This is a genomic window from Psychrobacillus insolitus (assembly GCF_003254155.1).
GTDB classification, from domain to species: domain Bacteria; phylum Bacillota; class Bacilli; order Bacillales_A; family Planococcaceae; genus Psychrobacillus; species Psychrobacillus insolitus.
Genome location: NZ_QKZI01000002.1, coordinates 173,015 through 230,685, shown reverse-complemented (window position 1 = coordinate 230,685; position 57,671 = coordinate 173,015). Strand labels below are relative to the sequence as shown.

At 35.8% G+C, this 57,671-nt stretch carries 57 protein-coding genes, 2 pseudogenes and 1 riboswitch (2 of these 60 running past the window's edge); of the genes and pseudogenes, 26 read left to right on the top strand and 33 right to left on the bottom strand.

The window, feature by feature from the left end:
- A protein-coding gene (locus tag C7437_RS08370; protein ID WP_111439222.1) for a FecCD family ABC transporter permease crosses the window boundary here: on the top strand, positions 1–515 show its 3' portion. It extends 493 nt beyond the left edge of the window; the window shows 515 of its 1,008 coding nt (coding positions 494–1,008); its start codon lies off the left edge, out of view; its stop codon occupies positions 513–515.
- Between the two features lie 32 nt (positions 516–547).
- On the opposite strand, the gene C7437_RS08365 is transcribed toward C7437_RS08370, so the two are convergent.
- The 6 genes from C7437_RS08365 to C7437_RS08345 all read right to left on the bottom strand — a co-directional run bounded on the left by C7437_RS08365 (position 548) and on the right by C7437_RS08345 (position 7,056).
- A complete protein-coding gene (locus tag C7437_RS08365) occupies positions 548–1,267 on the bottom strand; it encodes a glycerophosphodiester phosphodiesterase (protein WP_111439221.1) in 720 nt (239 codons plus the stop codon).
- An 89-nt stretch (positions 1,268–1,356) separates the two neighbouring features.
- Positions 1,357–1,524, bottom strand: coding sequence for a hypothetical protein (locus tag C7437_RS16955; RefSeq protein ID WP_170122345.1), 168 nt, complete (start codon positions 1,522–1,524; stop codon positions 1,357–1,359).
- A 217-nt stretch (positions 1,525–1,741) separates the two neighbouring features.
- A complete protein-coding gene (locus tag C7437_RS08360) occupies positions 1,742–2,599 on the bottom strand; it encodes a GNAT family N-acetyltransferase (RefSeq protein WP_111439220.1) in 858 nt (285 codons plus the stop codon).
- 10 nt (positions 2,600–2,609) lie between these two features.
- Positions 2,610–4,433, bottom strand: coding sequence for an ABC transporter ATP-binding protein (locus C7437_RS08355; RefSeq protein ID WP_211309992.1), 1,824 nt, complete (start codon positions 4,431–4,433; stop codon positions 2,610–2,612).
- Complete coding sequence (locus tag C7437_RS08350) at positions 4,414–6,150, bottom strand: ABC transporter ATP-binding protein (RefSeq protein WP_111439219.1); 1,737 nt, start codon at positions 6,148–6,150, stop codon at positions 4,414–4,416. The genes C7437_RS08355 and C7437_RS08350 overlap by 20 nt, the downstream gene beginning before the upstream one ends.
- On the bottom strand, positions 6,151–7,056 hold the full coding sequence (locus C7437_RS08345; protein ID WP_111439218.1) for a DMT family transporter: 906 nt from the start codon (positions 7,054–7,056) through the stop codon (positions 6,151–6,153). It abuts the gene before it with no gap.
- Between the two features lie 150 nt (positions 7,057–7,206).
- Between C7437_RS08345 and C7437_RS08340 the strand changes: the two genes are divergently transcribed.
- Positions 7,207–9,219 (top strand): sensor domain-containing protein, encoded by a 2,013-nt coding sequence (locus C7437_RS08340; RefSeq protein WP_111439217.1) that lies wholly within the window; start codon positions 7,207–7,209, stop codon positions 9,217–9,219.
- 234 nt (positions 9,220–9,453) lie between these two features.
- On the opposite strand, the gene C7437_RS08335 is transcribed toward C7437_RS08340, so the two are convergent.
- The 6 genes from C7437_RS08335 to C7437_RS08310 form a co-directional block, all read right to left on the bottom strand.
- The gene (locus C7437_RS08335; protein WP_111439216.1) at positions 9,454–9,903 is read right to left on the bottom strand and encodes a threonine/serine exporter family protein; all 450 of its coding nucleotides are present in this window, start codon (positions 9,901–9,903) and stop codon (positions 9,454–9,456) included.
- 13 nt (positions 9,904–9,916) lie between these two features.
- A complete protein-coding gene (locus C7437_RS08330; protein ID WP_111439215.1) occupies positions 9,917–10,663 on the bottom strand; it encodes a threonine/serine exporter family protein in 747 nt (248 codons plus the stop codon).
- A gap of 233 nt (positions 10,664–10,896) precedes the next feature.
- Positions 10,897–13,017: a beta-propeller domain-containing protein gene (locus tag C7437_RS08325; RefSeq protein ID WP_111439214.1), complete on the bottom strand. Its 2,121-nt coding sequence runs from the start codon at positions 13,015–13,017 to the stop codon at positions 10,897–10,899.
- Positions 13,018–13,224: 207 nt separating this feature from the next.
- Positions 13,225–13,764: an HPP family protein gene (locus tag C7437_RS08320; RefSeq protein ID WP_111439213.1), complete on the bottom strand. Its 540-nt coding sequence runs from the start codon at positions 13,762–13,764 to the stop codon at positions 13,225–13,227.
- 436 nt (positions 13,765–14,200) lie between these two features.
- Positions 14,201–15,355, bottom strand: coding sequence for a saccharopine dehydrogenase family protein (locus tag C7437_RS08315; protein WP_111439212.1), 1,155 nt, complete (start codon positions 15,353–15,355; stop codon positions 14,201–14,203).
- A gap of 23 nt (positions 15,356–15,378) precedes the next feature.
- Entirely contained in the window at positions 15,379–16,857 is a 1,479-nt protein-coding gene (locus C7437_RS08310; protein WP_111439211.1) for an aldehyde dehydrogenase family protein, read from the bottom strand.
- Positions 16,858–17,028: 171 nt separating this feature from the next.
- On the opposite strand from C7437_RS08310, the gene C7437_RS08305 reads away from it, so the two are divergent.
- On the top strand, positions 17,029–17,829 hold the full coding sequence (locus C7437_RS08305; RefSeq protein WP_111439210.1) for a TIGR00266 family protein: 801 nt from the start codon (positions 17,029–17,031) through the stop codon (positions 17,827–17,829).
- Positions 17,830–18,124: 295 nt separating this feature from the next.
- Positions 18,125–18,361 (top strand): annotated as a pseudogene (locus tag C7437_RS08300) (IS1595-like element ISSpps1 family transposase); the annotation flags it as partial.
- Positions 18,362–18,512: 151 nt separating this feature from the next.
- On the opposite strand, the gene C7437_RS08295 reads toward C7437_RS08300, so the two are convergent.
- The 5 genes from C7437_RS08295 to C7437_RS17460 all read right to left on the bottom strand — a co-directional run bounded on the left by C7437_RS08295 (position 18,513) and on the right by C7437_RS17460 (position 22,826).
- Positions 18,513–19,025, bottom strand: a complete 513-nt coding sequence (locus C7437_RS08295) for a hypothetical protein (protein WP_146249619.1) — start codon at positions 19,023–19,025, stop codon at positions 18,513–18,515.
- 162 nt (positions 19,026–19,187) lie between these two features.
- Positions 19,188–19,361, bottom strand: a complete 174-nt coding sequence (locus C7437_RS16950; protein ID WP_170122344.1) for a hypothetical protein — start codon at positions 19,359–19,361, stop codon at positions 19,188–19,190.
- A 149-nt stretch (positions 19,362–19,510) separates the two neighbouring features.
- A complete protein-coding gene (locus tag C7437_RS08290) occupies positions 19,511–19,951 on the bottom strand; it encodes a terpene synthase (protein WP_111439208.1) in 441 nt (146 codons plus the stop codon).
- A gap of 1,150 nt (positions 19,952–21,101) precedes the next feature.
- Positions 21,102–21,482: a YmaF family protein gene (locus C7437_RS08285; RefSeq protein ID WP_111439207.1), complete on the bottom strand. Its 381-nt coding sequence runs from the start codon at positions 21,480–21,482 to the stop codon at positions 21,102–21,104.
- Positions 21,483–22,463: 981 nt separating this feature from the next.
- On the bottom strand, positions 22,464–22,826 hold the full coding sequence (locus tag C7437_RS17460; protein ID WP_425450562.1) for a CotG/ExsB N-terminal domain-containing protein: 363 nt from the start codon (positions 22,824–22,826) through the stop codon (positions 22,464–22,466).
- Between the two features lie 233 nt (positions 22,827–23,059).
- On the opposite strand from C7437_RS17460, the gene C7437_RS08280 reads away from it, so the two are divergent.
- The 4 genes from C7437_RS08280 to metC all read left to right on the top strand — a co-directional run bounded on the left by C7437_RS08280 (position 23,060) and on the right by metC (position 28,119).
- On the top strand, positions 23,060–24,151 hold the full coding sequence (locus tag C7437_RS08280; protein ID WP_111439206.1) for a CotH kinase family protein: 1,092 nt from the start codon (positions 23,060–23,062) through the stop codon (positions 24,149–24,151).
- A 1,191-nt stretch (positions 24,152–25,342) separates the two neighbouring features.
- Complete coding sequence (locus tag C7437_RS08270; RefSeq protein ID WP_111439204.1) at positions 25,343–25,543, top strand: C4-dicarboxylate ABC transporter; 201 nt, start codon at positions 25,343–25,345, stop codon at positions 25,541–25,543.
- Between the two features lie 103 nt (positions 25,544–25,646).
- Positions 25,647–25,753, top strand: a riboswitch (SAM riboswitch).
- A gap of 78 nt (positions 25,754–25,831) precedes the next feature.
- The gene (locus C7437_RS08265) at positions 25,832–26,953 is read left to right on the top strand and encodes a methionine biosynthesis PLP-dependent protein (RefSeq protein ID WP_111439203.1); all 1,122 of its coding nucleotides are present in this window, start codon (positions 25,832–25,834) and stop codon (positions 26,951–26,953) included.
- Positions 26,950–28,119 (top strand): cystathionine beta-lyase, encoded by a 1,170-nt coding sequence (gene metC, locus C7437_RS08260; RefSeq protein ID WP_111439202.1) that lies wholly within the window; start codon positions 26,950–26,952, stop codon positions 28,117–28,119. Before C7437_RS08265 ends, metC begins: the two co-directional genes overlap by 4 nt.
- A gap of 77 nt (positions 28,120–28,196) precedes the next feature.
- On the opposite strand, the gene C7437_RS08255 is transcribed toward metC, so the two are convergent.
- From C7437_RS08255 to C7437_RS08245, 3 genes are all read right to left on the bottom strand, one after another.
- Positions 28,197–28,793, bottom strand: coding sequence for a flavin reductase family protein (locus C7437_RS08255; RefSeq protein ID WP_111439201.1), 597 nt, complete (start codon positions 28,791–28,793; stop codon positions 28,197–28,199).
- Positions 28,794–28,857: 64 nt separating this feature from the next.
- Positions 28,858–29,289: a MarR family winged helix-turn-helix transcriptional regulator gene (locus tag C7437_RS08250; protein ID WP_111439200.1), complete on the bottom strand. Its 432-nt coding sequence runs from the start codon at positions 29,287–29,289 to the stop codon at positions 28,858–28,860.
- A gap of 146 nt (positions 29,290–29,435) precedes the next feature.
- A complete protein-coding gene (locus tag C7437_RS08245; RefSeq protein ID WP_111439199.1) occupies positions 29,436–30,581 on the bottom strand; it encodes a M20 peptidase aminoacylase family protein in 1,146 nt (381 codons plus the stop codon).
- Positions 30,582–30,753: 172 nt separating this feature from the next.
- Here C7437_RS08245 and C7437_RS08240 point away from each other — a divergent pair, with 172 nt between their 5' ends.
- From C7437_RS08240 to C7437_RS08220, 5 genes are all read left to right on the top strand, one after another.
- Positions 30,754–31,659 carry an AEC family transporter gene (locus C7437_RS08240; RefSeq protein ID WP_111439198.1) on the top strand — a complete coding sequence of 302 codons (906 nt, stop codon included), beginning with the start codon at positions 30,754–30,756 and terminating at the stop codon, positions 31,657–31,659.
- A gap of 46 nt (positions 31,660–31,705) precedes the next feature.
- Positions 31,706–32,590, top strand: coding sequence for a DMT family transporter (locus C7437_RS08235; RefSeq protein ID WP_111439197.1), 885 nt, complete (start codon positions 31,706–31,708; stop codon positions 32,588–32,590).
- 86 nt (positions 32,591–32,676) lie between these two features.
- Complete coding sequence (locus C7437_RS08230; RefSeq protein ID WP_111439196.1) at positions 32,677–32,895, top strand: spore coat associated protein CotJA; 219 nt, start codon at positions 32,677–32,679, stop codon at positions 32,893–32,895.
- The gene (locus C7437_RS08225) at positions 32,892–33,158 is read left to right on the top strand and encodes a spore coat protein CotJB (RefSeq protein WP_111439195.1); all 267 of its coding nucleotides are present in this window, start codon (positions 32,892–32,894) and stop codon (positions 33,156–33,158) included. Before C7437_RS08230 ends, C7437_RS08225 begins: the two co-directional genes overlap by 4 nt.
- A gap of 15 nt (positions 33,159–33,173) precedes the next feature.
- Positions 33,174–33,743 carry a manganese catalase family protein gene (locus C7437_RS08220; RefSeq protein WP_111439194.1) on the top strand — a complete coding sequence of 190 codons (570 nt, stop codon included), beginning with the start codon at positions 33,174–33,176 and terminating at the stop codon, positions 33,741–33,743.
- 650 nt (positions 33,744–34,393) lie between these two features.
- Here C7437_RS08220 and dacB read toward each other — a convergent pair.
- Positions 34,394–35,884, bottom strand: a complete 1,491-nt coding sequence (dacB, locus tag C7437_RS08215) for a D-alanyl-D-alanine carboxypeptidase/D-alanyl-D-alanine endopeptidase (RefSeq protein WP_111439193.1) — start codon at positions 35,882–35,884, stop codon at positions 34,394–34,396.
- A gap of 261 nt (positions 35,885–36,145) precedes the next feature.
- On the opposite strand from dacB, the gene C7437_RS08210 reads away from it, so the two are divergent.
- Together C7437_RS08210 and C7437_RS08205 are read left to right on the top strand one after the other, a co-directional pair.
- Positions 36,146–36,490 (top strand): PadR family transcriptional regulator, encoded by a 345-nt coding sequence (locus C7437_RS08210; RefSeq protein ID WP_111439192.1) that lies wholly within the window; start codon positions 36,146–36,148, stop codon positions 36,488–36,490.
- Complete coding sequence (locus C7437_RS08205; RefSeq protein ID WP_111439191.1) at positions 36,477–37,166, top strand: DUF1129 family protein; 690 nt, start codon at positions 36,477–36,479, stop codon at positions 37,164–37,166. Before C7437_RS08210 ends, C7437_RS08205 begins: the two co-directional genes overlap by 14 nt.
- A gap of 45 nt (positions 37,167–37,211) precedes the next feature.
- Here C7437_RS08205 and C7437_RS08200 read toward each other — a convergent pair whose 3' ends face one another.
- Positions 37,212–38,471, bottom strand: a complete 1,260-nt coding sequence (locus tag C7437_RS08200) for an erythromycin esterase family protein (protein WP_111439190.1) — start codon at positions 38,469–38,471, stop codon at positions 37,212–37,214.
- Positions 38,472–38,624: 153 nt separating this feature from the next.
- Here C7437_RS08200 and C7437_RS08195 point away from each other — a divergent pair, with 153 nt between their 5' ends.
- Complete coding sequence (locus C7437_RS08195; protein ID WP_245909248.1) at positions 38,625–39,338, top strand: TVP38/TMEM64 family protein; 714 nt, start codon at positions 38,625–38,627, stop codon at positions 39,336–39,338.
- A 194-nt stretch (positions 39,339–39,532) separates the two neighbouring features.
- On the opposite strand, the gene C7437_RS08190 is transcribed toward C7437_RS08195, so the two are convergent.
- On the bottom strand, positions 39,533–41,083 hold the full coding sequence (locus C7437_RS08190; protein WP_111439189.1) for an NAD(P)H-hydrate dehydratase: 1,551 nt from the start codon (positions 41,081–41,083) through the stop codon (positions 39,533–39,535).
- Positions 41,084–41,319: 236 nt separating this feature from the next.
- Here C7437_RS08190 and C7437_RS08185 point away from each other — a divergent pair, with 236 nt between their 5' ends.
- The 6 genes and pseudogenes from C7437_RS08185 (at position 41,320) to C7437_RS08155 (ending at position 47,946) form a co-directional block, all read left to right on the top strand.
- Complete coding sequence (locus C7437_RS08185) at positions 41,320–41,640, top strand: YflT domain-containing protein (protein WP_111439407.1); 321 nt, start codon at positions 41,320–41,322, stop codon at positions 41,638–41,640.
- A 229-nt stretch (positions 41,641–41,869) separates the two neighbouring features.
- Positions 41,870–42,409: pseudogene (locus C7437_RS08180) on the top strand (toprim domain-containing protein); the annotation flags it as partial.
- A 792-nt stretch (positions 42,410–43,201) separates the two neighbouring features.
- On the top strand, positions 43,202–44,836 hold the full coding sequence (locus C7437_RS08170) for a type IA DNA topoisomerase (RefSeq protein WP_111439187.1): 1,635 nt from the start codon (positions 43,202–43,204) through the stop codon (positions 44,834–44,836).
- Positions 44,837–45,263: 427 nt separating this feature from the next.
- Positions 45,264–46,400: a betaine/proline/choline family ABC transporter ATP-binding protein gene (locus tag C7437_RS08165; RefSeq protein ID WP_111439186.1), complete on the top strand. Its 1,137-nt coding sequence runs from the start codon at positions 45,264–45,266 to the stop codon at positions 46,398–46,400.
- Complete coding sequence (locus C7437_RS08160) at positions 46,393–47,046, top strand: ABC transporter permease (RefSeq protein ID WP_111439185.1); 654 nt, start codon at positions 46,393–46,395, stop codon at positions 47,044–47,046. The genes C7437_RS08165 and C7437_RS08160 overlap by 8 nt, the downstream gene beginning before the upstream one ends.
- A 9-nt stretch (positions 47,047–47,055) precedes the next feature.
- Positions 47,056–47,946, top strand: coding sequence for a glycine betaine ABC transporter substrate-binding protein (locus C7437_RS08155; RefSeq protein ID WP_111439184.1), 891 nt, complete (start codon positions 47,056–47,058; stop codon positions 47,944–47,946).
- A 52-nt stretch (positions 47,947–47,998) separates the two neighbouring features.
- On the opposite strand, the gene C7437_RS08150 is transcribed toward C7437_RS08155, so the two are convergent.
- The 5 genes from C7437_RS08150 to C7437_RS08130 all read right to left on the bottom strand — a co-directional run bounded on the left by C7437_RS08150 (position 47,999) and on the right by C7437_RS08130 (position 51,859).
- A complete protein-coding gene (locus tag C7437_RS08150) occupies positions 47,999–48,514 on the bottom strand; it encodes a flavin reductase family protein (RefSeq protein WP_245909247.1) in 516 nt (171 codons plus the stop codon).
- Positions 48,515–48,728: 214 nt separating this feature from the next.
- A complete protein-coding gene (locus C7437_RS08145) occupies positions 48,729–49,646 on the bottom strand; it encodes an exonuclease domain-containing protein (protein ID WP_111439183.1) in 918 nt (305 codons plus the stop codon).
- A gap of 243 nt (positions 49,647–49,889) precedes the next feature.
- On the bottom strand, positions 49,890–50,321 hold the full coding sequence (locus C7437_RS08140) for a YusW family protein (protein WP_111439182.1): 432 nt from the start codon (positions 50,319–50,321) through the stop codon (positions 49,890–49,892).
- A 143-nt stretch (positions 50,322–50,464) separates the two neighbouring features.
- Positions 50,465–51,466, bottom strand: a complete 1,002-nt coding sequence (locus tag C7437_RS08135) for a YecA family protein (protein WP_111439181.1) — start codon at positions 51,464–51,466, stop codon at positions 50,465–50,467.
- A gap of 87 nt (positions 51,467–51,553) precedes the next feature.
- Positions 51,554–51,859, bottom strand: a complete 306-nt coding sequence (locus C7437_RS08130; protein WP_111439180.1) for a monooxygenase — start codon at positions 51,857–51,859, stop codon at positions 51,554–51,556.
- 203 nt (positions 51,860–52,062) lie between these two features.
- Between C7437_RS08130 and C7437_RS08125 the strand changes: the two genes are divergently transcribed.
- The 4 genes from C7437_RS08125 (at position 52,063) to C7437_RS08110 (ending at position 54,140) form a co-directional block, all read left to right on the top strand.
- Positions 52,063–52,497: a hypothetical protein gene (locus tag C7437_RS08125; RefSeq protein ID WP_111439179.1), complete on the top strand. Its 435-nt coding sequence runs from the start codon at positions 52,063–52,065 to the stop codon at positions 52,495–52,497.
- A gap of 248 nt (positions 52,498–52,745) precedes the next feature.
- Positions 52,746–52,904, top strand: a complete 159-nt coding sequence (locus C7437_RS08120; protein WP_111439178.1) for a YfhD family protein — start codon at positions 52,746–52,748, stop codon at positions 52,902–52,904.
- An 11-nt stretch (positions 52,905–52,915) separates the two neighbouring features.
- Positions 52,916–53,095 (top strand): H-type small acid-soluble spore protein, encoded by a 180-nt coding sequence (locus C7437_RS08115; protein WP_111439177.1) that lies wholly within the window; start codon positions 52,916–52,918, stop codon positions 53,093–53,095.
- Between the two features lie 589 nt (positions 53,096–53,684).
- Positions 53,685–54,140, top strand: a complete 456-nt coding sequence (locus C7437_RS08110) for a staygreen family protein (protein ID WP_111439176.1) — start codon at positions 53,685–53,687, stop codon at positions 54,138–54,140.
- 182 nt (positions 54,141–54,322) lie between these two features.
- On the opposite strand, the gene C7437_RS08105 is transcribed toward C7437_RS08110, so the two are convergent.
- The 5 genes from C7437_RS08105 to C7437_RS08085 form a co-directional block, all read right to left on the bottom strand.
- Positions 54,323–54,742, bottom strand: coding sequence for a pyridoxamine 5'-phosphate oxidase family protein (locus tag C7437_RS08105; RefSeq protein WP_111439175.1), 420 nt, complete (start codon positions 54,740–54,742; stop codon positions 54,323–54,325).
- 82 nt (positions 54,743–54,824) lie between these two features.
- Positions 54,825–55,697, bottom strand: coding sequence for a patatin-like phospholipase family protein (locus C7437_RS08100; protein ID WP_111439405.1), 873 nt, complete (start codon positions 55,695–55,697; stop codon positions 54,825–54,827).
- Between the two features lie 184 nt (positions 55,698–55,881).
- Entirely contained in the window at positions 55,882–56,061 is a 180-nt protein-coding gene (locus tag C7437_RS08095; protein WP_111439174.1) for a hypothetical protein, read from the bottom strand.
- Between the two features lie 427 nt (positions 56,062–56,488).
- On the bottom strand, positions 56,489–56,929 hold the full coding sequence (locus tag C7437_RS08090) for a cell wall hydrolase (protein ID WP_111439173.1): 441 nt from the start codon (positions 56,927–56,929) through the stop codon (positions 56,489–56,491).
- Positions 56,930–57,066: 137 nt separating this feature from the next.
- A protein-coding gene (locus tag C7437_RS08085; protein WP_146249618.1) for a SpoVR family protein crosses the window boundary here: on the bottom strand, positions 57,067–57,671 show its end. Its footprint extends 793 nt past the window's final position; only the last 605 of its 1,398 coding nucleotides appear in the window; the start codon falls outside the window, past its right edge; the stop codon is at positions 57,067–57,069.

Below are 57,671 nucleotides of genomic sequence, written 5' to 3'. Positions count from 1 at the left end.
CTTTATCGGGATTGATGATTCTCCTGATTTCATCAGCGGAACGTGAAAAAGTAGATTTTATCTCTAAATGGTTAGCAGGAAACATTTGGGGAGCAGATTGGCCGTTTATACTGGCTCTTCTACCTTGGTTGGTTATTCTTATCCCGTTTACTCTGTATAAAGCGAACAAGTTAAATCTTTTAGGACTTAGTGAGCCTGTAGCAATTGGTGTTGGTGTTGCGATTGAAAAAGAACGCATTATCCTTTTATTAACCGCTGTTGCATTAGCTGCATCTGCAGTTTCCGTTACAGGTGGTATTGCATTTATTGGTTTAATGGCTCCTCATATTGCCAAGTCACTAGTCGGACCTAGACATCAATTATTTATACCGGTAGCATTATTAATCGGAGGATGGTTACTACTTTTTGCAGATTCAGTTGGTCGAAATGTCATTGAGCCTAATGGGATTCCTGCAGGAGTGATGGTCGCCCTAATTGGTGCACCATACTTTATGTATTTACTAATGAAGAAATAAAAAATGGACTGCGGTTTATTGCAGTCCATTTCTTATTTCTTCAAATAATTGTACATCTTTTTAGGGAAATCAGTAAAAATAGCATGCACTCCAATTTCTTTTAGCACATCTGCATATTGTTCGTCATTCACCGTGAACACGCGAACTTGTTTTCCACTTGCCACAGCTTCCTTCCCCATTGGACGAAGAACAGTAGGGAAAAATGCATGTAGTGCATCTGCTCCAACTATTTCCGCATACTCATGAGGTGCAATCATCACTTCCATGAACAAAATAGCTGTTTCGATATGAGGTGCGAGCTTCTTTACTTGTTGAACCATTTCATGATTAAAAGAAGAAATCACTACTCGATCCTCTAATCTGTATTCCCCTAACATTTGAATTACCTTTTGTTCCATTCCTTCATAAGGAAATACATCTGATTTCAATTCAATATTGATGTGATGATGTGTATCTTTAAAAATATATAAAACTTCTCGTAATGTAGGGATTTTTTCCCCTTTAAAATCTGCAGTAAACCATTCGCCAAAGTCATATTCTTTTAGTTCCTTTAGTGTCATATCCTTAACAAAACCTTGACCATTTGATGTGCGATTTATAGATTCATCATGAACAACTACTAGCTCTTCATCCTTCGTCATATGGACATCAAATTCGACTCCGTGTATTTGGAGAGATGCAGCTTCTTTAAATGCAGCCACTGTATTTTCTGGATGTGTCCCCGAAGAGCCTCTATGTGCATATATTTTCATACGTTAGACCTCCGTTCATTTTTATTAAAAATACCCTATTTTAAATGATAAAACACCACCTCCAAAACAAAGAGGCGGTGTACGATTAACTACTCCCGAGGAGCAAGTGGGATGTATTTATACTTAGGTGGGCGAGCTTTTTTCAGAATGATCCATTGTAAACTCGTTTGAACTTGTTTACTTATAGAAGTGATATATAATGTATTCAACCATTTATTCGAAACTTTCATCGTTACATTGCGTTCGTTTAAACCCAATAAAATCGCTCCTTTTCGATTGAATGTTTGTACACCATTCATCCTATAGTAAGTTTATGAAGGGGATAGGATAATTATGTTGAGAGTTTGTAAAAGATTTGTCCTCCCTTTTTCTATATGAATCCAGGTAATAAGTACAGTGTAGGTATTACCATTACTATCCTATACATTATAAGCAACAAAAAGCCATGAACACTTGGCTCATGGCTTTTCAATTTCATCTATGCTTGGTATAAAATTTCGTATGATTAATCAATTCAAATCCTACCTTTTCATATAAAGACAGGGCCCTATCATTATCCGTTTCCACATCTAAATAAACATGAGCTTTTCCTAAGTCAAACGCTTCTTTTTTAGTCCAGTTTAGAATAGTAGTTGCAACACCTTGTCCTCTTGCTGTCTCATGAACTGCAAGACCTGTGACCCAAAGCTTGTCAGACTCTTCTATAATAGAAACTGTACCAACAATTTTGCCTTCTAATTTTGCAATCATTAATCTTCGGTTAGGTGTAGCTGTAGTAAATGCTATCATTTCTTTTGCTTCATCCTCTGAGTCTCCGAAAGCATTTACTAACACCGTAACAACCTCTGACTCTTCTGTACTAAAAAGTAATATTTCTACATCATTTAAAACGAAATTTACATTTGCATCCGCTACCATTGTACGTTCAGAAAAGTCATGGAAATATCCATTTTTTCGCAATAAATGTTGACCAGCTTTTCCTTCCTCGAATACTAAAGCCAAATCGTATACAGCCCCACGAATTTCTAACTCATGATTTAGCTCCATTAATAATCGCTGCCCAATTCCCTGTCTGCGAACTGATGGTGAAACAAACGCACTCCACTCATAATCTCCCGTCGCCATTCGGTCACTAGCTGTTAAAACCCCGACTAATTTATCCTTTTCATCATCATAAACTAGTACACAAAATCCTTTTAAAAAAGAATCCATTAATCCATCTATACTTAATAGAGACGTATAATTTTCTTTAGCTTCTTCCAGTAATCCCTTTATTTCATCCAATGTTTCCGTATCTATTGGTATCGAAACAGTCATAAATGATAATTGCATAATATACTCCTCAAATTTTCGAATTAGTTAACATTTTGTAATAAGTCCCTTGTTTCTCTAACAAATCCTTCTGTGATCCAGCTTCGATTAATTTTCCTTGTTCCATGACAAATACAAGATCTGCTTTACGAACTGTATTCAATCGATGTGCAATGACAAAACTAGTTCTACCTTCCATCAAGTATTCCAATGCCTCTTGAATTTTAAGCTCCGTTACTGTATCAATGCTGGATGTTGCTTCATCCAATAATAAAATGGCAGGATCTGCTACAAGCGCTCTAGCAATGGATAATAACTGCTTTTGACCTTGGCTAATTTCTCCGCCATCTGCACTTAGGATGGTGTCGTATCCATCCGGTAATTTCATGATAAAGTCATGAGCATTTGCTTGTTTTGCAGCATCAATTAATTGTTCATCTGTTGCATTTAACTTACCATAACGTATGTTTTCTTTGACCGTCATTTCAAATAAAAACGGGTCTTGTAAAACAAATGCTGTTTGGCTCCGCAATGTAAACCTCGGCAAATTTTCCATTGGAATGCCATCTATCAAAATTGTTCCTTCATTTACTTCATAGAAACGCGCCAGTAGCTGCATAATGGTTGTTTTACCTGCTCCAGTTGCCCCAACTAATGCTACTATTTTACCTGCTTCCACATGGAAAGAAACATCCTGGATCGTAGGTGTTTCATCCTCTTTATTGTAACGGAATGTCACATGCTCAAACGTCACATTTCCTTTAAGTTGATAGTCTTTGTTTTCATTTGCTGCATCCACTTCTGCAGGTTCATCCATAATCGAAAATACGCGCTCTGCTCCCGCTATGGCAGATAAAACTGTATTAAATTGGTTCGCCAAATCATTTAAAGGACGGGTGAATTGTCGTGCATATTCCGTGAAAATAACTATTTCACCGATTGTCACAGAGCCTTTGTACGCCAATACCCCGCCTACTGCCGCTACCAATGCAAAGCTTGTGTTATTTAATAAGTTCATCACTTTTGGGATAAATCCAGAATACGTTAAAGCCCAAAATCCAGTTCTTTTCAGACGTTCGCTTTTTACTGTAAACTCTTCTAACATACGACTTTCTTGCGAAAATGCTTTGACGATTCGTTGTCCAGAAATCGTTTCTTCAATCATTCCATTCAAATCACCGACTGCTTGTTGCTGTTCCTTAAACAATTTCGATGTACGCTTTGTAATCCATCTCATCGCAAAATACATAAACGGTACAATCGTCAAAGTTACAGCTGTAAGCAGCGGACTTAACAACAGCATAACTACAGTAGTACCAACTAAAGTTAGAACACTTGAAAATACCTGTATAAAAGACGAATTCAATGTTTGGCTTACATTTTCAATATCATTCGTCATCCGACTCATAAGTTCGCCGTGTTGTCGTTTATCAAAAAATGATACTGGTAATTTTTGTAGGTGTTCAAAAAGGCCTGTACGTAATCTGTAAATAGTTTGTTGTGCAATTCCAATCATCCAATAGCTTTGCATATACAAAGAAATCGAAAGAAATACATATACAATAACTAATAGGCCAATCATTTTAGCTAGTCCTACAAATACACTTTGGGTAATATATTTATCAATAATAATACCAATCATATATGGGCCAAGTAAAGATAATGCAGAGCTAACTACTACTAGTAATAATACAATGATTAACAAAAAGCGTTGCTCGTCTACTAGTTTCCAAATGCGGCTTAAAACACCCTTCCAGTCAGATGCTTTTTCTACTTTCTTTTTAGTGCTTTTCTTTAGATCCTCTTTAGTCAGAATAGGCTCATATCCAAAAGGTTTACGAATGAAGTTCAACATAATCGTCTCCCTCCTGCTGTGATTTTGCAATTTCTTTATATAAAGAAGAGCTTTCTAACAACTGTGCGTGTGTTCCATACGCGGATACCTTTCCTTCTTCTAATAATAGAATCTGATCTGCACCTTTTGCTGTTCTAATTTTTTGTGTGATGACTAACATGGTCGATTTCTCATCTTCTAAAGCCTGCCATAAAGCATTCTCCGTTGATACATCCAGTGCACTTGTACTATCATCCAATAGCAAAATGGTTGGTTTTCTAACCAATGCACGCGCGATAGACAAACGTTGCTTTTGCCCACCGGATAGATTAACCCCTTTTTGCCCTACTCTCGTATTATACTGATCTGGAAATTGTTCAATCGAATGATGAATTTGAGCTTGTTTGGCCGCTTCTTTTAATAACTCCCCATCCACAGTGGAATCTCCAAAGCGTAAGTTTTCTTCAATACTCCCTGTGAATAATATGGACTGCTGAGGAACTAAACCAATCACTTTTCTCAGCTCCATTAGTTGCCATTCCTTCACATTTACTCCATCCACCAAAATTTCACCTTTAGTTGCATCAAAAAATCGAGGGATTAAGTTTAATAATGTCGATTTACCAGACCCCGTCGCTCCCATTATGGCAAGTTTTGATCCCGACTTAATAGTAAATGACACATCTTTTAAAACTGGTATGTCCGTTGTTGGATAATGAAATGACACATGTCGGAATTCAATTTCCCCTGAATTCGGTGCCGTTATATGAGAGTTACCATCAATTTCTTCAATACCATCTTCTTCAAGTAACACTTCTTCCATTCGATCTGCAGAAGCTTTTGCTCTTGAAAAGAAAATGATAATAAATGAAAACATAGAAAATGCTCCTGTCATACGCATCGCATAGTTAACAATCGCAACTAACTCTCCTATTTGTACATCGCCTGTCTGCATTTCTTTTGCACCAAACCAAAGCACCGCCATTAAACTAACGTTCATCACAAATAATAGGACTGGCAATATAAACTCCATTATTCGGAACGCCTTGACGTTATCCGTTTTCAACGTAGCTGCTACAGTAGAAAACCGGTTGGATTCATAATTCCCTCTGAGATAAGCTTTGATTAATCGAACGGCCTGTAAATTCTCTTGAATTTTCCGTGTCACTCGGTCTACACTTCGCTGTACCTTGCCAAATAAAGTCATTCCTTTTCTACTCATGATATAAAGGAATATGACTAAAAACGGAGCGCTGATTACTAAAAATAATGCCAAATATGGTTGAACAAAGAACGCCATTATAATACTTCCAACAACTATTAAAGGGGCTCTCAGCATAATACGAAGTCCCATAAAAATAACATTTTGCGTCATTGTTACATCATTCGTTAATCGAGTGATCAAACTTGCAGTTGGAAATTTTATAAAAGTAGCCATCGTGAACGATTGAACCTTTTTAAAAAGCGCTTGGCGAATATCAAATCCATAACTTTGCACTGCATGTGAAGCTATAAATGTATTAATAATCCCAGCTATAAAAGCAAGTAGAGATAGTCCTAACATGATACTACCCCAAAAGAGTATCGTTTGTTGGTCTCCAGCTACTATCCCGTCATCAATAATAATCTTGATTAATAATGGTTGAATAAGTTCCACTGATAGTTCAATTAACATGAAAAATAATGCTGTAACAACAAGCCATTTATACGGAGACAGAAAAGAAAAAACTGTTTTCACTTACACAACACCCCTTTTACCTTGGCCAGCAATCGAGAGCCATGTAACAAATAATAGCATCACAATCACGCCAACATATTGCCACAAACCTAGTACTTGCCCTAACCAAATTACCGAAATGATCAAAGCAGTTAATGGTTCAATACTCGATAAAATACTTGTTTCTACTGCCGTAATGTATTTCATACTAGATAAGAAAAGAATAAATGCAATTGTACCGATTAAAATAATAATAACAACCAAAAAATTCACAGGATACTCTACTAATTGTCCCCAGTCGTCCGAACGCCATATTTTTGAGACTAGCGCAAGAACAGTTCCACCTATTAACATTCCCCAACCAACTACGACCAAGACTCCCCATTCCTTCATAAGTCTTGCGGGATAAACTGTATAGATCGAAAAGGCAATTCCTACTCCTAGGCCCCAAAGCAACGCCTCATTACTAATCAACAATTTACTAATATCTGCATTCGTTAACAATAAAAACAAACCTAAAAGAGTCCCTATAATCCCTACGACTTGATACCTTGGAGGAAACATCTTACTCTTCCAAGAAAAGAATAATACAATATAAATTGGACCTAAAAATTGCATTAATGTTGCAATAGATGCATTACTCGCTTCAATTGCTGCAACAAATGTATATTGCACACCCAGCATTCCAAATATCCCAAATATACATAATTGCATTAACCAGAACTTTTCTTTCCAAATCGCCATAACTGACTTTCCACTAAGTTTTAAAAATACCAGTATAGATGCACCTGCACTAACTAACCGGATAGTTAGAAAAAACGAAACAGCCATACTATTATTGCCCAAAACCCATTCAATCATCGGTCCAGTCGCTCCCCAAAGAATAGAACCGATAACAATTAGGACAATCCCTTTCCAACGCTCCATTTAACACACCTCATTCTACTCTGCTACCATTTTTAAAAACAACTAATTACCTATATTTTAAATATTCCATTGAAACTTCTTCACTAATAATGACTAATTACCCTTCCTTCTATATAATGAATATCAAGATAATTAAAAGGAGTCGTGAATATGCATCATATTCAGGAATTATTAGAAGCAAGTAGACTTATTTCCAATCATACACCGTATCCAATGTTCATGACAGACATGCATGGTCATATCATTTGGTGGAGTGATGAGGCAGAAAAAAGTTTCGGTTACAAATCAGATGACGTAAAAGGTAAATACGTTCCTTTATTTGATCGTAATTTAGATGACCATTTTACCGATATTTGGGAAAGCTTATCGAGAAGTCTCGATCCTCTTCAATTTGACTCTGTTCCTTTATATCATCAGAATGGGGACAGTTTTACTGCTTCTATTGTTGCAAAGTCCTTTCCTTTTGAAAATGAACGATTTTCCTTATTTCAAATTAATTTTGCCGACATTCAAAATACAGAAAATACGAGTTTTATAGAGCTACAACTCTTAAAAAAAGGGTTATCAGAATCTTTTATGCTTGTCTACTTAGACAAAGATGGAATAGTCATTCATGCAAATGACAAATTTTTGAGTAGCAGTAAATGGACGCCTAAAAGAGTTCTTGGTAAGTCTTTTTGGCAGTTAATACCGAATACACCTGATCATGTTGCAAAAGCTGAGGTGATTGTTAAAAAGATTCGTAATGGGGAAAACTTCTATGGCCCTATTGAAAAAATCACTAAAACTGGTCAAATCTATTGGGTAAATCTTTTGGTGATACCTATTACCGACTCACAAAAAAACCTACTATATTATTTATTATTAGAAGAAGAAATTACAGAAAAAAAATTATTACAAACTAAACTGGAACAAATTGCATATGTTGATACTGAAACTGGATTAATAAGTAGACATCGTTTAGAGGAAATTGTTGCAGAATATATTCGAGATAGCAAACATTTCTCATTTGTGTATATTTCTATTGACCAATTTTATACATTAAAAGAAATTTTCAATGATCAAACAGAAACAATGTTATTAACCGAATTTACGAAACGATTAAAAGTATATTTTAGAGATTCCATAATTGCAAGAACTAGTAGAGATGAATTTGCACTTATTACGCCACTAAGTGATTGGTATATCCAAGAGTTTATTTATTTTTTAAAACAGAAGCCTATTTATTTAAACAATAAAATGATTCCTTTAACAGTAAGTGGTGGTATCACTAAATTTCCTGAAGACCAGCAAACCTATATAAATTTATTGAAAGCTTCCACCACAACAATCCAAAAGATTAAAAAAGAAGGTGGCGGTTCAATTGCCATCCTTTCTCAATCAGACCATTATAAATTGAGCCGAAGAATCCAAATAGAAAAAAGATTACTTTTAGCCCTTGATCACAATGATTTACACGTAATGTACTTACCACAAGTAGATGTTGCAACTGGAAAAGTGATTGCTGTAGAAGCTCTAGTTCGCTGGGAGGATGAAGTACTTGGTACTGTTTCTCCAGATGAACTGATTCCTATTGCTGAAGAAACAGGATTGATAAACGAAATAGGAACTTTCGTTTTAGAAAAAGCCTGTGAACAAGCAGCCATTTGGCAGAGAAAAGAGATTCCAGTAAAAGTTAGCTATAATTCTTCTATTCGCGAGTTTCGTGATAAAAACATGGTGAAAACGATTCGAAAGGTGTTAGAAAAATACAATTGTTCGCCTAGTTTATTGCAAATTGAGTTCACTGAAAAATTCGCAATAGAAGCAGAAGGTGAACAGTCGATTATTGGACAAATGCGCAAATTGCAACAGGATGGAGTTACGTTCACTTTAGATGATTTTGGAACTGGATATGCATCACTTCACTATTTACAACTGCTCCCTATTGATGAAATGAAAATAGACAGCTCATTTATTAGCTCGATTACAGGACTAGAGAAGCAAAAAAAATTAGTTCAAGGTCTAATACATTTAGGGCATTCTTTAGGTGTTCGTGTTGTTGCAGAAGGTGTAGAGCATGAGTCACAGTACTTGCTTTTAAAAGAGTTTGGATGCGATGCACTTCAAGGATATTATATTAGCCCTCCAATTTCTGCAGAAGAAGTAGAAAAACTGTTTTAAGAAGAAAAGCGTAAGCGCCTTTTTCTATATGGACTTTTACGGTCTGCTTTAGACAAAACTTATTGAAATATAATAAACGAGAATTCGAAAAGGAGCTACGTGACTGCGTCACGTAGCTCCTCAATTTTTTCGGTCATCCTATTACTTTTGTTTATCCTTCGCTCCCCTAAAACATCGAAGGAAAAAGGGCAAATGCTTTGGGGAATAAGAGAGGAGAACCTTTTCTGCCTCTATTCACGGTTTTGTTTTTAATCTACCTATTACCTTCGAAGAAAGTTGAGTAATAATTTCTGCGAAAACTAAGCCCATTGCAATCGAACCTGAAATCATTAATGCCAGTACAACATTTTCCATTGCAACCGCATAATTGCTCAGTACCATATTACGCATTGAATTATACGCAATCCCTCCCGGAACAAGTGGTATAATACCCGCAACACTAAAAATAATCATAGGCATTTTATAACTTTTAGAAAATAAATGTGCAATAAACGCAATGGTAAATGCACCTGAAAAAGAGGAAAGAATAGGATTTCCACTTACTTCATCAATAAAAATATAGATTAGCCAACCTGTCATACCAACTAAACCAGATGGTATCAAAGCTTTTTTAGGGGCATTAAACAAAATTCCAAAAGCCGAAACTGCTATAAAACCTAGAAGCCCTTGTACGATATAATACATCATTAGCTCCCCCTTAAAATGATAGTACTAACGCTACGCCAACACCTATCGCAAATGAAGTTAGTGCTGCTTCTGCTCCTTTTGACAATCCGGAAACAAAATGCCCCGCCATTAAATCACGTACAGCATTTGTTATGAGAAGTCCTGGTACTAAAGGCATGACTGAACCAATTATTATTTTATCGGTTTCAATCCCTAGCCCAAGGGAAACGGAACCTGTAGCAATCAACGCAATGAATAATGCAGCTAAAAACTCCGCAAAAAATTTGACTCTTGTTTTTACCTCCACCATACTTGCGACAGCATAACCTATTCCACCTGCAATAATTGCTGTTGGAACATCCATTATCTCTCCACCTAACATTAAAAGAAATGCTCCAGATGCAAAGGCAGCAGCAATTATTTGAATCCAAAATGGGAACACTTTGTGTTCTGTTTCTATTTTCACTAGTTCTATATAAGCTTCTTCTAAGTTAATTTCAGCATTTGCTAGTTTTCTTGATACAGCATTTACTGCTGCAATTCTTTCTAAATCTGTATTTCTATTATTAATACGAACTAATCGTGTAGGTTTTTTTTTAGTACCACTAAAAATGATTCCAGTTGGTGTCACAAAGCTTTGTGACTCTGTCAGTTGCTGTGAATTAGCCATTCGGTCCATAGTATCCTCTGCCCGATATGTTTCTGCACCACTTTCCATCATCAAACGGCCAGCAAGCAAACAGCATTCTACCGCAAGTTCGTAGTCTGGGGTCTCCAATTAGTGCACCTTCCTTCTATTGATAGGATAATCTTATCCGACAGTCTAATTAAAAACAATCCAAACCGAAAATTTTTCTGAAATAAATATATTATACTACAGAAAAAAAGGTGACTCCCAATCAAATAATTGTTTGATTGGGAGTCACCTTTGTTTGGTTGAACTTGCGATGTTTCCATTTTAACTTGCTATATCTGACCTTGAACTTGTGACGTTCCTCTATCGCAACTATTTCAATAAGTTAATTTACTAATTTGTTCAAACGTATTTAAGTTATAACTAATAATTTCTTGCATGGCGATTGTGAATAAAGTGTTTTCTACATAAGTCATGCGTTGAATGCTCTTTTCCCATTCTTCATATTGCTGGTTTTCCGTTTTTTGTTTCAATAGATTTCCTTTTAAGATGATTCCATTTTCAGGAGTAATTTCGTATATTAGCGCTCCATCTTGTTTAAAGTCTGTATACTGATTACTTTCTGATTGCTCATAAACAGAAATAGGGAATCCGTATAGATTTTTCCCGCTGTGTTCGAACAGTGCATGATGGTCGTATTGAATCGGCGAATAGGTTCCTTGACCTCCAATAATTTCCGTATCAAGCTCTTTTGGATTTTCAAAATCTGTGACGTCAAATAAGGAGACCTTCATACCTTCCGTCATAATGATTGGTTCCTTGGATCCTGATTGCGCAACGGATTTAGTTTCATAACCAAAACCGATTAAATGAGTTTCATCTAATGGATGCAAGTAATTACTGAATCCTGGGATTTTCAATTCTCCCAACACTTTTGGAGCTGTTGGAGTCGCAACATCAATGACGAATAGTGGATCTGTTTCTTTAAACGTCACCATATAGGCTTTGTCCCCCATAAATCTTGCAGAATAGATTCTTTCCTCTTTAGCAAGTCCTGTGAGTGAGCCAACTATATTCATCCCTTCATCTAAAATGAATAGATTATTTTCAGCAGGTTCATTGTCATTCCAGTTGTTTCCTTTTGTTGTGACTGCTCGGAAATAGCCATTATGCTCATCCATAGAAAACTGATTTAGAATGGACCCAGTTATTCTACTAGATGTAACGAATTGGATATTTGTCTTTTCTAGTGCAAACTTGAATACTTCTGTATTCATCGTACCTGAATTCCAAATCATGGTATTCGCTTGTAAATCTTCAGACTCGTAAATACCAGCAGTTAAATACAGATTTTCTTTCGACATATACAGTTGTTCACTACCACCTAGATAACCTTTTGTTATTACGGCATTTTCTGCTAGATTTTCTAGATCAATAGCTGTAATTACACTATATGAACCTTGCATTGTATTTGGTAGAATTGCGATGTCTTTATATGGTATCGCGGTAACTTCGGCTCCCTCAACCATCGAGTCAAATGTATGTGGGCGTAACTCTATTTTTGAATCTTCTTCCATTCCCCAGTAGTTAGGATAGAAAGTTGTTACATAATAGAGTGTATTATTCGTCAAACGAGCTCCATTCAAGTAACCTTCTGTTGCAATCTCTCTTTCCAACTTAGGTGATGTTGGATTAGATATGTCGTAAAAATAGACAGTTGTCATGGAATCCATCGGCATACCAATTTTCTCCATACTGCGTGCATTCATTCCTTTTTCTAATGTGTGATACATATTTTTTTGACCGATAACCATCAATGTTTCACCCGACAATAAAAGTTGTGTTGGATAAAAATCATTATCTAATTGTAATTTTGTTTCTTCTTTCAAGTTTGCTGGATCCTCCACATTTATGATCACTACTTTGTTATCACTCAGTGTAAATATATGTGTTCCGTTTGTTTTCACTGAATCTGCTTCATCTACACCTTCTACCTGGTTATTCGTTGTGGAGTAATCTCCGCCACCTTCAGCAGTAGCAGAATCTTTGCTTTCTGAAGTCGTCTCTGCCTCTTCCATCACACCTATGTTCATATCACCTATTACTTTTTGAACCGCTGTAAAGTAGTCTGTTAGTTCTTGTTTTGATTGAATGGATTGAATTTCTTTATAAACATGGAACATAAATCTTGCTTTTCCTATTCCCAGTTTCTTTTTCACAAATAAAGTGTACGCACCTTCTTCAAGCCCTGAAATTTCAATAGATTTACCATCTTCGGCTATTTTATGTTGTGCATTAACTTTATTCTCTTTCTGATTCAGTAAATACACTTCTCCTTTTTCCCATGCATCTTGGTTAATAGCTGTTGAAAGATCTGCTGTAAATAGTTGATTAGACAAAATAACATTTTGTGCACTTATTGTTTGTTTCGTAAAAAATGATAGCCCTACTGCCAATAATATACATGCAACAACAATTGATATAATCCACTTTTTCATCCCAATCACCCTTTCAATTACATAGTTAATCCATTAGACTCAAAATTCACCAATTGGTTACATATTATTAAGAAAGGCGCAAAAGTACCCCTTTTCTATACGTACTTTTACGGTTCACTTTGGACCAAACTTATGGTGATAGGATAAATGAGAACGAGGAGCTTTAGAAGTCTATTAGTCGCTTTTTATGTATTTTTCAAATATGTATTACCAATACATTGGATATTTCCTTCTAGGATGCAAATTATTTATGATCAATGCGTAAAGAATAATTATGATAGTTCCTAAAAGCACCGTGGTAAATAAAAAACTCCAACTATACCCTTCAATCATAATGATAAGTGCGTTACCACAAGCTGGGGGATGGAATGTTCTTGTCAAAAGCATACAAAAAATAGTTAGACAAACAGCTATACTAATCAGTAGTGGGGTTGATCCAAATAAGTTTTGCATGCTAATTCCGATAAAAGAAGCGATTAGGTGACTTCCTATAATATTTCTAGGTTGTCCAACAGGTGCATTCCATGCAATAAAAGCGAGCATACCACTCGGAGCAAACGATGCCAATATCCATATTGGAGTGGTTAATTCGGCTAGCTCAAGAAATGTAAAAATACAAATAAATCCTCCAAAAGCTCCAATCAGTGCATCTACAACTGAAAAGTGTTGAGTAATCGGAGTATCACCTTTCATTTTACTGAAATAACATTTTAACAGATTTCCTTCTTTTATAACATCATTCTCCATTGTATATCACTCCAGGTTTTCAACAGACATAAATTTCGATACTCTTTCTTCAGTTTGATGTGAAGAAAGAGTTATATATAGTAGCAATTTGGCATACTAAAAGTTTCTTTATAAATTTTTAAAACAAGTATTTAAAATAATAGTTTATTAATAATATAACATCTTTAACTAATTTTACAACCTTTCAGCCAGCTGGGGGACTGTATTAAAGCACATATGAATATAGTATTTTATGATTTTTTTGAATTAACATAAATACAAAAATTCACAATATTATTACGCTCCACTTGTTCAAAAATGGTTTACCAAAACTAAAACGACATACTTATGAAATTGATTCATTCTTTTTTTAAAAAATTACACCATCTATAATAAGAGCAGTTTTTCAATCTAAACAGATTGAAAAAACTGCTCTTTCTTTTTATGATTCTATTTATTAACCTTGTACCATCGCTTCTACTATAAACACACCTCTAGCTGCCATTTCTTTCATATACAATTCACCTGGAACGATTAATTCTGGAGGATATACCCCACGTTTGGTAATAACCTGGTTTCCAATCATTTGTGCCACTACTGAAACAGTATTAGCAGTCGCTCGGGCCATTGCCGTTTCTCCAGAAAGGACATCTTTTTTTGTAGCCATTTCATAACTAAATATAGTGCGTTCACCGTCTTTGATTCCACCAACTACCACTCGTAGTAGCACTGCATCTTCTTTGTCTCCAAGGAGTAATTGTGGAGTTAGCATTTCTCTTAATACATCACGTACTTTTATACTATTTCCGTCTACATTTACTGTGTTCTTTTTATCCGTCAAACCTAAATCCACAAGCAGTTTAAACTTTTCTGCATGCCCTGGATACCGAATCGTTTTGTATTCCAGTGTGTCGATATTTGGAAATGATTTAGATAGAGTTGATATTCCACCTGCTGTGTGAAATACTTCTAATTCTCCATATTGATCAAAATAAATGGTTTCAATTTCTGTTAGAGATTCAATTTCCTGAAGTTTTCCATTTCGAATAATATGCGAAGGATCTGTGTAATGATCGAATACTCCTTCCAATGAGAAAACGATATTATATTTGAATACTCCCTCTGGTTCTACAGGTATCCCCCCAACATATAAGAAAATATCTGAAACCTCATCGAGTTTACTAGCCCCGTAACCTGCCAGTATATTTATCATTCCTGGTGCTACTCCTAAATCTGGAATTAGCGTAACGCCTTGCTTCTTTGCTTTCTCGTCAAGCGCGAGGACAGCATCTGTCGCCCCACCAATATGCCCACCTAAATCAATGGAATGTACCCCTACTTCCACAGCAATCTTTGCAATTTTTTCGTTAAATGAATAAAACATTGCATTGATTACTACATCTACTTCCTTTATTATGGCCGTAATTTCATCGTCATCATTGGCATCTAAACGAAGGACTTCTAGTTTTGGATTTTGTAATTTAGCTTTAAATGAATTTGCTTGTCCTACATCTAAATCACATAAGATTACTTTCTCCACATTTGGACTTAACACTAAATCTCGCGCTACTTCTTTCCCCATTAGACCTGCACCTAATACTGCGACTTTCATGTTGTCATCCCCTTTTTTACATACTATTCTGTATCTATTTGTGCACGCTGCAATTTCCCACTAAAGTCGACATAGATACTTTTCCATTCCGTATACACATCCAATGCAGCAACACCTGAATCACGGTGGCCATTTCCTGTTCCTTTTGTTCCACCAAAAGGCAAGTGAATTTCAGCACCTGAAGTTCCTGCATTTACGTAAACTATTCCCGTGTCTAAATCGCGTTGCGCACGGAAAACTTTATTGACATCTTTCGAATATATAGAACTGGAGAGCCCATATTTGACACCATTATTCACTTCAATTGCTTCCTCTAATGAACTCACTTCGATTAGTGAAACAACTGGTCCAAAAATTTCTTCTTGAGCTATTCGCATATTTGGCAAAACATCTGTAAAGAGAGTTGGAGCATAGTAATTGCCTAGAGCCAGATCCTCATTTTGCAAGACCTTACCACCGACTAGCAGTTTGGCACCTTCTTGTTGACCCACTAGCGTATAGGAATGAATTTTTTCCAACGCAGCCTTATTAATAACAGGCCCAATTTTCACCATTTCGTCTAATCCATTTCCGATTGTTAACTTTTCCATCTGTTCGAGTAACATTTCTTCTAACTTACTCTTAATATCTTTATGCACAATGACTCTACTGCATGCCGTACAACGCTGGCCTGCTGTTCCAAATGCACTCCATATAATTCCTTCTACAGCAAGTGAAAGATCCGCATCATCCATAACAATCACTGCATTTTTCCCACCCATTTCAAGCGATACTTTCTTTAAATGTCTTCCACCAAGTTCAGCTACTTTTCTTCCTGTTTCCGTTGATCCAGTAAAGGAAATAACTTTTACATCCGGATGTTCTATCAGAGCAGTGCCAACTTCTGAACCAGTTCCAAACACTATATTTGCAACCCCAGCTGGCAATCCTACTTCTTCAAAAATTTTAGCCATTTCAAAAGCCATCATTGGTGTTTCCATTGCTGGCTTCCAAATAAATGCATTTCCAGCGACTATTGCAGGGAATGATTTCCAAGTAGCAATCGCAACCGGAAAATTCCATGGGGTGATCAGACCAACTACTCCGATTGGCGCACGAACACTCATCGCAAATTTATCCGCTAGCTCAGATGGTGTGGTGTCTCCAAACAATCGTCGGCCTTCCCCAGCCATATAATAGGCCATATCTATTCCTTCTTGCACTTCCCCACGGCCTTCTTCAATGACCTTTCCCATCTCTTTCGTAAGTACTTGCGCTAAATGCCCTTTCTTTTCTTTCATTAATCGACCAATTTCATATAAATATTCTGCTCGTTTAGGAGCTGGAACAAGTGTCCATTTTTTCTGCGCTTTAACCGCTGCTTCTACTGCAATATCGACATCTATTTTTGAAGACATCCTAACTTCAGCTAGCTTTTCACCTGTTGCTGGATTCAAAACAGATGTGTACTTTTCTTCCCCAATATCTTGCCATTTACCATTTATAAAATTAGTTAATTTCATATGATCGACCTCTTTCGTATATTAGTTAGTAATAATTTGTATACTAGTATAAATTCGATAATTTATGATGAAATCCTCTAAAAATCTGAAAATTTAACTATTTAAAGATGAAACCTTTCCTCTAGTACTTCGTATAGATGAGGAATAATAAATTTAGGAGGAATTTAAACGATGAACAATCATGAAATTGATTACAAACTTTACGGGGATGACATGCAATTTGTAGAGATCGAATTAGACCCACAAGAAACCGTAGTAGCTGAGGCTGGCAGCTTAATGATGATGGAAGACGGAATTACAATGGAAACCATTTTTGGTGATGGTTCGAGCTCAAGTAACGCTTCGGGTTTAATGGGCAAATTAATGGGTGCCGGTAAAAGAATGTTAACAGGAGAAAGCCTATTCATGACTACCTTTACAAACGTAGGTAGCGGAAAAAAACATGTGTCATTTGCTTCCCCTTACCCAGGAAAGATAATTCCAATGGACCTGAGTCAATATAAAGGGAAAATCATCTGTCAAAAAGATGCCTTTTTAGCAGCAGCAAAAGGTGTTTCTGTAGGAATTGAATTCCAACGTAAGCTTGGAGCTGGATTCTTCGGTGGTGAAGGTTTTATCATGCAAAAGCTTGAAGGTGATGGTCTTGCTTTCGTTCATGCGGGTGGAACTATTTATAGAAAATCTTTGCAAAATGGCGAAGTATTGAAAGTAGATACTGGTTGTTTAGTCGCGATGACTTCTGATGTTGACTACAATATAGAAATGGTACCAGGCGTGAAAACAGCGCTATTTGGTGGGGAAGGATTATTCTTCGCAACGCTTCGTGGGCCAGGTACTGTTTGGGTTCAATCTTTACCATTTAGCCGTTTAGCAAGTCGTGTATTCGCAGCTGCTCCACAAACTCCTGGTGGCGGTTCTAAAGGAGAAGGAAGCATTACTGGAGGGTTATTCAACCTTTTAGGTGGAAAATAAAATTATGCTTTAAGAAAAGTGCAAGTAGCAGCTTTTATAAATAGAAGTTGCAGGTTCGCTTTGGACAAAACTTATGGTTATAGGATAAATGAGGACAAGAGTAATGAGCTACGTGACTGCGTCACATAGCTCATTACTCTTGTCGGTCATCCTATTACAAATGTTTGTCCGTCGCTTCTCTCTTCTTAACCAAAACTTTCACAAAATGATTAGGATTATTTTTGGAGAGCGGCGGACAGTTGGACGCTACACGATGACTAAAAAGAGGAATGGCAGTAAGAAAGAATATGTAGAGAAAGGCATCTACCACCTCAATAATATTAATAATTACCATTCCCGTTTAAAGAAATGGATAAGTCGGTTTAATGGTGTTTCTACGAAGTATTTACAACTTAATTTAGTGTGGTTTCAATTCCTCGACAATAGGAAAATGGAAAGCGATTTAAGCAAAAAAAAAATGCTTATCTTGTCAAGTGTTCATGGAACATTGGAAACCGTAGACAAGTTAAAACTGAGAGACTATGCATTCTAAATAAAAAATGTACATAAAAATGAGCTGGAAATGTATCTCCAAGCTCATTGGATTTTGATGTCCGTTTTTTACTAAAGTAGGTTAGTTGAAGAAGGATTTTTTTGGCAGATATCTAAATAAGTAATACTTTTAGACCCCAAATTATTTGTAATTACTTTGCTTTTTCTAATTTCGACATTGGAATGAAAGAGTAGAGTTGTTTTCGATTATTGGACAAAATTTGCACGTAGCCGTTTATTATATAATAATAACTTTCCACTACAGTATCTTTCCCTACAGAAATGGTATTTACAGTTTTAACTCCAAACGGGTTGTCATAAATTAGTGTATCTTCTTTTACCTTATAAAGAGCACGAGGAACTGCTATTGCTGTACTTTCAACAAGTTTAATATCTGTTGAGTCATTAAACTCATACATATCGCCATCGCCCATTTTTACAGGATTATGATAGAATTGCAAACAACAACTCCCCCACAAGCCAAGAATCTCTCCATAAGGGACATTTATTTTTTGTTTTGCAGGAGGAGTACTTAGGGCATCTGCATTATCATAAGTTACATCAATAGGGTTACGACTGATATTCACTGATACAGGATTTCCGAAAAATTCACGTCTGATTTCTATTGGCATTGCTTTAAAAACGAATAAATCTGTCTTTTTCACACGATAACCGCTACTCATCCAATAGTTTGTTTCACCACCATATTTCTCAACATCGTATACTTTGAAAATATTGTACTAACATCAATCTTCAACTAAGCACTCCGTTAGTTGAAGAAGTAAATACCTCTTTTGGTTACAGAGTAGGCTCGTACTTTTACGTTATTACTTTATGATGTAAGAAAAAGAAACGTTATTCCAGAGCCAATCTCGGAAATATTCTTCTACTGTTTTTTTTATTGCTTTATCGTCCATATTCTCGTCAATCCCTAATTCTTGTAAAGTGACCGTTTCTTTAACATATTTTGTACTAACTGAAATCGTAACTGTTTTACCCATTTATTAATCTTCCTATTTCCCTCACATTTTAGTTTAATACGACTCAAAATATTTTGGATTACACATTGCTCCTATATTAACTAAATGCGGCGTTAGCTCAATAAGAAAAAAGAGTTGCCTAAGCAACCCATGTATCAACTAAATTGACATTATTCTTGAGATAAATTCAACCATTTTTTTTCATCAATTGATTGGATTTTATACTTTGAACCAACTAGATCTAACATTCTTTGATAAGTTTTAAAATCCCAAGAATCATCTATATGTTCATATAAGTCTTTATGTACATATTCTTGAATAATGAAGTTTGTAACAGAACTAATGTCGACTAAATTTCCAAAAAACTCTCTTAACATAATCGAATCATCTTTTTCTAAAGGTTCATCTGTTAGCAGGTAAATTTTAAATACATTAACAATTTCGTTTAGATCTTCTTCGTCTAAAAAACAAAGTGGGTCTAACTTTTTGTCTTCTTCTGTATATGGTCCTCTAGTATCTTCGATAATAACATAAGCTAATATCCTATAATCTCTAATGAAACGAAAAATCTCTAAATCTTGTAATCTTAGTTTTCTATCAATTGAAATCATTTTTTTCACCTATCCAAATATGAATTTATGACCTGCAGTGATATCTGTACATATTCTTCAGTCTAAACAAATTACCCTTCTGAAACTATAAAAAATAAACATTTCCTTATTGAACTAGTCGAGTAGAAGGGAACCTCACAGAACCGTGCTTGCGCTATTTACGCACACGGCTCCTCCAAATCATCATTCACAAAATATAGCTCTTCTTGTAGAAAATTTATTGCTAATTCTGCTATCCTTACTAGTTTTGTTTCCATTTGTTATCCCTACCACTGAGTGTAGTAAATGTGTCCCTAGTAAGGGTGATGACTTGGTAGCAGCCTTTCCTCCATCGGCATTACCCAACTTCATTGGTACTACGCTGCTATCCGACTCCCTACAACGGCATTTGGTTTCCTTGCTTATTATCGCTTGTACACCATACTCTTCTAAGAAGAAAAGACCAGTAGGGTCTCCCGAGTTGCCGTATCATATCCATGTGTGACGTGCCAAGGTCTCTGACTCCAGAGAGGTTTTATCCTTCTTGCCTTAAACGATGGATAAAATGTAGCTTTCTGCCGCAAGTAAGGCATCAGCCCTCTCGATTTACTAACATTATGGAGCTCAATCCCTTCAACCAGTTGGCTTTCGACCCGCCACCTAACTGTCTACGCTTAAAGGCTAATGTTACCAGTAGCCCTCCAAGACTCGCTACGAGTGAATGGCTAGTTCTTTCTCGACGGGAATCCCACCCGCTATATGATACGACCTAGGCTCGGCCGCACACCTGCGTCGTTAGTTAAACAAGAAATTTCAATTCACTTCGAAGTCCCATACATTTTTTATACATACTTAGTTTACATAACACCCGTTCACGGCAGTTGATCAAGACAAACAACCCCTTCTAGAGGTAACGCTCTGAAAGGCTTCCCCTGCGTCGAGTAGATCTTAAGACCCCCCCTTACCAAATGGTAAGGGGGGGTCTTGTCGCTAGAATTAGCACGCAATTATTTGTGCTGTAAATAAAGTAAAATCGTTCCGAATCGGCCATCTTGCGTGTGTATTTCTCAATTTCCCAACTTTATATTGTATTGGTTTTTCATTGAAATATTTAAATCTGTCAGTGATAGAATATTATTTATAAGACCTAATTACTTCATGTACTCACAATTTATACAAGAGGCTTTTGAATTAATGTAGCGAATACAAGCTGATGGACATGCCCATCATCTAGTGTAGTGCTGCCTTTGACAAAATGTACATGTTTGCCATCACCAACATTAATAGCAGGACCTGTTTCTATTCCGACTTCATGATGATGATCTAAAAAGTCGGTATTCGTTAATAGTACATGTACATGACTATTCCCCCTAGGAATCACTTCACTTGTAACCCCTGCAAAACGATGATTATGTCTATCATCACCTTCTTCAGCTAACTTAGTGCTGGCTACAAATTCATGCACATGTGTCTGTCCTTCTTGTTCCAGCTTTTGTTTATCATCAAAATTACTCTTTCCTTTATCTTTGTCGTGTTCGTGTTTTGAACTCATAAAGAAAATTCCTCCTTTTTATTAAAGCTTACGATACATACTATTCAAAGTTAATCTAATTTATGTTAATAAAAATCCAAGGGCTTTCTCAAAACAAAATAATCAACGGATGTATATCCTATTCATCCTTAGTTTACATAATCACTCTTCACGGAAGTATTTAACTCCATTACTCAATAAGAAAAAGCTGCCATGTAAAGGCAGCCGATTCTTAAACTAAAGCAACCCTTTAGTTACTTCTCTTTTGGCACGGATTAGTGTGCTTTTAGGAATGCTGCCCCTTAGTTCAGGAAGAATTTTCAACTACAATCGAAATCGCATACATTTTTAGTTTACATAACAACAGACACGGTAATGAATACTTGGTTCTAGATGCCAATTGGAGAGTAGTTGTATAGGTGGCGATTTGCGGAACAATCCAAAATCGTTCCATGCAAAGATCTCAAATATGGGTCTTAGTCTAAGCCTCTTCATTAATTAAACATATCCTTTACTATACCCTAAGAAGGGAGATAAAAAGTGTTAAATCCAATGCATTTTAATGTAGGACATCAAATGTTTCCCGGTTTTAGACCCCAATTTTTTCCTCGTTTTGAAAACGAAAGGTTTCCCGGTTTTCCTAGATAAAAAGGAATAGGAGGATCCCGTGACGGTTCACGCCGTTCAAGGAATCCCTTTTTAAATTTCTGGTTTGAACGAGAAAAGTGGATAGGCTACAGTAATTTAAACACTTCTGATAGATACTATGTAATACACAACGATAACAATTCATCCAGAAGAATATACATAAAAGAAAGGATCAGACGGAACCCACCCCCAGCTGACCTTTCACTTTTCTTTCAACCTTGGACTTCGATAGGAATAACACAGATAAAGTTAACTAGTAAGAACTAGTTAACTTTATCTACAGACGCACTCAATAGTCCATTGAATAACATTAAGTGACATACTCTTCAGATAGCGAAAAATCGCCTGAAGCTTTTAAAATAATAAATCATTCCAAAAGGAGTTACCGCTCTTGCGTCGTTGGTTTCGAGAAGTTCGACGTACCCTACTCGTGCGTCGCTGGTTTCGAGAAGTTCGACGTACTCTGCTCGTGCATCGCTGGTTTCGAGAAGTTCGACGTACTCTGCTCGTGCGTCGCTGGTTTCGAGAAGTTTGACGTACCCTGCTCGTGCGTCGCTGGTTTCGAGAAGTTTGACGTACCCTGCTCGTACGTCGCTGGTTCCGAGAAGTTCGACGTCTCCTGCTCGTGCATCGTTCGTTACTAATAGGATCCTGGTGCATGAAGTGACCTAACCCTGAGTTGTTAGCCATTTCTACTGCATTCTGTATAAGTGACATATTCAAACCTCCTTTCATCTTTATTAGAGAAAGAAGGTAGATTCCTTTTTCAAAAAGAATCAAACCCATGCCTCTGCACTTTTCTTTCCCTTATCGTAATATATGAGGGGCTACTAAAGATGTTAGAGACAATCGCATAGTTTTCAAAAGTAAAATATAAACTCTATATCTTTTTGTGAATCTTACATTTTTGTTTTATACGAATAATTTAAAAATGAAAGGAAAGAATTCGCGTGGATAACGGCATAATAATACCTGAATATCAGCTTTTTATTCATCCTTTAGATTTAAGTGAACTTCGGAAAGATATATGGTGTGACGATCCTATCTCTGCCAAGCTAACGATTAACAAAAGAAAGTATGATATTGATATCGCCTATCGTGGCTCCCATATCCGGGATTTTCGAAAGAAGTCGTATCACATTTCGTTTAATAAGCCAAGTACGTATAGAAATACCAAAGAAATTCATATCAACGCAGAATATAAAGATCCTTCTTTATTAAGAAATAAACTATCGTTCGATTTTTTCAATGAAATAGGGTGCTTATCACCAAAGTCCCAATTTGTAAGTTTGAAATTGAATGGGAAAAATGAGGGGCTTTATTTGGAATTAGAATCCGTGGATGAGCATTTCCTTAAGAATCGACAACTACCGCAAGGACCAATATTCTATGCGGTTGATGGCGACGCTAACTTTTCGTTGATGAGTGATCTTGATAAAGAAGTAAAGAAATCACTAAAGGTTGGCTATGAACTAAAATATGGGACAGAACAAGATGAATTTCACTTGCAAAAAATGATTATTGAAATTAATACCATTTCAAAAGCTGAATTTGAAAATGAAATTGTGAAATACCTCAATGTTGATCAATATCTTAGATGGTTGGCTGGCGTTGTTTTCACCCAAAATTTTGATGGTTTTGTTCATAATTACGCATTATACCAGAATAGCGAAACTAGGCTATTCGAAGTCATCCCGTGGGATTACGATGCAACATGGGGAAGGGATGTAAACGGGAAAGTAATGGAGGAAGACTATTTACGAATCGAAGGATTTAATACGCTTACCGCAAGAATTCTCGACGTAAAAACATTTCGACGTCAATACAAAAACTTGCTAGAAGTTATTTTAAAAAACCAATTTAATGTAGACTATTTGAAACCGAGAATACAGGGTATGCATGATTTAATAAGACCTTATATTCAAAAAGATCCTTATAAAAAAGACGATATCCATTTATTTGATAAGGAACCAGAGTATATATTGGATTTTATTGAAGCACGGGCGAAATATATAAGAGGGAAATTAGATTCATTAGATTAAGTTGTTGCATCATCTTACAAAACCCCCTTTCCATATGGTAAGGGGGTTCTTGTCGCTTGAATTAGCACAAATTATCTGTACTGTAAATATAGTAAAATCGTTTAAGTGGTGTTCTTCTTATGTGGTCTTTTTATTTTAGTTATAGTTCATCAGCTAAGCGAGTTACACGAAGATTATCCCGTGTAATAGTGAAGTCATTTTAGCTTCCTTTCTTCAACTAAATGCCGCGTTAGTTCAATAATAAAAAAGAGCTGTATATGGCAACCCCGTGATCTTTACCTAAAGAACCAAAGTTTAAATACATTACTTCACAACGTTTAATTTTTTTTAGTCCAGTTAAAAAGTCCTTTTACTTCTTTTCAACATATAATGTTAAGAACCAATTTAAAGGAGTGAAATCATATGGGATTTTTCCAGCCCGAGGGAACAATGGCACCGCAATCTCCTCCCCCGCCTTTCATACCACCAAAACCTTCAATATCCTATATCATTGACTGTGTATACCAAAACACTTATGTATGGCTTAGAAATGGGGACCAATTCTGGTTTTACCCCACTCGCGTGGAATATGGTGAAGTATCTGGATATAGATGGAATGGTACCTTCTGGCAATTCTACGGAATTGATCCAAGATTTATAGATGCTGTTGCCTGTTATCCTACTCCTACCCTATACTAAAATCTAGAAAGCCTTTTGGTAATTACATACCACTGGGCTTTTTATTTTGTAAAAGGCTTAAATTGATTACACATTTTAGCGATATAATAATTTCTAAGTAGCTTTAAATTTTAACTAACCTGCTGCGTTTGTTTAAGTGTAACATTTCACAATCTCGTTCTTATTTTAACATAAATATCCAGTTGAGTTGAGTTGAATTTAATAAGATGTAGAGTAGGTGTCACCATACCATTTTACTATAAATCAACCTTTTCCTTTAACATAGCCTTTTCTTTTCAGTAAAAGTGTCAGCTAAATAAACTGTCCAAAGCGAACCTAAAAGAATAGTATTCAAAAACACCTAATCACTATGCTCACAAAATATTTATTTGATCTCATAGCAAATAATTTTTCTGCTTTCTGATTCAAATACCTTCAAATTGACTATTAATCCTCTCCCCCTCCTACATATATTAATTTATAGGAACAATCAATTTAACATTGTTCTATCAATTAAGGGAGGAGGTTATTATCATGAAAGCTGTTTCTGGTATTTGGATTGGTTGGATCGCTATTTTCTTAGCGATTGCAGGATATTTTTACGAGCCTTATTCTTATTGGCTTGCTGGCGGTGCTCTTATTTTAGGAATTATTGCGCTAGTATTTCCACATAAAACAATTGCGTGGATAGCAATTTTCTTGGCTGCAATTGTTCTATTGCTTCCCTTTTATTAGCAGTTGGACTAAACATATTTCAGTATATAATACATCCCTTGAAAAAATAAACATAGCATGATAAACTTATCTGAATTAAAGATTTTGAAAATTATATATTTTATTCTTATCAAGAGAGACGGAGGGATTGGCCCAAAGATGTCTCAGCAACCAGCCGGTTCTAGGTGTGGTGCTAACTCCAAAAGACTCTGATAGTCTTGAAGATAAGAAGATTGACTTCAGTTACTTGAGGATTCTCTTCTTATAGAGGATCCTTTTTTATATACTAATCGTAGAGGACGGATAATCATGTCAAAGAAAATTTTAGACACGCAATTAGTTCAATTAGGGAACCTTAGTGACCCAAAAACAGGTGCTGTTAGTACACCAATTTACTTATCAACAGCCTATAAACATGAAGGATTAGGACAATCTACAGGTTATGATTACACTCGTACGAAAAATCCTACTAGAGCTATTTTAGAAGAAGGCATTGCTAAACTTGAAGGTGGCGATGCAGGTTTTGCCTGTAGTTCGGGTATGGCTGCAATCCAGTTGATCCTTTCCCTGTTCCGTACCGGCGATGAAATTATTGCTCCAGAGGATCTTTATGGTGGTACATATCGTTTATTCAATCAATACGCGGATTCTTATAATATTCGTACAAAATATGCCAAATTCGACTCTGTAGAAGAAGTGGCAGCATTAATCACAGAAAATACGAAAGCAATATTTTTAGAAACTCCTACAAATCCTTTAATGCAAGAAATAGATATTGAAAAATACGCTAGCTTATCAAAAGAACATAATTTACTTCTAATTGTGGATAATACATTTTTAACTCCTTATTTCCAACGTCCAATTGAGCTTGGTGCAGATATTGTTATGCACAGTGGTACTAAATATATTGGTGGCCATAACGATGTACTTGCAGGTTTAGTTGTAACAAAAGGAGAAACAATAAGTGCACAATTACTTATTAACCACAATGCAGCTGGGGCAGTCCTTTCTCCGTTCGATTCATGGTTATTAATCCGCGGATTGAAGACACTTCATTTACGTATGAAGCAACATGAGGCTAATGCGAAGGAAATTGCGAAATTCCTTGAAAATGAATCTGCAGTAAAAGATGTCCTTTATCCTGGAAAAGGCGGTATGCTTTCTTTCCGTTTACAAAAAAGCGAGTGGGTCGGTCCTTTCCTTCAAAACCTGAACTTAATAATTTTCGCTGAAAGTCTTGGTGGAGTTGAAAGTTTCATCACGTATCCAGCTACACAAACACATGCTGAAATTCCGGAAGCAGAACGTTCTGCACGAGGTGTAGATAATAGCTTGCTACGTTTTTCAGTTGGAGTAGAAGAAGCAGAAGATCTAATCGAAGACTTAAAACAAGTATTCGAAAGTTTAAAAAATGAGGAGAATGGCCAATGAGTTTCCCGAATGAACGTTTAGAAACTAGTTTAATACTTGCTTCTACTAGAGGCGATTACGAACAAAAAACAGGTGCAGTAAACGTGCCGATTTACTTATCGTCTACTTTCCATCAAGAAAGTTTCGATAGTTTTGGACCATATGATTACAGTCGATCTGGTAATCCAACACGAGATGCATTAGAAAAAACAATTGCAGAGTTAGAAGGTGGAACAAGAGGCTTTGCCTTCGCTACTGGTATCGCATCTATTACTTCTGCCTTCATGTTATTATCTGCTGGAGATCATATTATCATCACAGAAGATGTTTACGGCGGTACTTTCCGATTTGTAACAGAAATATTACCACGTTTTGCAATTGAACATACATTTGTGGATTTATCTAATTTAGAAGAAGTAAAAAATGCAATTAAACCAAATACAAAACTAATTTATATCGAAACTCCATCTAATCCTAGATTAGGAATTACAGATATTGCAAGTATCGTAGAAATTGCTAAAACAAATGATTGCCTTACTTTCCTAGACAACACGTTTATGACACCACTTCACCAACGTCCATTAGAACTTGGTGTAGATATGGTCTTACATAGTGCTACTAAATTCTTGTCAGGCCATAGTGACATCGTTGCTGGACTTGCTGTCACAAAAGACGAAGAACTTGGCAAGAGATTAGGATTCATTCAAAATTCATTTGGCGCAGTTTTAGGTGCACAAGATTCATATACGTTAATTCAAAATATAAAAACAATGGGCATTCGTTTTGAAAAGTCCACGGAAGCTGCTCAAAAAATTGTTGATTATTTAGTGAAACATCCGTTAGTAGAAGAAGTATTTTATCCAGGATTACCTACTCATCCTGGTCATGAGATCCATGCAAAACAATCCACAAGTGCTGGTGCAGTACTTTCATTCCGTTTACCAAATAGAGCAACAACTAAAGCATTCGTTGAAAGCATGAAAATCCCTGTATTCGCAGTAAGCCTTGGAGGAGTGGAATCAATTCTTTCCTATCCTACTACCATGTCACATGGATCTATGCCGAAAGAAGAACGTGAAAAACGCGGCATCACTGACGGCCTACTTCGCTTCTCAGTAGGACTAGAACATGTAGATGACTTACTTGCAGATTTTGAACAAGCTTTAAAAATAGCGCAAGAAGTATAAAAAGCACATCACGCAGGAATTTTTTACGTCCGTAACATGTGAAAAAAGCTCATCCCTAATGGAATGAGCTTTTTTCGTTATTCCGGTCTTTCTAAAGAAAATACTTCCCCAATTTCCGCATAATTAGTGCCTGCTAAACGGCTAACTGCACCCAGGATTTCATGATTAATTCTTCCATTTTCATAAATAGTTTCATCCACATGGAAATGTTCTATTTTACCAATTATTAGGTCGGTCCCTTCGCCCAATTCAATCAGCTTTTCAAGCGTACATTCAAATCGAACTTTCGATTCTTTAATTCCTGGAACAGAAATACATTTGCTCGGAACGAGTGTAAAATTCACTTTTTCAACTTCACTTTCATCCGGTGCCATTGAAGCGGCAGTACTATTAATCTTATCCACATTCTCGTTATCCACAATGTGGACAACAAATTCTTTCTTTTCAAAAATATTTCGCGCTGTATCTTTTCGTATTCCATTTTTTCTTTGAACCGATATAGAAATCATCGGAGGATTAGATGAAACGATATTAAAGTAACTAAATGGCGCTCCATTGACTGTTCCATCTTCCGCTACACTTGTAACAAAAGCAATTGGTCTAGGAATAATACTACCGATTAATAATTTGTAATTTTCTCGTTCTGTATTCTCTTTTGGATCAAAAGACAGCAATGGAATTCCTCCTTTTATTGGTCGAAGTTTCTTATGTTAATTGGAAATAATGAATCACTTAACTTTATTTTGTAGATGTTTGTTTGCCAACTCGTTTTAATAAGTTAATTAATACTTTCTTTTCTTCCTCCATAATATCAGAAAAAATGTCTTCAATAACTAGTTGATGTTTCGGAAATATTTCATCCATAAATTGTTTCCCTTTATCTGTAATGTGAATATGCACTACTCGGCGGTCTTCTTTACAATCTTTTCTTTCCAATAAACCTTTTACTTCTAATTTATCAATGACGTAAGTAATGGACCCCGAATTAATGAGTACAGCATCTGTGATCTGGCGAATTGTTTGTTTTCCATTACTATATAAAGCTTCTAACACTGTAAATTCCGAAGTGTGCATACCATAATTGCTTATATCCTTCTTTGTTCTATCTTGCACAGCTTTTGATGCTTTCAACAATACAACAAATGATTTTAAGGATAAATTCTCACTCATACTAGCACCTCCCTTTAAATTTTACTTTGAATTTATTTATCTTGAATTAAAAGTATTGTAACCCAATATTTTTCATGTGTCAAACAAATAGATACTAGAAAAAAACCTTTTACTAGACAATATGTCCAGTAAAAGGTTGGAATTTATTATTGCCATTCGTTTAATACTTTTACACTTAATGCAGCAAAGTATTTAGAAGCAACTAGCAATGCATCCTCTTGTAAATCGAACGATGGATGATGCCATTCTTGTGGACCATCCACTCCCATCCAAACAAAGTAACCAGGAATCGTCGTTTGATAGAAAGCAAAGTCTTCACCAGCTGGGCTTTTTTCAGCTTCAACTATATCGAACCCTAGTTCCTCTGCAGTTTCAGATGCTACTTTGTTGAACCTGCTATCATTTTCAACAACTGGGATATAACTAAACCATCGAAAATCTGCTTTCGCTCCAAATGCACTTGCAATTCCTTCTGCCGTTCGCTGCATTAATGATGGAATTAACTCCCTTGCTTCCGTTTGAAACGTACGAACTGTACCTTCCAACTCTGCTTTTTCCGGAATAACGTTCCAAGTATTCCCTGCTTGTAATCGAGTTACACTGATGACTACATTATCAAATGCACTTAAATTTCTACTGACGATTGTTTGTAATCCAAGAACTACTTGGCTAGCAATGACAACTGGATCAATACTGTTATTAGGTATTCCTGCATGTCCACCTACGCCAATAATATCTATTTCGAATCGATCAACACTTGCCATTAATGCCCCGTCACGCAATCCAATTGTTCCTACCGGTAGATCTGGTTTGTTGTGCATACCAAAAATAGCTTCCACGCCTTTTAAAGCACCAGCTTCTCCAATCAACTTAGCGCCTTGTGCTACTTCCTCGGCTGGTTGAAAAATGATTCTTACAGTTCCTTTTAGTTCAGCTTTTCTTTCCTGTAATAGAATAGCTGATCCTATGATAGAAGATGTATGGAAATCGTGACCACACGCATGCATTACACCTTCATTTTTTGAAACAAATGGCACATCTGTCTGTTCTACTATAGGTAAAGCATCAATGTCAGCTCTTAAAGCAATTGTTGGACCAGGAAGATCCCCTTTTACTTCTGCAATAATTCCTACTTCTAAAGGATAATTAAGAATGGTAATTCCTGCATCTTCTAACCATCTACGAATTCTTTTAGTTGTTTCAAGTTCCTTTAAAGATAGTTCTGGGTTTTCATGTAGTTCTCTTCGGTAAGATACTAATTTCTCAAAAAGTTGTTTATCTGTTTCTATCATTACAATTCCTTCTTTCCTAAATAGCTAGTAGGTTTAGTTTAACAATTTTGCCGGAAATTTTCTATTGTTCAGAACTTTCCCATTAGTAGTTTCATTGTTTCTCTTATCTGATACAATTAAGCAAATAGAAAATGTGTCTTTTTAGTCACTTACAAAATTTGGAGTGAATTTTATGGAGTTAATATTAATTATTTTACCCGTCTTTCTTATATTTTTCATTGGTTTTTTGGGGCAAAGGTTGATAGGGTTTGATATTAAATCCATTTCCAGTGCGGCTCTCTATTTAATGTCTCCTTTTCTAGCTTTTCGGACATTTTATACGAATGAACTAACAATTGATTACTTTTACATTGTGTTAGCTTCTTTAATACTTACTTTCTCTCTTTTAGGTATTACATGTCTAACTGCTTTTACTATGAAAGCAACTCGTCCACAATTTTCTGCTATCATTCTTGGAGCTGTTTTTCCAAACAGTGGAAATTACGGTGCACCAGTAGTTCTTTTTGCATTAGGTGCTGCTGGATTTGACTATGCTGTTGTAATCATGGTTCTACACGGCCTGTTTATCAATACATTAGGAATCTTTTTTGCCTCTTTAGGGGGAGAAGAAACAGCTACATGGAAAGAATCTTTGCAAAAGGTCCTTCGTATGCCACTAGCTTATGCAGCTTTTTTGGGAATAATTCTACAACTAACAGGAGTAAATGTTCCATCCGCTATTATGGCAGGCGTTGATTTGGTTGCAGATGCATCTATTCCCACCGTGATGCTTGTACTCGGTATGCAACTTGCTGTTATTACAAGAAAGAGAGTAGCTTATCGTTATGTTTCAGCAGTAACTATTATTCGAATGATTGTATCACCAGCCATTGCAGCTCTAGTCGTTTATTTTATGCCACTTAATGATTTGATCAAAACGGTAATTATCATACAAGCAGCAATGCCAACAGCTGCCAATACTACATTATTAGCGCTTCAATTCGGTACGGAACCAGATCTCGTTTCATTTACAACACTCGTTACCACATTAATCAGTATTATAACCATTCCAATCGTATTATTTCTTGTCGGAGTTTAGTTTTCAAAAATAATATTTTGATGAATTAGAGAGAAGGTTTTTTGTAATGAATAAAGTTCCTCCTATAGCGTTATTACTAGTCGCTACTATATTATGGGGTGGGAATTTCGTATATGGACGTGCAGTCGCTGATCAATTACCACCTTTTACATTTGCTTTTTTACGATGGTGCTTAGCATTCGTCATCTTCTTACCAATCGTTTGGACACCTTTGAAAAAAGAGTGGAAACAAATACTTAAATATTGGCCAATTGTCTTGGCCATGTCTCTCACTGGGGTCGTAGGATTTACTGCACTTCTTTACTTAGCTTTACACTATACTACATCCATCAATGCATCCTTAGTAAATACATCTACACCGATCCTAATTTATATAATATCTTTTATCTTTTTAAAAGAGAGACTAAGTAAAAACCAACGACTCGGGACGCTTATTTCTTTAGTTGGTTTATTTTTCATAATTTCCAAAGGTTCTCTTGAAACCTTACTTCATTTTTCTTTTAATAGAGGGGATATTCTGGTTGTTGCTGCTGTTATTTGTTGGAGTTTTTATTCATTTTTAGTTAAACAATATGCAGAGAAACTTCCAGGTCATGCTACATTTCTAGTAAGTATCTTCATGGGAATCATCATTCTCTTCCCCTTCTTTATATATGAAACACTGAATCCTGCTATCAAAGTCATTTGGACTGCCAAATCCATCTTCGCTATTTTCTATACTGGGATTTTCGCGTCTATAGTAGCTTTCATTTCTTGGAATACGGGGGTAGTGAAAATTGGGGCAAATAAAGCTGGCATCTACTTAAATTTAATACCTGTGTTTGCAACGTTCTTCGCTGTGCTATTCATCGGAGAATCCATAGAGCCATTTCAAGTTATAGGAGGGGTATTCGCCGTATTCGGTGTTTACCTTACTAGTAGAAAGGGATAATTGTCTATCTTTTTATTATTGTAGTTCTCCAAATGACATGAATGAAATCACTTCTTCATATAGATAGATTGAAGGAGTGATTTAATTTGGATCGTCCACTATTTCGAGGAAATTTTAAGCCTTATGTTTCACCACGTGATCCCTGCCCCCCAATACTAGTGAAAAAGTTTGTATTACCGCCTCAGATTTTTACGAATTTCCAACCACCTGGACTACCACAAAATTCACCAGCGGAAGCACTAAAACAAGGATCCCTTTGGCCAGCATTTGTAGATGGCTATTACCGAGAGGAGGGAATTTCATGAGCACCTCTGAAGCTGAATGGGTTTTACTCAAAAAGGTGCAGCAAATGGATTTTGTCGTAGTTGAACTTACTTTGTACACAGATACACACCCTAATGACGAAGAAGCACGCAAACAGTGGAGAGACGCAATCAAAGAAGCTGCTAGAGTACGCAGACAATACGAGACTATATACGGACCACTTTCCCTAACATCTGTCCCTTCCAAACAAGCAATTGAGGTAGGGTGGCAATGGAATTCACCACCTTGGCCATGGCAAAGATGAAAAGGGGGAAATTCAATGTGGGTTTATGAAAAGAAATTGCTCTACCCAGTAGAAGTGAGTACGTGTAACCCAACACTTGCAAAATATTTAATGGAACAATATGGTGGAGCAGATGGTGAGCTTGCTGCTGCTTTACGGTATATGAATCAGCGTTATACTGTTCCTGATAAAGTAATTGGGTTACTCACAGATATTTCAACAGAAGAATTTTCTCATCTTGAAATGCTTGCCACGATGATTTATAAATTAACAAAAGACGCTACGCCTGAACAATTAGAAGAAGCAGGACTGGGTGCACATTTTGTTAACCATGGTCACTCGCTATTCTATGCAAATGCAGCGGGCGTTCCCTTTACGGCAACTTATATTCAATCAAAAGGTGATCCAATTGCTGATTTATACGAGGATATAGCTGCCGAAGAGAAAGCACGCGCCACTTATCAATGGTTAATCGACGTCTCCGATGATCCTGCTATTAATGATTCCCTACGCTTTTTAAGAGAAAGAGAAAATATCCACTCCCTAAGGTTCCGAGAAGCAGTTGAGTTATTAAAAGATGAAAGAGATCGTAAAAAGATTTTCTAAATGAGAAAAGCGCAAGCGCCTATTACTGCCCCGACAGGCAAATGGGGAATATAGGCTGATCTGCAAAGGCCGCCACATCCTGTGGCAAAGCAGACATGACCCGCTTCGTGCGGGCCCGAGGCAGCTCTTCAGCCACCGCAGTGATTCCCCATTTGACCTCGAGGTGCAACGATCTTCTGCGACGAGCTTCGCGCAGGAGCACAGGCGCTGTAGCTAGACATATTATGCAGAAATTCTATATACTTTCTTATCTCTCATGAATAGCGCAAGCTCCCTTTTTTTACATGGACATTGCTAGTTCGCTTTGGAGAAAAATTTTTGGTAACAAGATAAACGCGAAAACAGTAAATGAGCAAAACTGACATACGACATAATTTAAAATAAGTGTAAATATAGAACAAAATTCCCTTTTTGCACTTATTTACGGATATGTCGTATGTTCATTTTGTTCTCTTTATCAAATCCACTTTGGACAAAATGTATTGTAATAGAATAAACGATAAAAAAGGAGGAGCTTAAGAAAGTGACGCAGTCATTTTCTTAAGCTCCTCCTTCTCTATTAAGTTACAGTGTAAAACTTGCATACTGTCCAAAGCGATCGAAAAAAATCATACATACTGCATTGATAACCGCTGAAATTCTTGTCGTTTTTATTTATTTGTAGAATTCGTAATAGCGGTCGAAATGCGATCGATTACTGGAATTGTACTCGAACGTGCATTTTCTGTTAACACAGAGAAAATTAGGAGTTCTCCGTCCCTTGTAGTAGCATAACCTGTTAATGATTTAATATCATTTAAGCTACCTGTTTTAGCTATGATATTGCCTTTTGCTGTACCTGTTTTCAACCTATTCCGCAAAGTTCCCCCGACTAATCTGTCATACCCTCCGGAAACTGGTAAACTTCTTACATAAGATACATACCAAGGCTCAGACCTTACGAGATATAATAATTTTGACAGTTCGCTAGAAGACACTTTATTGGCGTCTGAAAGACCGGATGCATCTTCGAATTTCCATTTTTTCATATCAAGCCCAATCGATGAACCATATTCACCTATCACTTTTAATCCAGCATTCCAACTTCCTTCTCCGTACTCCACTCTCCCCATTTCTTTCGCTAAAGTTTCTGCAATTGTATTATTACTTAACTTCATGAAAGGAACCATTAATTCTTTTAATGTCATGGAGTTTCTAGTTACTAATACACGCGCATTTATTGGTGTCTTCCCCCGAACTACTTTGGATGATTTTGAAAACGTAATTCCTTTAGCGGCAAGCGACTTTTTAAATACATCTAATGTATATGCAGTTGGATTAGATACGGAAATCCACTCTTTTTTCCCAGATGTACCAATTGGTGAATTTCCAGTAATAATTATTTTATTTGTCCCCAATTCCCGTGTAATTTTTAGTGTATTCTTGTACCCTTTAGGAACAGTTTTTGAACTATTTACTACTTGAACAACACTTGTTTCTGGTGTTAATATCACTTTTGCAACCTTGCCATTTTTCGATGGAGTTGCTTGTACCATAACTGATCCTGCATCATAATCATCATTTGGTGAAATCGTCAATCCTGAAATCTGTGCTGCATAGTAATAAGGTTCATCTTCTGCTAAAATCCCATGAGACAAGCGGTCCATATCGAACCAAGTATCATCCCCTACCAGATTTCCAGTAACTCTTTTGATGCCCTTTTTTACTAGGCTATCTGCAAAACTGTCTAGATTCTTTTTCAATAAAGTAGGATCCCCTTGGCCACGTAAATAGATATTTCCACTAAGGGTTCCACTTTTCACTGCTCCATCAGATAATACAGAAGTGGAAAAACGATAATTATCTCCGAGCGTTTCTAGTGCAGATGCCCCCGTAAGAAGTTTTAATGTAGATGCAGGTGTAACAGCCCTATCTGCATAGTGCTGATACACAATTTCTCCTGAAGATGCTTTTCGCACAGTTACACTTGAAGTTGCCTTTTTCATCCTACTATCGAGCATTGCATTTGTAATTCCACTTTTTAAGTTCGCATAGTTTGTAGAAGCTTCAACTGTTGATTCTTCTGAGACTGGTAGAAGAACCGATCCACTTATTAAAGAAATTGCTATAACACTTGTTAATAATTTCCTCCAAATTTTCATTTAATGCCTCCATTATTTATAGATTCTAATAGTTTAGCACCGAATTTTTAGTTAATACCATCTCTTTTGTTAATCTTTTATAAAATGCTTCTTTTTCCTAGCCCTATGGTTGTGAAAAATATGATTCATTATTTTTAGATTTTCATTTGACATCTAAATAATTTAATTTTATAATCCAATTAGCTACTTTGTAAAACAAGGTAGCTAATTTTTGAATTACTATCTTGTTTTACAAAGTAGTGGTGGAAGGAGAATATTTATATGACCATCAGAAGTCAGCTACTAAAAGGAATACTAGATGGCTGCGTACTAGCGGTAATTGAAAAAGAAACTGTCTACGGATACGAGCTTTCTCGTAAATTGCAAGAAGTTGGTTTAGCAGATGTAAGTGAAGGAACCATCTACCCTGTTCTATTACGATTACAAAAAAATAAACTGATCACTGGAAAAATGATACCTTCCGAATCAGGTCCCAACCGAAAGTACTACTCGTTAACTGAAGCAGGAAAAGATGCACTCAATATCATTTCAGAAGAATGGAATCAATTGTCGGTACCGATCAATGCGTTACTATTGAAAGGAGAAGATTCAAATGAGAGCAAGTGAATTAATCGAGCAAAACAATCAAAAAAGAGAATTTCTGACGGAAGAAAATGAAAAGTACTACTCAAATCTAATGATTTATATTCGTACTAGGCTAAGTTTATCCGAGCAGCAATCAGAAGAGGTATTAATGGAAATGTTGGAGCATTTAATAGAAGGACAGCATGATGGAAAAACTGCAAGAGATATTTTTGGTAATGATCCAAAAGGATATGCTGATGAAATCATTAGCCAATTACCTCCGGAAGAAAAACGAGATTTAGTCAAATTTTTTGGCCAAATTACGATAAATTTAATTGGTTGGTTTTTAGTGATGCGAAGTATTGCGATCTTATTGATTGGGCTAACTCAAGAAGTCGATACAACCGAATATATTTTACCAACGATTATTCTCGTTGCATTAATTCTATTACTGGTCGCTCTAGGAGTTAAAGTGATCTTTACTTTGATAAATCGCTCTGCATTCGACGAAAATACTAACGAAAAAATGCAGATGATAAAAGCTGGTTTATACGGAGCTGTTGAGTTCTTAGTTATAATAGTTGCTAGTTATTTCATTAAAGACTTTGGTCCATCCTTTGAATTTCCATGGACAGTTTCACTCGGTATTGGTGCTATACTCTTACTTATATCTTGGTTAATGAAAAAAAGTATTAATTACAATCCCTCCGCTCCATAATAAAAAACCAAGGCGGCTCTTATATTCTTGAGCAGCCTTGATTTTTTATTCATCGGTTGTCAAAGGGGAAAGGGCATTTGTTTGATCTATATAGATAAAAGCATCATAACGGTTTCCTATTTTAGAAGGTACATAATTTCCATACGTTTCATAATTAGGATTGTAAACTACTCCAATTGCCCTATGACCAATCCATTGACTAAATAATGACCTGTTTTCTTCATTAAAAAGTAATAATTTATTAAATGCACCTGCGTTATGCAATGCGGCTTCCCAAGAATCTTTCCTCGCAGGTGGCACGTTTATTTGTTTATATGGAATACCCCATTCATCTGAAGCAATAACAGTACCACTATGAGTACCAAATCCGACCGCATATACATCTTCCCTATCGTTTTGCTGTCTAATAATTTTCCCAACATTCACCATGCCCGCTTCTTCCATATCTGTAGCAGAAGCGTCTCCAATATGCGTATTATGTTCCCAGATGATTATTTTCGCTTCTTTTCCATGGTAGTCCATTATCTCATTAATTGCCTCGACCATATGCTCGTCACGGACATTCCATGACAACTCATCACTGCGAACCATTGCGCGGTAATATTCCTCGGCATTTTGGGCAACCATTGCATTTATCTTTAAATTTAGATCGGCTTCTCCTGGATCTTTATAGTTATCTTCGTTTGCTCGAATGGAAGTCAATAGCTTGGAAACTTCATCTACACAAGCTTCCGAAATATTAATCGAAGAAAGTGCGTAAGTTTCAGGATGTCGGTTAAAAGGTTCAAAACAAGAAAGTGCCTTTTGAGCAAATGCCAATTCAGTTCCATTTGGATCTGTTTTACTCAAATATGTAATCACTTCATCTAAAGACTCCCAAAGACTATATACATCAATTCCATAAAACCCGACTTTATCATTTGCCTCTTTTTTTTCGTTGTGCTTTTTTAACCATGTAACAAATTCAGCAATTTCTTCATTTGCCCACATCCAAGTAGGCCACCTTTTAAAAACTTTTAGAACATTTTTAACGTTAGTTTGTTCCTCGGTATATCCTTTAATAAATCTGTTTATACGCTGGGTAGATGGCCAATCCCCTTCTACAGCGATGAGTGTGAAACCTTTCTCTTCAATCATACGTTTGGACAATTCTGCTCGAACCGTGTAAAATTCGGAAGTGCCGTGACTTGCTTCACCTAAAAGAACAATTTTTGCATCACCAATAGCATCTAAAATAGGTGTTAAATCTTCGTTTGTTTTATAAGGTAAAGCATATTTCTGAATAGCGTCTTTAAGGAAAGCCAATGAATACACTCCTTTCCTTTAAAGTTTGGGTTAAATTATCCTTTTTCATGCATATATTCTTCTTTTCTACTATATTTCCCGCCACTTTCAATTTTAGAATAGCAAGGACCCAAATTTTTTACTGCTTCAAAAGCATGGTAGGATTAGATAACTATGATTAACGAAAGAATAGGTGACAAAATGAAAAAGATATTAAATAAATTCACAACAAAAAAATGGCTAATGTGGATTGGACTTCTACTTTTGTTGATCTTTTTTATTTTTAACAAAGATTTAATTACGCTTCTAATTGATCGAGATGTCGACAAGATACGTAGTTTTCTAACGAGTAACATGGCATATGCATTTTTCTTTATGTTCTTGGTCATGGTAATTCAAAATTCTTTTACTGTTTTCCCTCTCATACTGGTAATTACGATTAATCTTAACTTATTTGGTTTTATCAATGGTTTCTTATGGAGTTGGTTTACAAGTGTACTTGCTTCCATCCTAGTATTTTACGGGGTACGTTATATTTTTCAAGGTATGATTATTGAAAAATTTAATCCTAAATTAATTGAAAAAGTTGATGCAAATGGATTTGCTTATGTATTTCAAGCACGTATTTTCCCTTTTGTACCAACAAGTTTAGTCAATATTTTAGCAGGTTTAAGTACTATACGAATTATGCCATTTACCATTGCAACTGCAATCGGAAACTTCCTTTTTTTCTTTGCTCTCGCACTAATACCTGCTGGAATTATTAAAGCAGATTTAAATGAATACGTCGTATGGGTGATTATTCTTGGTGCAGTTTTACTGTATTATTTGTTTAAACTCCTTCAAAAGAAAAGAAAAGCTGCCGGCAAAATCGAATCTAATGATTAAAGCAGAAGACTATAAATTAGATTTTGAATAATTCACAAAAAGAATCTCTAAGTCATAAACGACTTGGAGATTTTTTTTGTTAGATTTCCAATTTTGGTTGCGTTCCCTTAGGAAATGTTCTCATTCACCTGCTTTTTGGTCTCAAAAAGGGATTTATTCTATATAAATAGATCGTAAAGTAGGCTACATGTTTTTTAACTAAGTTTGATCAATTCTTTACGAATTCCATCTATAGTATCTAATGGTGTCACACCATACTGAGAAAAAATTTTCGCTTGTTCTTCTCCAGCTTCGGCATGAACATAGCTAGCAGAAATAAGGGCATGAATGGGCGTTGCTCCTTGTGCAAGGAATGAAGTAATGAGTCCAGTCAATACATCACCACTTCCCCCTTTTCCAAGTGCATCATTTCCAAATGGATTGATATACACTTCTCCCGTTGGCGTAGCTATAATGGAACGATGTCCTTTCAGCATCAAGTACACTTGATTATTAACTGCAAAGTCTTTTGCAACATCCAATCTATTTGCTTCAATTTCATACACAGTAGTATTCAATAAAGTCGCCATTTCCCCTGGATGTGGAGTTAAAATCACGTCTCCATTGTAATGTTTAATCATATCTAGTTGGTTTCTTATGAAGAATAGCGCATCCGCATCCAGCACAATGGATTGTTTGGCTAGTGAAGTAAATAAGTTCTTTATTAACCGCTCACCCCCATCGAATCTTCCCATTCCCGGTCCGATTGCAATACTTGTGAATGTAGAAAGTCGAGATAATAATTCTTCTAATGCATGTTCTGCAAAATGTCCATCCTGTTCAGCTAATGGTAAAAGCAATGATTCAGGATTTTGAGTTGCTACCATTGGATAAATATTTTCTGGAATCGCCAACGTCACCAATCCAGCTCCACTGAAAAATGCAGATTTTGCTGCATAAACAGGTGCTCCAACATATGGACGCGATCCACCGACAATAAGCACATGACCGAAAGTTCCCTTGTGTCCATGAGGAGGACGTACTGGTAATGAAGATTTAACTAGAGTTTTCGTTATAAGAATTGGAAGGGTTAGTCCCAGTTCTTGAATTGCTAATAAAGGAACGGAAATATCCACAACTTTCCATTCACCTATATGACGAGGTCCTTCTGCTAAGAAGAAGCCTTTCTTCGGTAAAACAAAACTAACCGTTTTTGTCGCAATAATTGCGACTCCTTCCACTTTTCCAGTGTCACTAGAAACTCCAGATGGAATATCTACAGACATAACTAGCTTTTCTTTTCCATAGTCGTTCACGATCGAAATCACTTCACTAAACGGTTCTCGAACTGCACCAATTACTCCAGTACCTAACATAGCATCTACAATAATATCTGCTATATTTAATTCTTTTTTTAGATTTTCTAACGTATTTTTGCTCAGTTCAAATAGTGGTAAATGACGGTTTTTGTATACATCTAAATGTACTTTTGCGTCTCCTTTTACATGTTCCACATCAACAAGAACACAGAGCAGAGTTTTAATCCCTTTATCCGCTAAAAGACGAGCAATAACAAATCCATCACCGCCATTATTTCCTCCTCCTGCGAGCACGACTATTTTTGCCTGTTCCAAAGGAAGGGAGTTCATGATCTCCTCCACCACTTTAGCCCCGGCATTTTCCATTAAGACAACACCTGGAAGTCCAATTCTTTCCATTGTATATTGATCTAACTGTTGCATGTCTTTTTGTCCTGCTACTAACATTATTTCAGCCCCTTATATGTATAAAATAGTCACCTTCGATTTATACAAGTTCATTAACTTCTAATTCTACTTTCTTTGAACAATTCCTTCTCTATTAACTTAGTTAAAAAGATTTGAATTTAATCATAAATGCATTGAAGAAATATCCCTTTTTGCTAAACTCACTCCATCCTTGTGTTTAAACCTAAAAAACTAGGGGTAAAGTAAAGATGTATCAAAAAACTGGAGGGATTTTAATGACAGTCAAATTAACTGTAGAAAATGCCGTACAAGCTAAACAAGAAATTGAGAAACTTGAGACTCAGGGATATTCAAGAGATAACATTCATATCTTCGCTCATTTTAAAGAAAGATCTGATGATATTAACGATGCATTAGATACTAAAAATGTTGGGATGAAAGAACAAGGATTCCTTGATAGTATGAAAAATATGTTCGTTTCAAGAGGAGACGAATTACGTAGTAAGATGCAAGCAGCTGGATTAACTGAAGCAGAAGCTGATGCTGCTGAAAAAGAGCTCGATCAAGGTAAATTAGTTTTAATTGCTCATCAATAACGAATTGCAAATAATAAAACCCCTTTATCTCTTTTGATAAAGGGGTTCTTCATTGTGAACAAAAACAGCCCTATGATTATCTGCATTGTATTTCCCCGTCTACATACTTCCCACATCTTATTTCCTTTGGATTTAATCGTATTTTGATAGAATGAAATTTGTATTTTCATTAAAAATGAGGCACAATTATAAGAACGAATGTTTTATTTTTAAAATTGGGGGAATTGCATTGAAACCAGTAATACTAGCAGAAAAACCAAGCCAAGCAAAAGCTTATGCAGATGCTTTCTCCGTTAAACGACAAGATGGTTACTTAGAAATATTACCTTCACCTATCTTCCCAGAAGGTGCCTATATTACTTGGGGGATCGGACATCTAGTAGAACTCAAAGAACCAAAAGCATATGATCCAAAATGGGACAAGTGGTCATTAAGTAGTTTGCCAATCTTGCCTAATAGATATGATTTTCAAGTTGCTAAAGGAAAGTACAAACAGTTCACCATCGTCAAAAACCTGATGAAAGCAACAGATACCGTTATTAACGCATGCGATGTAGACAGAGAAGGTTCGAATATCTTCTACAGTATTTACTATCAAACTGGAGCTAGAAACCAAACTATTAAACGACTATGGATTAATTCACTTGAAATAGAGGAAGTAAGAAAAGGATTTGCTAATTTACAAGATAATCGCAAAGACCTTCTCTTATACGAAGAAGCAAAAGCACGACAAATAAGTGATTGGTTAGTTGGAATGAGTGCGACACGTTAGATAGTGAAAAGCTATCTTATTCCAAACGTGCTGTGAAAAGCTGTTAATGGAATAAAGTCCTATTTTGAATAGTGGAATGATAGGGTAACGCCTTGAAACGCTATCTTTAATACTCCGACATGCTATGAGTAGAATGTGTAATCAAAAGTAGTGTGAAGCTCGGTGAAGTCGGGCGAAGTATACCGAAGTGTTCAATTGAATAACCGAAAAGGCAATAGAGGTATTGTCCGTATATGATAGTCCGGAAGTCGTTAAAAACTTAGTATGGTGAGAATGTGGTAATACACTGACGAACTGGCGAATGTACATCCCTACGACTGGCCTTGAGAAATCTAGGTTCATCATTTTGTGGTTGAGTAAGAATTCATGCTATGAAAGACCATGCAACGTTAAAGGCGTTGGATAAAATGATGGGATATAGTCAGCACCTAACCTAATGTAATGTAGATAGAAATAGGGCAACGTGGAAAGCTAGAAACGTGGAGAGGACACACTCGATGAAGCGTTACAAGGGAATGCGTAAATAGCGAATAACCTTGTTTAGTTCTAGTGAGAGTAGTGGCAAGAGCGGTGATGTTCTTGTAATGAGAACTGAGCAATAGCCACAAGTCAATTTAGTTTAAATTATCAGAAACCTAATCATTTTTCATAGGTTCGTGTAAGACAACGAGGAAATGGACATGTGAGTAACCAAAAATGTTACCAGATTAGGGAAACAAAGATAAAACTAAATTGAGGGAACGCCGTGTGCGGTGAAAATCGCACGCACGGTGTGGAGCGGGGGAAAAGTTGGAGATTACTTCAAAGACTTACCTATCGCTATACGGATCCCGTCTTTACACACTCCTTCTTCAGGCACAAGGCATAAAAGAAGTATTTCCCATTGGCCGTGTTCAATCTCCCACTATATATTTGATTTATCAAAGACAAATGGAAATTGAAAACTTTGTATCGGAACCTTTTTTCGAAATCGAATCAACTTTTACTGCAGAAAATGGGACGTATAAAGGAAAAGCAAAAGCAAAAGAGTCGAAACGAGAAATGATTCAAGAGTTGCTTGCAAAACATGCCATTCAACCAAATTCTCCTGGGATCATTACGTCTGTGGATAAAGTGGATAAGCGAACTCCCCCTCCACAACTACACTCGTTATCCACATTACAGGCAACTGCAAATAGATTATGGAAAGTAAGTCCTGCAAATGTTTTAAAAACAATGCAAGTTTTGTATGAAAAGAAGCTAGTTACTTACCCAAGGACGGACTCAAGACATATTACGCCTAGTGAGTTTTCCTACCTTGCTGGAAAAATAAATGATTATCAACAACTAATTGGGCATTCTTTTCCCGTTACATCACTTGCTCCTAAAAAACGCTATGTGGACAGTTCAAAAGTGCAAGAACATTATGCCATCATACCGACAAAGAAAATACCTTCTCAAACTGTGCTAAATGGTCTATCTGGTATTGAACGTAATCTTTACGAAGAAGTTATTCGCACGACTCTTGCGATGTTTCATACGGACTACATATACACAGAAACCAAGGTAACAACAGATGTAAATGAACTTCTATTTTTTACAACAGGAAAAACAGAACTAGATAAAGGATGGAAAGCATTATTCGTCCGTTCCAATAAAGAATTGGATAAAGAAGAACAACCACTCCCTCTTCTCCGTGAGAAAGAACTCGTAGAAAGTGATATTGGTATAAAAGAAGGAAAAACAGTTCCTCCAAAACCATACACTGAAGGCCAATTAATCGCGATGATGAAGACATGTGGAAAACTTGTGGATAATAAAAATGAAACAGAAATTTTAAAAGAAGTAGAAGGTTTAGGCACGGAAGCTACTCGAAGTGGAATTATCGAAACCATAAAGCGGCATGGCTATATAGATGTAACTAAAAATATCGTTTCTATTACGGATAAAGGACGTGTTTTATGTCAAGCTATTGAAGGTAATCTACTTGCCAGCCCTTCCATGACTGCAAAATGGGAGACATATCTTCGAAAAATCGGCAATGGAGAAGGTTCCCAGGAAAGATTTCTTGGTAGCATAGAAAAATTTATTCGTAGTTTATTACAAGAAGTTCCAGTCCAACTGCAAGCGAAGAATATAAACATCCAGCTACCACCTAAAGTAAGCGCATCTAGATATAAAAGAGAACCAATTGTCTCGTGTCCGACTTGTAAAAAGGGATCTATCATAGCGCAAAAAAACTTCTATGGTTGTACAGAATACAAAAATGGTTGTAAACAAACATTCAATGGATTCTTTTTAAAGAAAAAGATTACTCCGAGCCAGATTAAGCTCTTATGTACAAAAGGAAAAACAAATTTAATTAAGGGATTCACAGCTGAAAATGGACAAACCTTTAACGCAACACTAGTTCTTAAGGACGGAAAAATGTCACTAGAATTTTAAATAATTTGGCCCTAATTTTAAGGTTAATATTAGGGCCTGATTACCTGCTTTAATATCCTATTTTTCCTATAGAAATAGAATGCTTGTTGCTACTCTACCAAAAAAGTGGTATTCTAAGTTAGTAGAATCAATAAAATAATTGTTTCTTTTTCAAAAGACCAGACGATTTTCTCCTACTCTCTTTCTTATTCACATCTACGTGAATCCTTTCTAACTGATCCAATCAGCATCAATTGCTATTAACATTTCTCGTCATAGGTAGATACCATTTTGATAAAATCACACTTTCGAAACATTAGCTGTATGTCTTAGCAATGGCATAGAGACTACTTACTTTTCCTATAATGGAATTGTGGGAAGTCCTTTTTTTATGGCCAAAAAACTGGATTAATTTCAACTGTAACATCTATCAACTAAGGAGGTACTTATGATCAAATTCGAACATGTAAGCAAAGTATACACAGACGGCTTTAAAGCGGTTGATTCCGTTAATTTCAAAATTCCAGAGGGTGAATTTTTAGTTCTTATCGGACCTAGTGGTTCTGGAAAATCAACAACTATGAAGATGATTAATCGAATGATTCCACACACAAACGGAACTATATCTATCGATGGAAAAGATATTACGAAATTAAATCCTTCAGAACTACGCCGTAATATTGGATACGTTATTCAACAAATCGGACTTTTCCCCCATTACACGATAGAAAAAAACATCGCAATAGTTCCAGAACTAAAAGGTTGGGACAAAGAAAAAATTCAAGCTCGGGTTAAAGAGTTACTCATAATGGTTGACCTTGATCCAGAAATTTTTGGAAAACGTTACCCTAAAGAACTTTCAGGTGGACAACAACAACGTGTCGGTGTGGCAAGAGCTCTAGCATCTGACCCTCGTGTCCTTCTCATGGATGAGCCCTTTGGTGCCTTAGACCCAATAACGCGTGATCAACTACAAGACCAATTAATTTCTTTACAAAGAAAACTAAAGAAAACAATTGTTTTTGTGACACATGATATGGATGAAGCATTAAAACTTGGTGATCGCATTGCAATTATGAAAGACGGAAATTTAATTCAAATAGATACCCCTGAGAAGATATTACAAGAACCCGCGTCAACTTTTGTGGAGGAATTTATCGGCAAGGACAGAATTATCCAAAATCCTGAACTTATGCCTGTTGTCAGTGTCATGACAACAAAAGTAGTTACCGCTCTGCTTGATCTTACTCCCGAAAAAGCGTTATTAATGATGCGCCAACAAAAAGTGACGTCCTTAATTATAGTAGATGAAAATGATGAAAGATTTATCGGACTCATTTCTGCCTATGAACTAATAAAAAAAGTAAACTCGATTCAGTTAATAGAGGAAATTATGAGAATTCCTGAGCACACACTAACTGATGCAGCAACTGCTAAAGATGCAATTATGATGATGCCAAATGTAAAATACGGGGTTATACCTGTTTTAAATGAAGCAAAAAAAGTAGTAGGAATAGTGACTCGTGGTACATTACTCACTGCTTTGTCCAGTCAATGGACAGAATTGGAGGGTATAAATGAATAATTTAAATATATGGGAACAATTTATGCAACAAGCAGAAATGCGTTGGTCAGAAGTAATAGCAGCAACTTCCGTTCATATCCAATTAGTATTCTTTTCCATGTTAATCGCAATTGTATTAGGAATTGGATTGGGTATTTTAATAACACGTGTTCCAAAACTTACAACCATTGTTTTGGGTGGTGCTGGTATTATGCAAACCATCCCGAGTTTAGCACTACTAGGTTTTATGATTCCTATTTTCGGTATAGGTGTAAACACAGCAATTGCTGCTCTATTCTTATATTCACTTCTTCCAATTATTCGAAACACATATACAGGTATTAAAGATGTAAATAAAGCAACTGTAGAAGCCGCAAAAGGGATGGGTATGACAAGTCTCCAAGTATTGTTAAAAGTTGAACTTCCACTTGCGATTCCAATGATAATGGCCGGTGTACGTACTGCCGCTGTTATTAACGTCGGAACCGCTACACTTGCAGCATTTATTGGTGCTGGTGGCCTTGGAGATTTCATCTTCTTGGGAATTACTCGTGGTATTGATGGATTAATCTTACTTGGCGCTATCCCCGCTGCATTGTTGGCAATTATTTTAGAGATATTCTTTACTTATCTTGAACGTTGGACAACCCCAGAAGGGTTAAAATAAGGTGATCATATGACAAAAAGAATAATTATCAAATGCTTACTTTTACTTCTTGTTGTATCATCACTGACTGGATGTATTTTCAAAACGGAAGATGCATTAGTCGTTGGATCTAGAAATAACACCGAAAGTATTATTTTATCTAATGTCATGGGGCAATTAATCGAAGAAAAAACAGGTATTAATGTGACATATAAAGAAAATCTCGGTGGTTCCAATGTTGTTTGGGAAGCCATGATTAATGGAAACATTGATGTTATACCTGATTATACCGGAACAATTGTCATCAATTATTATCAAGAAACTGCCGGAAATGCAGATGAAACGTTAGAAAAAACCAAACGACTGGTTGCTAATGATGGCATTACCGCTTTAGAATCTTTTGGGTTTAATAATACGTATACATTAGCTCTAGATGAAGATGAAGCTGAATCGTTAGGATTAAAAACATTTAGTGATTTCGCGAAAGTTTCAAATGATTTCATACTTGGCGCAGTATTTGAATTCATCGATCGTCCTGACGGATTACCAGGATTCCAAGAAGCATACGATATTGAATTTAAAAGTGTAAAAGGAATGGACCATGGTATTATGTATCGCTCTATCAACGCTAAAGAGGTTGACGTTATAAACTCTTATACAACAGATGGACAATTGCAAATGTATAATTTACGTGTGTTGGAAGATGACTTAAGCTACTTCCCTCCTTATCACGCTCTTCCTCTTGTTCGAACTGAAATATTGGAAGAGTACCCTGAAATTGGCGAAGTTCTTCTAGAATTAGCTGGCAAAATTGATGAGAAAACGATGCAGAAGATGAACGCAAAAGTGGACAATGAAGGAATGATGGTCGAAGTTGTGGCTAAAGAGTTCCTACAAGAAGCTGGGTTTATTAGTGAATAATAAGAAAAAGCTTCCTAGTCACTATAATGATTAGGAAGCTCTTTTTTTTTACTTATTTATAAAACGTCTCTGGTATCGCACCGAATTTTCTTCTGTGATAAAGCAATGGATTTTTATCTTCATTCAAAATGTGAATAACTTTCCCAATAAAAATTATATGATCGCCTGCATCAATTGTCTTGTCTACTTCACATTCAAGCTGTGAAAGTGCACCAGGGAATACAGGTAATTCTCGTTCTGTTTTTTCCCATGTACATTGGCTGAAACGATCTTCTACTTTAGATGCAAACAAACCACATAAGTCTGCTTGATCATCCGCTAAAATGTTTACTGCAAATTTATTTACTTTCAAAAATGCATCATATGAACCTGACTTTTTATCAATTGACCATAAAATAAGTAAAGGATCTATAGATACGGATGCGAATGAGTTTACCGTTAAACCCATTGGATTATTTTGTTCATCAAAAGCAGTAATAACCGTCACTCCTGTTGGATAATTTCCTAATGCTTTTTTAAATTCCACTTGTGACACTCTATCCACTTCCATTCTTAATCTATTATTCATACTATTATATCTCTAATTAGATACGTTTTATATGAATTTTCGTCTTTTTTCATTTAAAGCACATGAGCATTTTATTTAATGCTATGAAAACAATCAAAATTAATATTTTACCAACTCCATCAAATAATACATTTGCTTTAGCGGTATTAAATATTTCTTTAACTTTAAAGCTTCCATCACGGCCAAGTCAAAATTTCAAGACTCGGCAATCAGTTTATGCAAATCTAACTAGTTTAATAAAATCACTTTCTCCTACGATTTCAATAGGATAACCTTGACCAATCATCTGCTCCACTTTTTGCATTTTAGAACTTTTAATACCTAATACATATTTTTGTAAATCATGATCCCCTACGACTAAGAAATTCGTTTGCATATCCACAACACCTTTGCACGAAGCTCCACAATTCACTGCATGCTGAGCAGCAAGAGATCTAGTCATAGAAACCATTCTTCCAGTAAAAACGATAGTAGCTCCGTAAAATGGGTGCTTTTTATCTAGGGTAGTATTCTCTGCTACTAATGATTCCACCATTATGTCTTCTTTCGTTTTTCTTACACGAGTTATTTTTTTGGTGACAGGATACGGGGTACCTATCTTTAATTTATACATGCTTGCAATTTCCTGTACTGAATTCGTATTTGTTTTTTTCATTGCTTCTAGTGTTATTAGAGCTGCTGCCCGAGAATCTTCTAGTGCATCATGATGTCTAAGGCTAATGCTTAAATAGTTCGCTACAGTAGAAAGTTTATGGTTGTACAAGTTCGGCCATACTTTTTTTGCTATTTGATAAGAACATCCATAGTTAAAATCAGGATAAGGCTCATGAAAATGGTTTAGTGATTCTCGCAGGACGCTAATATCAAAGCTCGCATTATGAGCAATTAGTGTTTGATTGTCCACAAATCCTTTAAAAGTAGGCCAAAATTCTTCAAACGTTGGCGCACTGTGAACCATATCTTCTGTAATCCCATGTATTTTCGTATTGTAGAAATTAAATTCACTTAGTGGGTTGATTAATGTATGTATTTCTTCTTTGATTTTCCCATTTTTTACTTGAACTATTCCTATAGAACAGACGCTTGTTCTTAAACTATTTGCTGTTTCAAAATCAATTGCTACAAAGTCCATATTTATAACCTCCAACTTTACCAATTACTCCGTTCATTGTCTCACATATCCCTTTGTATGAAAAATCCTTTACACTAAAAAATTGCATAAGAATTGTTGGAAAAGGTGAACAATTCATCCATCTCTCATTATGCATGGGTTATGTACGTACCTATGAAATAATTCCTTATTTTTCAAAACATTGAAAAACCCTTTACAGAATTATACAACTTCTGTGAAGGGTTCTTGTTTTATTTAATCCACTTATTTTTTATCCAAAAACTCTTGGTTATCCCCATCAGAAAATTCTACTTCTAACTCAAATTCCGTATAATTTTCTGCCCCAAATGCTTTCGATACTTTTGCGATTACATCTTCTTTGCTCATATCTTTTGTTAAAGCAAGATCTTTAAAAATGGGTTCCAGCTCTGCGTAAGCTTCATTTCCTGTCAACTTCTTAGATTCCAATTTATTTTCATATACTGCCTCTGTTTCTGATACATCAATATCAAACGAAGCATCTATCGCATCATTATGTTCTGCGGTATCAATATCTAAATCAAAAGCTTGGAATCCAAATTCTTTTTGCGCCTGACTTGAATCTACCGCGTCTGTCACTTCTTCTTTATCACCACAAGCACCTAACAATAAAGCGGTAGACAGTAATGCACTTCCAAAAATCGAGTGTTTTTTCATCTTCAATTAGCACCCCTCTCTTATATTATTTATTGCCATTTCCTTATATTCTTAAACATTTTTCATTCTTAAGTTAAACATAATATATGATAAAAAACACGAAGCAAAGAAGAAATCTCTTCTTTGCTTCGTGTTTTATGTTATTAAATCAATACTTTAGAATTCCATCCTATATAGTACTCATTCAACTCATTGTAATACTTGTTTAAAGAAGATGGCGAAACATTGAATGCTTCTCCAATTTCTTTCACATTTAAGTTAAGGGCTTCGAAGAGTTCATTTTCCTGACCAAATCGAATAGCACCTGCAGCAATCGCTACTTCTTTACGAGCATTCGGTTGCTGATCCACTAAATAATCTTCTACTATTTCTAATAGTTTGTCATAATCTCGATTATTTTTCTCTAAGAACTCTCTGACCTCTACTAGTACACCAGCTTCAAAATTTGTAAATTCTTCTCCGCCATATCCATCTTCACCAAGTAAATCCCAAAACTTAATGGCATTTTCTTTTAAAAACTCTTGAGCTGTGAGTTCTTCTTGAGATTTAAACAGTTTGATAAACTTCTTAAACACATCTTGATGGTCTGTTGGGAAGAAAACTAAATTAGAAATAGCTAGATAGTGATTTTCAGAAAAACCGTCTGGCAAAATAAAGCAATAGACATGAACACCAACAGGAACAGGCTTATCACTCTCACGTCTTAACCGAATTATTTCACCTGTCAAAATATGATTTACTGTCATATAAGCATCGTCTACCTCTACTACTTCACCGACATATACAAGTGGTTCACTCCACTGTTCTATTACTTTTAACGTCGATGGGCGTACGATTTTCTTCTGCTGTTTTTCTAAATAAGATGTCCAAATTTCTTGCTTATGATGAAAAAAGAATTCATCCAATGCTATTGCTTCAATCATCTCATGTTCCAAGTATTTTTTTAAAGATTCACTCCATACTTTCACAATATCCGCAAAATCATTAAAATCTTTTTTTTCCGGATATTCATCATAAAATGACTGCAAAATTCTTTCTAACTCTTCCGATTGTACTTCTTCTATAGAAATGGCCTCTTTCGACTCACAACACTTTTTATATTTCTTACCACTACCACATAAACATGGGTCATTACGTCCAATCACATTAACACGTCCTTCTTAAAAATAAGCTGAACACCTATTCTACCATGAATTCAACTGAAAATTAAGGACCAAAGGCTTTGTATTTATTTATGTCAACGGTCCATGGTTAATTTTGGTTAATGCGTCATTCGTTTCGAATAGTTTTCCGTTCACTTCCGTGATACCGAAACCATTTAAACGTTTGGTATGCATTTCTAAATAATTTTCTGCATCCTCTTTTGTTTCAAACAGATAAATGCCCCCTGCTTCACTATTCACTTCATTCTCTGTCCAGATTTTCCAAATGAATCCCTTTTCTTCATTAATACTCATTGCTAAATCCTTAAATCCCTCCACCATTTCTTGTCCAAAAGGTCCATCCATTTTAAAATCTACCTGTAGTAAGTATGCCATTGTTATTTCCTCCTCTAGTTTCATCTTTCATCATACACACTTTTCATTATTACTTATTCATTTCAAGGTTTTTTTACACATAATTGTTCCTTTTTATTACAAATACAAATTTTTCAAGGGAATTTACCCATAAACAAAGATTTTATCTCATTTTTAGGGTATACTTATTATATTATGCAATGTAATAGTAGAGGAGGTATAATATGTCTGTAGCTAGTGAAGCTTCCCAAGTGAACCTAGATTTCTTGATAAATGATTTAGGACTTCGCCAAGTATCAAATACTTCATTATTTCGCAAAGGCAACATATTTGTGATTTCACCATCTGTTCAAAATAAATCCAATACATTTGAATTAGGTGAATCCCTAATGAAAAAGTATGATCCTGAAAACGATGAAGGGTATTTACTTGTGCGAGTAAAAGAAAAATTCCTTATGGCAAAACTCCATGCTTTTCAAAGAAAAATGATGACCCCTTCTACACAAAAAAGCACAAAAAGTAAACCACCACATTGGAAGTTCATTGTAATTGATTCTATTATTCCACGAATTGAAAATAGTCAAGACCGTGAAGTAACATATTCAATTCAAGCCCCTTCTCAAAAACAACTTATTTCATACTTTAATAAAAATGAATAAACAAACAAGCACTTTATCCTATTCCTTTTTTTGGAAATCGGGTAGGGTGTTTTTTTTCATATTCACCTTCTATTTGTATTTATTACTATTCAATATACTCATTTTATATTAATATTCCAAAAAGTCACGCACAAAAAAATTTTTTCTAATTATTATCGAGGAAAATACTTTCAGTGCTTTTTTCGTGTTTAAAATAAGGTTTAGAAGCCATATTAAGAAAGTACGTAATATGAGAAAGGAGAATGTATATGGGTAGAGATAATAAGCAGGGTAAAAGTAAAAATAAAGACTCACTTCCCCAAACACCTAAAAACCAAAAAATAAAACCTAACGAAGTCCAAGAGGAATTTGCTCGAGAGTTTGCCGAACTTGGAGAACCAAGATCTAAGCCAAAAAGTAAAAGTTAGGAGGTACGAAATTGGACTATAATCGCGCACAAGAAATAGTAGATTCACCTTCTCAAATTGACGTTAGCTATAACGGAGTTGCTATCTGGATTGACAAAATACATGAAGACCGAAAAACTGCAACCATTCATTTAAGACATTCCTTAGAAGAAAGATCCGAAGTAAGTATTAGTGAGTTGAAAGTTCAATAATTATCGACCTTCCCATTGGAGCATTTGATCCAATGGGATTTTTTTATTTTATTATTTACTGCCATTCGAAAAAAATCCTAAAGTTTGTCACAAGACTTACTATTAAAACACTAATTTACATAGTAAGATTGCATTATACCGAATATATTTATCTAGACCTATTATAATAGGCCATGGTGACTAAAAATATGAAAATAAGAAAACTGCTAAAGCGCCCTTTTTCTATATGGACGTCACCGGTTCTTTGGACGAAACTTAATGTAGTAGAATAAACGAGAAAAAGATCGGGGGGCTACGTGACTATGTCACGTAGCCCCCCGATCTTTTCGGTCATCCTATTACGCTTGTTTGTCCGTCGCTCACCTAAAACAAATCCCTCAGCGTTAAGTAAAGCCACTGTTTGGTTCACTACTCGATATACCGCTAACGTCTCAAAAACTGGAATAGGTTGTAGATTCTTCAATTTTAATTAGACATAAGTATTCCGTGTCTAACCTAGAAGAATTCTGTACATCCATGACTTATTAACGGTCTCAAATAAAAAGTAGCATATACATATATATAAATAAAGCCGAATGGAGTTAATGACATGAGTAGGTTCAATTCAGAAGGACTATCTGTTAAATATAGGGATGGTGTAACGGCTACTGAACCAATTATCCCAAGAAAATACACACTAACTCACTCTGATTTCACTGGAGAACTATTCTTAACAATCGGGACTCAATTTGCGTGGGATAAAGTCAATCTTGATATGAGAGATGAAGTATTAGGTGAATGGGAAAAAAATGAAAATCGTTTATATTACAATGTATATCTATTTATAGATCAAGGAGAGCATGACTTCACCTCAGCAACAAGACGGAATGAAATATTTCGACACGAATTACCACTTGCTTTAACAGCTATTCGATACGGTGATAGGTTTTTATTCGACCAATACCCAACTCTAGATTGCGCTTTAATAATTGTAAACTTTATTTCCACTCATCCTCAATTTGCTAGACAAGAGAGTTGGGGGACTTTCAACAGTTATTCCATATAGTTCTCATCTAAAAATTTGAAAAGGTTGAAATATACAATGATCTGCTGTATATTTCAACCTTTTTCTTTTAAGTAAAAGTGTAAGCAATGAAACTGTCCTAAGCGGCTAGAAGAAATTGTACAAACTGTATTCCAAGTATGTGAAATCCTTATACTTTCTTATCTTTTTAAGAAAAGCTCCTTCTAAAGTACAACAATCTGTGGTTCATCGCCTTTTGTATTCATCACTCGAATTTGTGTTGGAGTTATTTTTAATATAATAAGATCCGGATCTTCAGGCCCATCAAACCATCCTTTTAATGCTTTGTTCCATACTTTTTCTTTCAAGCTCTCGTCGTCAGATTCTATTACTGTTCCTTCGATTTCCAAAAAGGAATCTCCAAAACCTTTCCCATCATAACCAATTAGTATATGCGTATTCGGATTATTTTTTATCTCTTCTACCTTGTGTGTCTGTTTACTCGTAGCAGTATACAAAATAAAATCTTCGTTAAAGAAAGTCATATAACGAGAGTGGGGTTTATTTTGCTGAACTGTTGCCATCGTACCAATCAGGTTATCATTTAGGATTTTTAGTGCTAATTCTTTTGCAGTTTTCGTCATATATATTCCTCTCCTTTTACATTACTTTCTCATTTAGTGTTCCTTAAAATGAACTAATTAAACATTAGATTTTCAGAAAACATTACCACATTTTTAGGAATTGAGTTGCTCTAATTCTTCCCTTTTCTAACATATCTGCTTTCATTTCTGTATTTAAATCAAACTGAGTGGCACTATAATCATCTACTGGTATGAATATTATATTTTTTTCCAGTTTACGGGAGATATATCTCTCATCATGTGCATTTTTCATCGTGGAAAAAAGTGCTTCGAATAAATTTAAGCCATTTTTTATATTATATGGCTTCATTTCTTCCGAATTACTACTCAGTTTCACCCCAAGGATAGGACGCTCTTTGTTTCCATTATCAAAAATCCACATAGGGAAATTACTTAATACCCCACCATCTACAACAATCGTGTCTCCTGATCCTGTTTTCAATCTCACTGGCTCAAAGAAAAATGGAATTCCACAACTCATACGTAATGCCCGGGCTATAGGGAAACTATCCGCCGATAGACCGTACTTCTGTAAATCATCAGGTAAAACCAGCATCTTCCCATTTGTTAAATCAGAGGCAACTAGTTTTAATGAGCCCTGTGGTAAGTCCGAAAAAGTATATATTCCTTTAGCAGCTAACTTTTCTAAAAACCAATTTTCCAGCGCTTTTCCTTGATATAGCCCAAGACCCCAATATAAATTAATCCATTTCATAAAAGGAATTGGGAGTATTGTTTTGCGAGGGTCCAAAAGAGCTTGGAAATCTTGTTCATCTAATACTTTCTCCATTTCCTTTCCGGTATATCCAGCAGCAATGAAGCACGCCAGAATTGCACCTGCACTAGTGCCTGCCACTCTTTTAAATTGATATCCCTTCTCTTCCAGCACTTGATATGCTCCAACTAACGCGAAGCCTTTCATACCTCCCCCAGAAAACACGCCATCTATTAACATATAATCCACTCTCCCCTTTTTCATCATTAATACACCTTAGGTAGAGAGAGGAGTAAATAGAACCAATTTGCATATGTGCTTGAAAGCGTGCCAGGCACATATACAATTACAACTAAGCGAAAAGAAACCAGACATACATTAGCATGACTGGTTTCTTTAATATGCATTTAGATTATATGAAAAATTACAGGTTTAATCTTGAAGGACTATTTTTGTCTGTTGGTTTATCATTGTTTTCATTGTTATTCCTTTTCTTTGCAGTGATATTTTGACCTCTAACATCCAAATCATCTGGACTAAGATCATATCCAAATCCATATTCTTCACGATCTAATCCATTTTTCTTGTTTTTGTCTTTTGCCACAAACTTTCACCTCCATGAAGAATAACTTGTGCATTTTAGAAGGTTTTATTCTTTGTAAACAAAATACTTCACAATAATGAATGCTTTTTTTATTTCTTCCCTGCTGCTTCAATGTATTCTTTAAACACACGTTTTGATGATATTCTTATACTTTCCAATTTCTTTCTTTTTCGATTAATTGTAGCAGTTCGTCATTTAAGCCTTTAAATAAAATCATTTTTCCACCAGTTGAAGTTGCACGTGGTTCTTCCGATAGAAATTGGACACCGTATGTTCAATCTTTTTAATAACCATTTGTATACCCCAAAATTCAGATTCTTTCTATATACAACATTCACGAAGAAATATCGAGTTCTTCGTGAATGTTGTTTAAAATATTGTGTTCGTAGCAGCAAAAATCCCGAAATCCTAATAACCCTTAGAAAACCTATCCCCTATAAACACTTTCACATGTTCCAGCTATTGGTTCATAAAAACAATGAAGTTTAAATTGACCTGTAAAAGGTTGATCGTACCATGTTGGAGGACAAGGTCCATATGGATTGAAATACCAAAGGGCAAATTTCGCTGGGTGGTCTCTCCAATTATCCAAAACTCGTCTTGCTAATGTTCTTTCTTTTTCTCTCGCAGGTGAATAAAATAAATTACCCTTTTGTACGGCTTCAAAAGAATAATTTCCTCCCTGCACCTGATAAATAACGTCTTCAACCGTTCTTACATCTCTAAAGTCTAAGCAATCTGCTACAGCACGATTAACAATTACATTTCCAACATACAACATTCCTTGGATTCCTTCGCCCTCGGCTTCCGCTCTCATCATCCTGGCCACTAAGTCAACGTCCGCTGTTCGATATTTTACTCTTGGCATTTATTCACCCCATAGTTATAGTATGAAAAAAATCTTACATTGTTACTTAGTTGTTAACTAAGTTGAATTAGTGTCCAGAGCAATCTAGAAGAATTCGCGTATACTGCGTTAGAAATCGATGAAGTTCTTTATTCAAGTCAAATAGAACTGCGTGAAACCTTCTTTCCATCATACGAATAAAGTGTTGGTTTTTTCTCCACGACTGTTTCCATATATACATGCCTTCCCCAAAGCTGATAAATATAAGGAAGTACATTTTCTAAATAGTGTGGGTCCAGCTCCGTTCCTTCATATCCATGCTTTAAATACAATTCACCATTTCTGAGATAGTCTCCATTTTCTACTACAATATACGGATAACTTCCATTTACGCGCATAGATACAAGCTGATCTCTTACATTTTCATAATCCTTATCAGTTACTTCATAATTTCCATTTTTCTTTTCAAATAAATAAAGATCCTCTTGTTTCACTAAATCTTTCGTTAAATAATTACGGATGAATGAAATATCTGATTCAATTTCTCTTACTTCAAATATTTTCTCTTTTCCCGAATTCTCTTGTATCCCCAACTTCTTCATTTTTTCTGTTGGCTTATTATAACGCTGTTCAATATCTTCATATATCTTTAACCCCAAATAATAAGGATTAATAGAAGTTTGTGAAGGCTGGACAACATTTGCATTTAAAGTAGCGAACTCGATTGTCTCATCTGTCGTTAAATCCATCGCTCGTAAAATTT

Bases quoted from the DNA above. Each gene is read 5' to 3' on its own strand.
- C7437_RS08110 (WP_111439176.1), top strand. From the start codon at position 53,685: ATGAGTAGGTTCAATTCAGAAGGACTATCTGTTAAATATAGGGATGGT.
- C7437_RS08155 (WP_111439184.1), top strand. From the start codon at position 47,056: ATGACAAAAAGAATAATTATCAAATGCTTACTTTTACTTCTTGTTGTA.
- C7437_RS08225 (WP_111439195.1), top strand. From the start codon at position 32,892: ATGAGCACCTCTGAAGCTGAATGGGTTTTACTCAAAAAGGTGCAGCAA.
- C7437_RS08090 (WP_111439173.1), bottom strand. From the start codon at position 56,929: ATGCCAAGAGTAAAATATCGAACAGCGGACGTTGACTTAGTGGCCAGG.
- C7437_RS08145 (WP_111439183.1), bottom strand. From the start codon at position 49,646: ATGGACTTTGTAGCAATTGATTTTGAAACAGCAAATAGTTTAAGAACA.
- C7437_RS08140 (WP_111439182.1), bottom strand. From the start codon at position 50,321: ATGAAAAAACACTCGATTTTTGGAAGTGCATTACTGTCTACCGCTTTA.
- C7437_RS08105 (WP_111439175.1), bottom strand. From the start codon at position 54,742: ATGACGAAAACTGCAAAAGAATTAGCACTAAAAATCCTAAATGATAAC.
- C7437_RS08160 (WP_111439185.1), top strand. From the start codon at position 46,393: ATGAATAATTTAAATATATGGGAACAATTTATGCAACAAGCAGAAATG.
- C7437_RS08240 (WP_111439198.1), top strand. From the start codon at position 30,754: ATGGAGTTAATATTAATTATTTTACCCGTCTTTCTTATATTTTTCATT.
- C7437_RS08205 (WP_111439191.1), top strand. From the start codon at position 36,477: ATGAGAGCAAGTGAATTAATCGAGCAAAACAATCAAAAAAGAGAATTT.
- C7437_RS08305 (WP_111439210.1), top strand. From the start codon at position 17,029: ATGAACAATCATGAAATTGATTACAAACTTTACGGGGATGACATGCAA.
- C7437_RS08290 (WP_111439208.1), bottom strand. From the start codon at position 19,951: ATGATTTCAATTGATAGAAAACTAAGATTACAAGATTTAGAGATTTTT.
- C7437_RS08120 (WP_111439178.1), top strand. From the start codon at position 52,746: ATGGGTAGAGATAATAAGCAGGGTAAAAGTAAAAATAAAGACTCACTT.
- C7437_RS08100 (WP_111439405.1), bottom strand. From the start codon at position 55,697: ATGTTAATAGATGGCGTGTTTTCTGGGGGAGGTATGAAAGGCTTCGCG.
- C7437_RS08165 (WP_111439186.1), top strand. From the start codon at position 45,264: ATGATCAAATTCGAACATGTAAGCAAAGTATACACAGACGGCTTTAAA.
- C7437_RS08335 (WP_111439216.1), bottom strand. From the start codon at position 9,903: ATGTATTATATCGTACAAGGGCTTCTAGGTTTTATAGCAGTTTCGGCT.
- C7437_RS08365 (WP_111439221.1), bottom strand. From the start codon at position 1,267: ATGAAAATATATGCACATAGAGGCTCTTCGGGGACACATCCAGAAAAT.
- C7437_RS08125 (WP_111439179.1), top strand. From the start codon at position 52,063: ATGTCTGTAGCTAGTGAAGCTTCCCAAGTGAACCTAGATTTCTTGATA.
- C7437_RS08345 (WP_111439218.1), bottom strand. From the start codon at position 7,056: ATGGAGCGTTGGAAAGGGATTGTCCTAATTGTTATCGGTTCTATTCTT.
- C7437_RS08195 (WP_245909248.1), top strand. From the start codon at position 38,625: ATGATTAACGAAAGAATAGGTGACAAAATGAAAAAGATATTAAATAAA.
- C7437_RS08235 (WP_111439197.1), top strand. From the start codon at position 31,706: ATGAATAAAGTTCCTCCTATAGCGTTATTACTAGTCGCTACTATATTA.
- C7437_RS17460 (WP_425450562.1), bottom strand. From the start codon at position 22,826: ATGTCACTTATACAGAATGCAGTAGAAATGGCTAACAACTCAGGGTTA.
- C7437_RS08265 (WP_111439203.1), top strand. From the start codon at position 25,832: ATGTCAAAGAAAATTTTAGACACGCAATTAGTTCAATTAGGGAACCTT.
- C7437_RS08220 (WP_111439194.1), top strand. From the start codon at position 33,174: ATGTGGGTTTATGAAAAGAAATTGCTCTACCCAGTAGAAGTGAGTACG.
- C7437_RS08340 (WP_111439217.1), top strand. From the start codon at position 7,207: ATGCATCATATTCAGGAATTATTAGAAGCAAGTAGACTTATTTCCAAT.
- C7437_RS08245 (WP_111439199.1), bottom strand. From the start codon at position 30,581: ATGATAGAAACAGATAAACAACTTTTTGAGAAATTAGTATCTTACCGA.
- C7437_RS08285 (WP_111439207.1), bottom strand. From the start codon at position 21,482: ATGAGTTCAAAACACGAACACGACAAAGATAAAGGAAAGAGTAATTTT.
- C7437_RS08130 (WP_111439180.1), bottom strand. From the start codon at position 51,859: ATGGCATACTTACTACAGGTAGATTTTAAAATGGATGGACCTTTTGGA.
- C7437_RS08360 (WP_111439220.1), bottom strand. From the start codon at position 2,599: ATGCAATTATCATTTATGACTGTTTCGATACCAATAGATACGGAAACA.
- C7437_RS08320 (WP_111439213.1), bottom strand. From the start codon at position 13,764: ATGGAGAATGATGTTATAAAAGAAGGAAATCTGTTAAAATGTTATTTC.
- dacB (WP_111439193.1), bottom strand. From the start codon at position 35,884: ATGAAAATTTGGAGGAAATTATTAACAAGTGTTATAGCAATTTCTTTA.
- C7437_RS08150 (WP_245909247.1), bottom strand. From the start codon at position 48,514: ATGAATAATAGATTAAGAATGGAAGTGGATAGAGTGTCACAAGTGGAA.
- C7437_RS08310 (WP_111439211.1), bottom strand. From the start codon at position 16,857: ATGAAATTAACTAATTTTATAAATGGTAAATGGCAAGATATTGGGGAA.
- C7437_RS08185 (WP_111439407.1), top strand. From the start codon at position 41,320: ATGACAGTCAAATTAACTGTAGAAAATGCCGTACAAGCTAAACAAGAA.
- C7437_RS08210 (WP_111439192.1), top strand. From the start codon at position 36,146: ATGACCATCAGAAGTCAGCTACTAAAAGGAATACTAGATGGCTGCGTA.
- C7437_RS08315 (WP_111439212.1), bottom strand. From the start codon at position 15,355: ATGAAAGTCGCAGTATTAGGTGCAGGTCTAATGGGGAAAGAAGTAGCG.
- C7437_RS16950 (WP_170122344.1), bottom strand. From the start codon at position 19,361: ATGGGTAAAACAGTTACGATTTCAGTTAGTACAAAATATGTTAAAGAA.
- C7437_RS08270 (WP_111439204.1), top strand. From the start codon at position 25,343: ATGAAAGCTGTTTCTGGTATTTGGATTGGTTGGATCGCTATTTTCTTA.
- metC (WP_111439202.1), top strand. From the start codon at position 26,950: ATGAGTTTCCCGAATGAACGTTTAGAAACTAGTTTAATACTTGCTTCT.
- C7437_RS08250 (WP_111439200.1), bottom strand. From the start codon at position 29,289: ATGAGTGAGAATTTATCCTTAAAATCATTTGTTGTATTGTTGAAAGCA.
- C7437_RS08190 (WP_111439189.1), bottom strand. From the start codon at position 41,083: ATGTTAGTAGCAGGACAAAAAGACATGCAACAGTTAGATCAATATACA.
- C7437_RS08325 (WP_111439214.1), bottom strand. From the start codon at position 13,017: ATGAAAAAGTGGATTATATCAATTGTTGTTGCATGTATATTATTGGCA.
- C7437_RS08355 (WP_211309992.1), bottom strand. From the start codon at position 4,433: ATGTTGAACTTCATTCGTAAACCTTTTGGATATGAGCCTATTCTGACT.